The sequence below is a fragment of the Actinotignum timonense genome (genome assembly GCF_900155575.1).
GTDB lineage: Bacteria > Actinomycetota > Actinomycetes > Actinomycetales > Actinomycetaceae > Actinotignum > Actinotignum timonense.
This window is the reverse complement of record NZ_LT706966.1, coordinates 1,591,469-1,649,139: the sequence shown is the minus strand read 5'-3', so window position 1 is coordinate 1,649,139 and position 57,671 is coordinate 1,591,469. Positions and strand designations below refer to the sequence as shown.

Annotated in this window: 51 protein-coding genes, 6 tRNA genes, 2 rRNA genes and 1 other annotated feature (2 of these 60 running past the window's edge); of the genes, 13 read left to right on the top strand and 46 right to left on the bottom strand. The window is 62.6% G+C overall.

The window, feature by feature from the left end; genetic code table 11:
* The 5 genes in view from CZ322_RS06990 to CZ322_RS06970 are tightly spaced (at most 34 nt apart) and all read right to left on the bottom strand, a layout consistent with a single transcriptional unit that may run on beyond the window.
* Positions 1-27 carry the 5' portion of an NAD kinase gene (locus tag CZ322_RS06990; RefSeq protein WP_026429285.1) on the bottom strand. The gene continues 819 nt to the left of window position 1, outside the view, so only the first 27 of its 846 coding nucleotides appear in the window; the start codon lies at positions 25-27; its stop codon lies off the left edge, out of view.
* Positions 28-61: 34 nt separating this feature from the next.
* Positions 62-898 carry a TlyA family RNA methyltransferase gene (locus tag CZ322_RS06985; protein ID WP_087070729.1) on the bottom strand — a complete coding sequence of 279 codons (837 nt, stop codon included), beginning with the start codon at positions 896-898 and terminating at the stop codon, positions 62-64.
* Between the two features lie 19 nt (positions 899-917).
* Positions 918-1,139, bottom strand: coding sequence for a hypothetical protein (locus CZ322_RS06980; protein WP_087070728.1), 222 nt, complete (start codon positions 1,137-1,139; stop codon positions 918-920).
* The gene (locus CZ322_RS06975) at positions 1,136-2,152 is read right to left on the bottom strand and encodes an HAD-IIA family hydrolase (RefSeq protein ID WP_087070727.1); all 1,017 of its coding nucleotides are present in this window, start codon (positions 2,150-2,152) and stop codon (positions 1,136-1,138) included. Before CZ322_RS06975 ends, CZ322_RS06980 begins: the two co-directional genes overlap by 4 nt.
* Positions 2,152-2,910: a hypothetical protein gene (locus CZ322_RS06970; protein WP_234984495.1), complete on the bottom strand. Its 759-nt coding sequence runs from the start codon at positions 2,908-2,910 to the stop codon at positions 2,152-2,154. Before CZ322_RS06970 ends, CZ322_RS06975 begins: the two co-directional genes overlap by 1 nt.
* An 18-nt stretch (positions 2,911-2,928) precedes the next feature.
* Here CZ322_RS06970 and CZ322_RS10130 point away from each other — a divergent pair, with 18 nt between their 5' ends.
* Positions 2,929-3,450 (top strand): hypothetical protein, encoded by a 522-nt coding sequence (locus CZ322_RS10130; RefSeq protein WP_180948646.1) that lies wholly within the window; start codon positions 2,929-2,931, stop codon positions 3,448-3,450.
* Between the two features lie 5 nt (positions 3,451-3,455).
* On the opposite strand, the gene CZ322_RS06960 is transcribed toward CZ322_RS10130, so the two are convergent.
* The 6 genes from CZ322_RS06960 to CZ322_RS06935 all read right to left on the bottom strand — a co-directional run bounded on the left by CZ322_RS06960 (position 3,456) and on the right by CZ322_RS06935 (position 11,519).
* On the bottom strand, positions 3,456-3,797 hold the full coding sequence (locus CZ322_RS06960; protein WP_087070724.1) for a hypothetical protein: 342 nt from the start codon (positions 3,795-3,797) through the stop codon (positions 3,456-3,458).
* Positions 3,798-4,068: 271 nt separating this feature from the next.
* Positions 4,069-4,188: ribosomal RNA gene (gene rrf, locus CZ322_RS06955) — 5S ribosomal RNA — on the bottom strand.
* A 105-nt stretch (positions 4,189-4,293) separates the two neighbouring features.
* Positions 4,294-5,102: a sequence feature (23S ribosomal RNA rRNA prediction is too short), on the bottom strand.
* Positions 5,103-5,478: 376 nt separating this feature from the next.
* A 16S ribosomal RNA gene (locus tag CZ322_RS06950) occupies positions 5,479-7,019 on the bottom strand.
* Between the two features lie 728 nt (positions 7,020-7,747).
* Positions 7,748-9,007 carry a tyrosine--tRNA ligase gene (tyrS, locus tag CZ322_RS06945; protein WP_087070723.1) on the bottom strand — a complete coding sequence of 420 codons (1,260 nt, stop codon included), beginning with the start codon at positions 9,005-9,007 and terminating at the stop codon, positions 7,748-7,750.
* Positions 9,008-9,103: 96 nt separating this feature from the next.
* Positions 9,104-10,534, bottom strand: a complete 1,431-nt coding sequence (gene argH / locus CZ322_RS06940) for an argininosuccinate lyase (protein ID WP_087070722.1) — start codon at positions 10,532-10,534, stop codon at positions 9,104-9,106.
* Positions 10,535-10,667: 133 nt separating this feature from the next.
* Positions 10,668-11,519, bottom strand: coding sequence for a nitroreductase family protein (locus CZ322_RS06935; protein ID WP_087070721.1), 852 nt, complete (start codon positions 11,517-11,519; stop codon positions 10,668-10,670).
* Between the two features lie 275 nt (positions 11,520-11,794).
* Between CZ322_RS06935 and CZ322_RS06930 the strand changes: the two genes are divergently transcribed.
* Positions 11,795-13,342: an MFS transporter gene (locus tag CZ322_RS06930; RefSeq protein WP_087070720.1), complete on the top strand. Its 1,548-nt coding sequence runs from the start codon at positions 11,795-11,797 to the stop codon at positions 13,340-13,342.
* A 237-nt stretch (positions 13,343-13,579) separates the two neighbouring features.
* Here CZ322_RS06930 and CZ322_RS06925 read toward each other — a convergent pair whose 3' ends face one another.
* From CZ322_RS06925 to CZ322_RS06895, 7 genes are all read right to left on the bottom strand, one after another.
* Positions 13,580-14,815 (bottom strand): argininosuccinate synthase, encoded by a 1,236-nt coding sequence (locus tag CZ322_RS06925; RefSeq protein ID WP_087070719.1) that lies wholly within the window; start codon positions 14,813-14,815, stop codon positions 13,580-13,582.
* A gap of 2 nt (positions 14,816-14,817) precedes the next feature.
* On the bottom strand, positions 14,818-15,291 hold the full coding sequence (locus tag CZ322_RS06920) for an arginine repressor (protein WP_087070718.1): 474 nt from the start codon (positions 15,289-15,291) through the stop codon (positions 14,818-14,820).
* A 115-nt stretch (positions 15,292-15,406) separates the two neighbouring features.
* Entirely contained in the window at positions 15,407-15,976 is a 570-nt protein-coding gene (locus CZ322_RS06915; protein ID WP_087070717.1) for a fatty acid desaturase family protein, read from the bottom strand.
* Between the two features lie 171 nt (positions 15,977-16,147).
* Entirely contained in the window at positions 16,148-17,101 is a 954-nt protein-coding gene (locus tag CZ322_RS06910; protein ID WP_087070716.1) for a dynamin family protein, read from the bottom strand.
* The gene (locus CZ322_RS06905; protein WP_087070715.1) at positions 17,080-18,999 is read right to left on the bottom strand and encodes a dynamin family protein; all 1,920 of its coding nucleotides are present in this window, start codon (positions 18,997-18,999) and stop codon (positions 17,080-17,082) included. Before CZ322_RS06905 ends, CZ322_RS06910 begins: the two co-directional genes overlap by 22 nt.
* Complete coding sequence (gene hisS, locus CZ322_RS06900) at positions 18,996-20,312, bottom strand: histidine--tRNA ligase (protein ID WP_087070714.1); 1,317 nt, start codon at positions 20,310-20,312, stop codon at positions 18,996-18,998. The genes CZ322_RS06905 and hisS overlap by 4 nt, the downstream gene beginning before the upstream one ends.
* Before the next feature lie 13 nt (positions 20,313-20,325).
* Complete coding sequence (locus tag CZ322_RS06895) at positions 20,326-21,054, bottom strand: MBL fold metallo-hydrolase (protein ID WP_087070713.1); 729 nt, start codon at positions 21,052-21,054, stop codon at positions 20,326-20,328.
* Positions 21,055-21,195: 141 nt separating this feature from the next.
* Between CZ322_RS06895 and CZ322_RS06890 the strand changes: the two genes are divergently transcribed.
* Together CZ322_RS06890 and CZ322_RS06885 are read left to right on the top strand one after the other, a co-directional pair.
* Complete coding sequence (locus CZ322_RS06890; protein ID WP_087070712.1) at positions 21,196-22,488, top strand: DUF349 domain-containing protein; 1,293 nt, start codon at positions 21,196-21,198, stop codon at positions 22,486-22,488.
* A gap of 89 nt (positions 22,489-22,577) precedes the next feature.
* The gene (locus CZ322_RS06885; protein ID WP_143231876.1) at positions 22,578-23,057 is read left to right on the top strand and encodes a hypothetical protein; all 480 of its coding nucleotides are present in this window, start codon (positions 22,578-22,580) and stop codon (positions 23,055-23,057) included.
* Here the strand turns inward: CZ322_RS06885 and CZ322_RS06880 are convergent.
* The 21 genes from CZ322_RS06880 to CZ322_RS06780 form a co-directional block, all read right to left on the bottom strand.
* A complete protein-coding gene (locus CZ322_RS06880; protein ID WP_087070710.1) occupies positions 23,054-25,357 on the bottom strand; it encodes a RelA/SpoT family protein in 2,304 nt (767 codons plus the stop codon). The two genes, CZ322_RS06885 and CZ322_RS06880, sit on opposite strands and share 4 nt — an antisense overlap.
* 19 nt (positions 25,358-25,376) lie before the next feature.
* Positions 25,377-25,919 carry an adenine phosphoribosyltransferase gene (locus CZ322_RS06875; protein WP_026428855.1) on the bottom strand — a complete coding sequence of 181 codons (543 nt, stop codon included), beginning with the start codon at positions 25,917-25,919 and terminating at the stop codon, positions 25,377-25,379.
* On the bottom strand, positions 25,916-27,013 hold the full coding sequence (gene secF / locus CZ322_RS06870; RefSeq protein ID WP_087070709.1) for a protein translocase subunit SecF: 1,098 nt from the start codon (positions 27,011-27,013) through the stop codon (positions 25,916-25,918). The genes CZ322_RS06875 and secF overlap by 4 nt, the downstream gene beginning before the upstream one ends.
* Positions 27,013-28,752, bottom strand: a complete 1,740-nt coding sequence (gene secD / locus CZ322_RS06865; protein ID WP_087070708.1) for a protein translocase subunit SecD — start codon at positions 28,750-28,752, stop codon at positions 27,013-27,015. Before secD ends, secF begins: the two co-directional genes overlap by 1 nt.
* A 5-nt stretch (positions 28,753-28,757) precedes the next feature.
* On the bottom strand, positions 28,758-29,234 hold the full coding sequence (locus CZ322_RS06860) for a preprotein translocase subunit YajC (RefSeq protein ID WP_087070707.1): 477 nt from the start codon (positions 29,232-29,234) through the stop codon (positions 28,758-28,760).
* 80 nt (positions 29,235-29,314) lie between these two features.
* The gene (gene ruvB / locus CZ322_RS06855) at positions 29,315-30,334 is read right to left on the bottom strand and encodes a Holliday junction branch migration DNA helicase RuvB (protein ID WP_087070706.1); all 1,020 of its coding nucleotides are present in this window, start codon (positions 30,332-30,334) and stop codon (positions 29,315-29,317) included.
* The gene (ruvA, locus tag CZ322_RS06850) at positions 30,331-30,924 is read right to left on the bottom strand and encodes a Holliday junction branch migration protein RuvA (protein ID WP_087070705.1); all 594 of its coding nucleotides are present in this window, start codon (positions 30,922-30,924) and stop codon (positions 30,331-30,333) included. Before ruvA ends, ruvB begins: the two co-directional genes overlap by 4 nt.
* 23 nt (positions 30,925-30,947) lie before the next feature.
* Positions 30,948-31,586, bottom strand: coding sequence for a crossover junction endodeoxyribonuclease RuvC (gene ruvC, locus CZ322_RS06845; RefSeq protein WP_026428850.1), 639 nt, complete (start codon positions 31,584-31,586; stop codon positions 30,948-30,950).
* Positions 31,586-32,341, bottom strand: a complete 756-nt coding sequence (locus CZ322_RS06840; RefSeq protein ID WP_087070704.1) for a YebC/PmpR family DNA-binding transcriptional regulator — start codon at positions 32,339-32,341, stop codon at positions 31,586-31,588. The genes ruvC and CZ322_RS06840 overlap by 1 nt, the downstream gene beginning before the upstream one ends.
* A 179-nt stretch (positions 32,342-32,520) precedes the next feature.
* Positions 32,521-33,027 carry an NUDIX hydrolase gene (locus CZ322_RS06835; RefSeq protein ID WP_087070703.1) on the bottom strand — a complete coding sequence of 169 codons (507 nt, stop codon included), beginning with the start codon at positions 33,025-33,027 and terminating at the stop codon, positions 32,521-32,523.
* 9 nt (positions 33,028-33,036) lie between these two features.
* Positions 33,037-33,630, bottom strand: coding sequence for a hypothetical protein (locus CZ322_RS06830; RefSeq protein ID WP_087070702.1), 594 nt, complete (start codon positions 33,628-33,630; stop codon positions 33,037-33,039).
* Entirely contained in the window at positions 33,627-34,751 is a 1,125-nt protein-coding gene (locus CZ322_RS06825; RefSeq protein WP_087070701.1) for a glycosyltransferase family 4 protein, read from the bottom strand. The genes CZ322_RS06830 and CZ322_RS06825 overlap by 4 nt, the downstream gene beginning before the upstream one ends.
* Complete coding sequence (locus CZ322_RS06820; RefSeq protein WP_087070700.1) at positions 34,748-35,755, bottom strand: phosphatidylinositol mannoside acyltransferase; 1,008 nt, start codon at positions 35,753-35,755, stop codon at positions 34,748-34,750. Before CZ322_RS06820 ends, CZ322_RS06825 begins: the two co-directional genes overlap by 4 nt.
* Positions 35,752-36,432, bottom strand: coding sequence for a phosphatidylinositol phosphate synthase (pgsA, locus tag CZ322_RS06815; protein WP_087070699.1), 681 nt, complete (start codon positions 36,430-36,432; stop codon positions 35,752-35,754). Before pgsA ends, CZ322_RS06820 begins: the two co-directional genes overlap by 4 nt.
* Positions 36,432-38,411 carry a threonine--tRNA ligase gene (gene thrS, locus CZ322_RS06810; RefSeq protein WP_180948674.1) on the bottom strand — a complete coding sequence of 660 codons (1,980 nt, stop codon included), beginning with the start codon at positions 38,409-38,411 and terminating at the stop codon, positions 36,432-36,434. Before thrS ends, pgsA begins: the two co-directional genes overlap by 1 nt.
* Before the next feature lie 193 nt (positions 38,412-38,604).
* Positions 38,605-39,051: a Dps family protein gene (locus tag CZ322_RS06805; RefSeq protein WP_087070697.1), complete on the bottom strand. Its 447-nt coding sequence runs from the start codon at positions 39,049-39,051 to the stop codon at positions 38,605-38,607.
* Positions 39,052-39,477: 426 nt separating this feature from the next.
* Positions 39,478-39,552 (bottom strand) — tRNA-Val (locus tag CZ322_RS06800).
* Between the two features lies 1 nt (position 39,553).
* Positions 39,554-39,626: transfer RNA gene (locus tag CZ322_RS06795), tRNA-Gly, on the bottom strand.
* Between the two features lie 71 nt (positions 39,627-39,697).
* A tRNA-Val gene (locus CZ322_RS06790) sits at positions 39,698-39,772 on the bottom strand.
* Positions 39,773-39,776: 4 nt separating this feature from the next.
* Positions 39,777-39,847: transfer RNA gene (locus CZ322_RS06785), tRNA-Cys, on the bottom strand.
* 58 nt (positions 39,848-39,905) lie between these two features.
* A tRNA-Gly gene (locus CZ322_RS06780) sits at positions 39,906-39,978 on the bottom strand.
* Between the two features lie 213 nt (positions 39,979-40,191).
* On the opposite strand from CZ322_RS06780, the gene CZ322_RS06775 reads away from it, so the two are divergent.
* From CZ322_RS06775 to treZ, 4 genes are all read left to right on the top strand, one after another.
* Positions 40,192-40,263, top strand: a tRNA-Val gene (locus CZ322_RS06775).
* A gap of 52 nt (positions 40,264-40,315) precedes the next feature.
* The gene (glgX, locus tag CZ322_RS06770; RefSeq protein ID WP_087070696.1) at positions 40,316-42,490 is read left to right on the top strand and encodes a glycogen debranching protein GlgX; all 2,175 of its coding nucleotides are present in this window, start codon (positions 40,316-40,318) and stop codon (positions 42,488-42,490) included.
* On the top strand, positions 42,487-45,057 hold the full coding sequence (gene treY, locus CZ322_RS06765) for a malto-oligosyltrehalose synthase (RefSeq protein ID WP_234984494.1): 2,571 nt from the start codon (positions 42,487-42,489) through the stop codon (positions 45,055-45,057). Before glgX ends, treY begins: the two co-directional genes overlap by 4 nt.
* Complete coding sequence (gene treZ, locus CZ322_RS06760; protein WP_087070695.1) at positions 45,057-47,003, top strand: malto-oligosyltrehalose trehalohydrolase; 1,947 nt, start codon at positions 45,057-45,059, stop codon at positions 47,001-47,003. Before treY ends, treZ begins: the two co-directional genes overlap by 1 nt.
* On the opposite strand, the gene CZ322_RS06755 is transcribed toward treZ, so the two are convergent.
* Positions 46,918-47,967 (bottom strand): lipid II:glycine glycyltransferase FemX, encoded by a 1,050-nt coding sequence (locus CZ322_RS06755; protein ID WP_087070694.1) that lies wholly within the window; start codon positions 47,965-47,967, stop codon positions 46,918-46,920. The two genes, treZ and CZ322_RS06755, sit on opposite strands and share 86 nt — an antisense overlap.
* A gap of 60 nt (positions 47,968-48,027) precedes the next feature.
* Here CZ322_RS06755 and CZ322_RS06750 point away from each other — a divergent pair, with 60 nt between their 5' ends.
* Positions 48,028-48,600, top strand: a complete 573-nt coding sequence (locus CZ322_RS06750) for a DUF3000 domain-containing protein (protein WP_087070693.1) — start codon at positions 48,028-48,030, stop codon at positions 48,598-48,600.
* Positions 48,601-48,702: 102 nt separating this feature from the next.
* Entirely contained in the window at positions 48,703-49,917 is a 1,215-nt protein-coding gene (locus CZ322_RS06745; RefSeq protein WP_087070692.1) for an HRDC domain-containing protein, read from the top strand.
* Positions 49,918-49,923: 6 nt separating this feature from the next.
* Here the strand turns inward: CZ322_RS06745 and CZ322_RS06740 are convergent, their stop codons facing one another.
* On the bottom strand, positions 49,924-51,192 hold the full coding sequence (locus tag CZ322_RS06740) for a class I SAM-dependent RNA methyltransferase (protein ID WP_087070691.1): 1,269 nt from the start codon (positions 51,190-51,192) through the stop codon (positions 49,924-49,926).
* Entirely contained in the window at positions 51,189-52,976 is a 1,788-nt protein-coding gene (locus CZ322_RS06735) for an APC family permease (protein ID WP_143231875.1), read from the bottom strand. The genes CZ322_RS06740 and CZ322_RS06735 overlap by 4 nt, the downstream gene beginning before the upstream one ends.
* Positions 52,977-53,027: 51 nt before the next feature.
* Here CZ322_RS06735 and CZ322_RS06730 point away from each other — a divergent pair, with 51 nt between their 5' ends.
* Together CZ322_RS06730 and CZ322_RS06725 are read left to right on the top strand one after the other, a co-directional pair.
* The gene (locus CZ322_RS06730) at positions 53,028-53,675 is read left to right on the top strand and encodes a potassium channel family protein (RefSeq protein WP_035276902.1); all 648 of its coding nucleotides are present in this window, start codon (positions 53,028-53,030) and stop codon (positions 53,673-53,675) included.
* Positions 53,672-54,397 (top strand): potassium channel family protein, encoded by a 726-nt coding sequence (locus CZ322_RS06725; RefSeq protein ID WP_087070690.1) that lies wholly within the window; start codon positions 53,672-53,674, stop codon positions 54,395-54,397. Before CZ322_RS06730 ends, CZ322_RS06725 begins: the two co-directional genes overlap by 4 nt.
* Here CZ322_RS06725 and CZ322_RS06720 read toward each other — a convergent pair.
* The 4 genes from CZ322_RS06720 to CZ322_RS06705 all read right to left on the bottom strand — a co-directional run bounded on the left by CZ322_RS06720 (position 54,349) and on the right by CZ322_RS06705 (position 56,613).
* On the bottom strand, positions 54,349-55,047 hold the full coding sequence (locus tag CZ322_RS06720) for a DUF3159 domain-containing protein (protein WP_087070689.1): 699 nt from the start codon (positions 55,045-55,047) through the stop codon (positions 54,349-54,351). The genes CZ322_RS06725 and CZ322_RS06720 overlap by 49 nt on opposite strands.
* Positions 55,048-55,095: 48 nt before the next feature.
* Entirely contained in the window at positions 55,096-55,347 is a 252-nt protein-coding gene (locus CZ322_RS06715) for a hypothetical protein (protein ID WP_026428833.1), read from the bottom strand.
* A gap of 22 nt (positions 55,348-55,369) precedes the next feature.
* Positions 55,370-56,131 (bottom strand): DUF3710 domain-containing protein, encoded by a 762-nt coding sequence (locus CZ322_RS06710; protein WP_087070688.1) that lies wholly within the window; start codon positions 56,129-56,131, stop codon positions 55,370-55,372.
* A 182-nt stretch (positions 56,132-56,313) separates the two neighbouring features.
* The gene (locus CZ322_RS06705; protein WP_016442648.1) at positions 56,314-56,613 is read right to left on the bottom strand and encodes a DUF4193 domain-containing protein; all 300 of its coding nucleotides are present in this window, start codon (positions 56,611-56,613) and stop codon (positions 56,314-56,316) included.
* Positions 56,614-56,838: 225 nt separating this feature from the next.
* Here CZ322_RS06705 and sepH point away from each other — a divergent pair, with 225 nt between their 5' ends.
* Positions 56,839-57,671, top strand: the 5' portion of a protein-coding gene (gene sepH, locus CZ322_RS06700; protein ID WP_087070687.1) for a septation protein SepH. 418 nt of this gene lie beyond the right edge of the window; 833 of the gene's 1,251 nt are visible here — the first part of the coding sequence; the start codon lies at positions 56,839-56,841; the stop codon falls past the right edge of the window.

Here is a 57,671-nt window from a genome sequence, read left to right as displayed (position 1 = left end):
GACCAGGGCGACTTTTGGTTGTGCCATCGAATGCCTCCCCTCTCTTCAGGTATCCTACCCGCTACCGCGCGGGCCGTCCCTGCCCGGCCGGCCCGGCTGCCACCGCCGCCCGCACGTTTTCCTCGAGGTTCTCTCCGAGCAGATCTGGGGCATTTTTCTTCATATAGAGGAAGTATTCAACGTTACCGGCCGGCCCGGGAAGGGGCGAGGGCGCGACTGCTTGGATGGCTAGCCCGGCGGCGCGGGCGGAAAGGGCGACGTCGCATACCGCCTCCACGTGGTACTCCGGATCACGAACCACGCCGTGCGCACCAATCTTCTCCCGACCCACTTCAAATTGCGGTTTGACCATGAGCAAAAAATCGGCCCGTGGCGAACTCGCGGCGGCAAGCGGTGCGACTAGCAGTCGCAAAGAAATGAAGGAGAGGTCCCCCACAACCAGATCGGGCGCGGGGGCAACCGCCGCGGGATCTAAGGTGCGCACATTCGTGCGTTCGAGCACGGTGACGCGGGGGTCTTCGCGGAGTTTCCAGGCGAGCTGGCCGTAGCCAACATCCACGGCCACCACATGAGCGGCGCCGCGCCGCAGCAGCACATCGGTGAATCCGCCCGTGGACGCACCCGCATCCAGGGCCCGGACGCCCTCCACTCGCGGGCCGGCATCCCCGAGGTAATCAAGAGCACCGAGGAGTTTATATGCTCCGCGGGATACGTAACGATCCCGGGCGGCTTCTTTAACAAGAAGTGCCTGAGCCGGGTCCATTTGGCGGGCGGGTTTCGTGACTTCGGCCCCGTCCAGGAATACTTGGCCTTCGCGGATGAGCACCGCGGCATCCTGGCGGGAGCGCGCGAGTCCGCGCCGCACAAGTTCCGCGTCAACACGCCGTAAACGCCCCATAGCCGAGCACCTTTCTGGTTTAAACCCGCGCCCGGGAGAGGCGCCGGCCCAATTCGGCGTGAATCGCCTCCAATTGTTCAATCTGTTCGGGCAGGTCGAGCTCGGTGAGCTGATCCAGGGCTGCCTCGATATTGAGCGGTGCGCTCGGGAGCGGTGCCGCTGGCCCGGGCGCACCTGGCCCAGCAGCCCTCGACGCGGGAACCGCCGGCCGGGGAACCGCGCCTTTATCCTGCTTCGTCATCGCTGCTCCACGGTGATGTCCTCGAGAACAAGGGTCTCCCCCATACCGCGATCCCGCGCGTCCCATACCGCGTGCACCGCAGCCCGGTAGGTATCCAGACCCAGGTGTGGCCCGCGTCCATCGGAGGTGACCAGGCGGGCCGCTGCGCCGTCGTTCCCTTCTTCAACCTGCGCCCAGGATACGCCGGCCACCCAGCGTTCGCCTTCCCGGTGAATATTCGGGTAATCCTCGTTGAGGACGCGCAGGTCATCGCCGAGGTAATCGGGGCGTTCGTCCGGGGTGGCCAGCATAATATCGCGCGCGGCGCTCACGCCGGTGAGCACGTGGAGACTGGGAATTCCGGCGGCGCGCGCTCCGCGAATATCGGTATTGAGGCGGTCGCCGATGGCGAGAGGATGGGTGGAACCGAGCATTTCCATCCCGATGGCGAAAATCGCCGGATCGGGTTTGCCCGCAGATAGCGGGCTCACCCCGGTGGCGTTGACGACCGCCGCCACGAGCGAGCCACAGCCGACCATAAATCCGCGTTCCATGGGGAGGGTGGCATCCAGGTTTGTGGCGACGAAAAGCGCTCCGCGTCGGATGGCCAGGGCGACTTCCGAGAGCGCCGCCCAGTCAATGGTCGGGTAGAAGCCCATGATGACCACGTCCGGGTTATCATCGGCCGATGCGACGGGCACAAGCTCGGTCTCGCTCACCGCGCGATGCAGGCCATTACCCCCGATAACGAGGGCTTTTGCTCCAGCAGGCACCTGCGCGGCAGCCAGACGAGTGCTGGCCATCGCGGAGGTGAGCACCGTTGAGGCCGGGGCTGAGATTCCGACGGTTGCGAGGTGCGCGGCTACTTCTTCCTGGGTGCGCGAGGCATTATTAGTGAGGAAGAGCGGGCGCATTCCGGCCGCGATGGCGCGCGCGTATGCATCGGCGGCGTTCGGGGCCGGATCGGTGCCAAGGTAGAGCACGCCGTCCAGATCGAAAATCGCGCCGTCGAAATGGGATACCAGGCTCGCCATTACTCTTCTTCCGACTCCTGCTCGGACTCCTGCTCCGATGTCGCCTCAGAATCCGCACCGGTCTCAGCTTCAGCTTCGTGGGCAGATTCCTGCGCCGGTTCCGTTTCCGGTGCTACGTCAGTTTCCGGTTCTACATTCGCATCCGCATCGACTTCCGCTGCGGCCTCAACCTCGGATTCAGGCGCCGTTTCAGGCTCGGATTCAGGCGCCACTTCGGACTCCGCTTCAGGCTCCGCTTCCTCCGCGGTGAAAAGTTCGACATCACCTTCCGCGTTGTAGACGGGGTTCCAGCGCGTGCGCAGCTCTTCGGCTTCCTCCGCGCGCCCGAGTTCTTCGAGGCGATCCGCCTTGATGAGCTCAACGCGGGCCCGCAATTCCTCATCGAGGTTCTCGACCTTGATTTTCTCGAGGACAGCCAAGCCAGCCTCAGAATCACCGGCATCCGCGCGGGCCCCGGAAGTCACCAGCGCCAATTCGAGCGTGGTGGCGGTATTGAGCCGCTTGAGCGGAATCTCCGCAATGAACGCGAGAGCCTTTTCGGGCCTGCCCAACCCGCGCTCGGAATCAGCCTCGAGGGCCACATGCGAATAATCATCGGTCATGCGCCGGTAGGTGCGCAGCTCACGCAAAGCTTCGGAGTACCGCCCGGTCAGGTAGGAGGTCAATCCCAGCGCCTCACGCACAATATCGATGCGCGCGGCGTGCCGGTAGGCCGCCTTCGCGTGTTCGTAGGCCAGCTCAGGATTCTGGTCCATCATGGAACCGGCATAAACGAGGTGCCGCGCCACGTTATCCGAAACCGCCGGCGCGAGCACTTTGAGCTTACGCCGCGATTCTGCCGCGAGATCCTGCGCATTGACCGTTTCGGGGATGAAGGGATCCTTCACGCCGCCGCGACTGCGCCGATCATCGCGTCGACGCTTATCGTCCTCACGGTATCCACCGCGCTCTTCGCGCCGCCGGTCCTCACGGCGATAGTTATCGCGACGGTGATCATTACGGCGCCGATCATCGCGCCGATGGTCGTCACGTCGGCGTTCGTCCCGCTCAAAGCGCGGCTTGTCATCATAGTGGTCGCGGCGCCCGTAGCTGCTGTTGTCGCGTACCTCGTGTTCTTCGGTACGACGACGATCTTCGCGATCAGGGCCCTCATTGAAACGATCATCGCGCGGGCCACTGAATCGCTTGTCCTGGCCTCGGCGGTTATCGCGCCACTGGCCACCGCGTCCTCCGCGCCGGTCTTGACGGTCGTAGCGGCCTTCGCCGCCGCGATCCCAGGATCCGCGCGATTGGCGTGAATCGCCTAAGTCTCTATCGTCCCAATCGCGCCGGTACCCGCGGTGGTCATAGCGGTCGCGGCGATTATGGAATCCACCCTTGTGGCCCCGTTCGTCGCGGCCGTCCTGGAAATCACCACGCCGACTCCACGAAGAACGCCGGTTTCCACCGTTGCGCTCATCGCGAGATTCCCGTGATTCCCACGAGTCGCGGTCGCGGCCATAGCCACGGCCCCCACGCCGGTCGTTGTTATGACGGTTCCAGTTTCCTTCACGGTTATCCCGACGCCGTGAGCCTCCGCGGCGGTCATTCCAAGCTTCGCGGGGATCGCTCCAAGCGCGTCCCTCACCACCTTCTCCGGATTCATGCTGCGAGGGTTCGCGCCGTTGCCGTGCGGACCTCCATTGTCCTTTCGGACGGTCGTCTTCGGAGCGTTCTTCGCTCCATTCTTCGTGGTCAGACATTTCATTCCTCGCAGTTCGATTGTAAAGAATCACGATGCTGTGCTTATTTTAGGCCGACTCCAGCTCGGCCGCGCGCTGAGCAGTAAATTTTGGCGCGCAGAGATTAAAAAGGTGTGGGGTGTGTTCTATGCCCTAACAGATAAGACATAAACACACCCCACACAATAAAAAACATGGCGGCAGTGACCTACTCTCCCACACCCCACCGAGTGCAGTACCATCAGCGCAAACAACCTTAGCTACCGGGTTCGAAAAGGAGACCGGGCGTATACCCTTGCCGCTATAACCACCGCCACAACCAAACAAACACCAACCAACCACATGGTGGCCAGTCATCGCACAGTGAACGCAAACATATCAATCTCACGCAAAAACAAACAAAAGCAACCCGTCAAATGTTGATTTTGGTTATCGGTCCATTAGTACCAGTCAACTAAACACCTCACAATGCTTACATCCCTGGCCTATCAACCCGATCATCAACCGGGGACCTCACCCACCCCAAAAGGTGGAACGAGAACTAATCTCGAAGCAGGCTTCCCGCTTAGATGCTTTCAGCGGTTATCCCTCCCGAACGTGGCCAACCAGCAATGCCCCTGGCGGAACAACTGGCACACTAGAGGTTCGTCCGTCCCGGTCCTCTCGTACTAGGAACAGCCCTTCTCAATTCTCAAACGCGCGCAGCGGATAGGGACCGAACTGTCTCACGACGTTCTGAACCCAGCTCGCGTACCGCTTTAATGGGCGAACAGCCCAACCCTTGGGACCTACTCCAGCCCCAGGATGCGACGAGCCGACATCGAGGTGCCAAACCATGCCGTCGATATGAACTCTTGGGCAGGATCAGCCTGTTATCCCCGGGGTACCTTTTATCCGTTGAGCGACGNAACAACACCCCACAACACCCCATGTGCAACCCCCGACAAGTATCACACACACAAGGTTTAGGCTCCTTCGCTTTCGCTCGCCACTACTCACAAAATATCTTTTCCAGCAGGTACTAAGATGTTTCACTTCCCCACGTTCCCACCACCAACCTATCAATTCAGCTGGCAGCAACCCGGCATAACCCAGGCTAGGTTCCCCCATTCGGACACCCTCGGATCACCACTCGCTAGCCAATTCCCCGAGGCATATCGCAGGCTACAACGTCCTTCTTCGGCCCATACGCACCAAGGCATCCACCAAACGCCCTACAACACCAAAAAACAATAAACAAGAAACTCAAAACAAAATCGTTTACATTACGCAAAATCACACAACAAACACAAAAACCAAAAAATCTTTTGATATCAACGTGTTTGTTATAAAGATGCTCACGCTCACTATGCGACAACCAACCACCACACCAACACCACAACCAGAAAACAAGAACACACTCTCGTCAACTAATCGTGGGTGGTATATCGGACAGTGTCCGAATGCCTAACAGCCCGCCCAACCAACACCACCCAAGAAAACAACCCCATATAAGGCAAGCCCTCTTGAGCGTCTCTTTTTACGCGTCCCAAACAAGAAACAAAACAAAGAAGAACAAACCCCTGCGGCTCATTCCCAACAACGTTTCTTGCTAACAATCCTTAGAAAGGAGGTGATCCAGCCGCACCTTCCGGTACGGCTACCTTGTTACGACTTCGTCCCAATCGCCAGCCCCACCTTCGACCGCTCCCCCCAAAATGGTTAGGCCACGAGCTACGGGTGTTACCAACTTTCGTGACGTGACGGGCGGTGTGTACAAGGCCCGGGAACGTATTCACCGCGGCAATGCTGATCCGCGATTACTAGCGACTCCGACTTCACGAGGTCGAGTTGCAGACCCCGATCCGAACTGAGACCAGCTTTAAGGGATTCGCTCCACCTTGCGATATCGCAACCCTCTGTACCGGCCATTGTAGCATGCGTGAAGCCCAAGACATAAGGGGCATGATGATTTGACGTCATCCCCACCTTCCTCCGAGTTAACCCCGGCAGTCTCTCGTGAGTCCCCACCACAACATGCTGGCAACACGAGACAAGGGTTGCGCTCGTTGCGGGACTTAACCCAACATCTCACGACACGAGCTGACGACAACCATGCACCACCTGTACACCACCAACCAAATGCAACCACATCTCTGCGATCCCGCGGTGTATGTCAAGCCTTGGTAAGGTTCTTCGCGTTGCATCGAATTAATCCGCATGCTCCGCCGCTTGTGCGGGCCCCCGTCAATTCCTTTGAGTTTTAGCCTTGCGGCCGTACTCCCCAGGCGGGGAACTTAATGCGTTAGCTACGGCGCAGAAAACCTGGAAAGGCCCCCCACACCTAGTTCCCAACGTTTACAGCATGGACTACCAGGGTATCTAATCCTGTTCGCTACCCATGCTTTCGCTCCTCAGCGTCAGTAATGGCCCAGTGACCTGCCTTCGCCATCGGTGTTCCTCCAGATATCTGCGCATTCCACCGCTACACCTGGAATTCCAGTCACCCCTACCACACTCAAGCCTGCCCGTACCCACTGCACGCGCGAAGTTAAGCCCCGCGTTTTCACAGCAGGCGCAACAAGCCGCCTACAAGCCCTTTACGCCCAATAATTCCGGACAACGCTCGCGCCCTACGTATTACCGCGGCTGCTGGCACGTAGTTAGCCGGCGCTTCTTCTCCACCTACCCTCAACCCACCCTAAGCGGGCCTTGTTCGATAGCGAAAGAGGTTTACAACCCGAAAGCCTTCATCCCCCACGCGGCGTCGCTGCATCAGGCTTTCGCCCATTGTGCAATATCCCCCACTGCTGCCTCCCGTAGGAGTCTGGGCCGTATCTCAGTCCCAATGTGGCCGGTCACCCTCTCAGGCCGGCTACCCGTCACCGCCTTGGTAGGCCATCACCCCACCAACAAGCTGATAGGCCGCGAGCCCATCCCCCTTCACACAAAAGCTTTCCCAACACCCCCATGCGAGAGCGCCAGAATATTCGGTATTAGACCCCGTTTCCAAGGCTTATCCCAAAAAGGAGGGCAGGTTACCCACGTATTACTCACCCGTTCGCCACTAATCCACCCACAACAAGTTGCAGGCTTCATCGTTCGACTTGCATGTGTTAAGCACGCCGCCAGCGTTCGTCCTGAGCCAGGATCAAACTCTCCATATAAAAACCAGAGAGCCAAAACATCTAGCTCAACAAAAATATAAAAAACAAGAACAAAAACACCACCAACAAACAAACCAAACACCACATAAAAACACGGCATCTAGCCACTATCCATTAGAGTGCTAACTGTCCTTGCACACACCCACACAACCACCAAGAAACCAACAACAATAATCAGTCAACCTGGCCCGGTCGTGTGAACAAAAAAATTTTCACGTAAAAAATCTATTAGTCAGACACGCTATTAAGCATCCAAACACCATATCCACACCCCACACCAACCACCAATAACCATTGACTGGCTGGCCCAGAGAGAATCATTCACACTCAAGAAGAGCAACCCCGTTAGCCTACCACCGTGGCCCGATTCTTTCAAACCCGGCAACCTGTGGACTAGAACATAATCACGAGGATTCCGTGTCGCTTTGAGGCGTTTCCGGCTCTCGGCGACGGATAACAAGCTTACAAGCCCACCCCGCTAGACGCAAATCAAACCAGAGAGACACCCACCACACCCAGCCCAAACACCCGAAAACCCAGAGAAAACCACGCCCAAAACTAGGGGAAACCGGGGAAACTCCCTACATGCACAGATCATGCATTTACTCCGATTCGCGCACCCTGATACATAGAAGCGGCGGCACTACCACCGGTAACGCCGCCGCTATCTATCACGATCTATCGCGCTTCACACGCAAGAGCCGTTCTCCGTTCTTGACTAGGACCCCTTACTCCGCCACGCGGATAACCGCGAGGTTCTTCTTACCCTTGCGGAGCACCACAACGCCACCGGGCAAAACATCCTCGCTGCTGAGCACGTCCACTTCCCCAACCTTGCGGTTGTTGATATTCAGGCCGCCGGATTTCGCGGTACGCCGCGCGGCGCCCAGGCCGCGCTCCTGGCCCGTGGCCACGAAGAGTTCCGGAATGGGAGTTCCCAGGCTCGCGCTCGCCTGTGGCAGTTCCGCCACCGCATCACGCAAGGTATCCGCATCCAGAGTGGCCAAACCGTCACCACCGAAAAGGGCTCGCGAGGCATTGTCCACCCGTTTGGCCACGTCGGCGCCGTGTACCCAGGTCGTGACATCCTGCGCCAGCACGCGCTGCGCACGCCGTTCCTGAGGCCGCTCAGCGACCGCCACCGCCAATTCTTCGATTTCTTCCCGAGTGCGGAAAGTGAAGACCTTGAGCATATGCACCACGTCTTCGTCTGCGGTATTGAGCCAGAACTGGAAGAACTTATAGGGGCTGAGCATCTCCGGGTTGAGCCATACGGCCCCGCCTTCGGATTTCCCGAACTTCGTGCCATCCGATTTAGTAATGAGCGGATTCGTGAGTACGTGCACCGACTCCCCCGTCACCTTGCGGATGAGGTCCATGCCGCCCACAAGATTGCCCCACTGGTCATTGCCGCCCACTTCCAGGGTGCAACCGTAGCGGGTGAACAGTTCCAGGTAATCATTCGCTTGGAGTACCTGGTAGGAAAATTCGGCGTAGGAAATGCCTTCATCGGATTCCAGGCGCCGCGCCACGATGTCCTTGGAAAGCATGGTTCCCAGCCGGAAATGTTTACCCAGGTCACGCAGGAAATCAATCGCAGAAAGCTGCCCGGTCCAATCCAGGTTATTGACGAGCCGCGCCGGATTATCACCTTCGAAATCCAGCAAACCGCGCAGCTGCCCAGCCAGAGATTCCACCCAACCGGCCACGGTATCTCGCGAATTGAGCGTGCGTTCAGTCGAGGGGCGCGGATCCCCAATGAGCCCGGTCGCCCCGCCCACCAGCACCAGCGGATGATGCCCGGCAAGTTGGAGGTGCCGCATGAGCTTCACGGCGACAAGGTGGCCGTGGTGCAGCGAAGCCGCCGTCGGATCAAAACCGCAATAGAAGGTGACCGGACCGGAGTTCAGCGCGCTCCGCAGCGCGTCAATATCCGTATGCTGGGCAATCAGCCCACGCCATTCCAGTTCCTCAAGAACGTCCTTCACGTCTCGTGTCCTTCCGTTATGCTTCGCGCGCCACGGGCCTTTCCGTAACGTCACGTCCGGACGTTATCACGCCCGCTTTCTTCTTGCCACTATTTTTTACGACGACGCCGCATCGGTCGCGCTGCGGGCAAAGCCCTCCGCGCGCCCGATGGATTCCCGCACACTCGCCAGCTGCTCAGCAACCCGCTCCGGGGCGGTGCCGCCCGCCCCGCGCCGGGCCCCTACAGAGGCGGCCACCGTGAGCACCTCCCGGACATCCGGGGTGAGCCGCGTGTCGATGGAGCGCAGCTCGTCGTCGTTCATATCCCATAATTCGATGCCGCGCTTCTCGCAGAAAGCGACCGCACGGCCCGAAATCTCGTGGGCTTCGCGGAACGGAACCCCGCCACGCACCAGCCACTCCGCAATATCGGTGGCCAGGGAGAAACCTTGGGGTGCCAGTTCGGCCATGCGTTCGTAATTGAGCACCATGGTTTCCACCATGCCCGCGACCGCGGGGAGGAGGAGGTCGAGGGTGTCGATGGCGTCGAAAACCGGCTCTTTATCCTCTTGGAGATCGCGGTTGTAGGCGAGCGGGAGCCCCTTGAAGGTGGCCAGCAGTCCGGCGAGGTCGCCTATGAGACGCCCGCTTTTACCGCGGGTCAATTCGGCCACGTCCGGATTCTTTTTCTGGGGCATAATCGAGGAGCCGGTCGCGTAGGCATCATCAAGGGTGACGAAGCGGAATTCGCGGGTATTCCACAAAATAATTTCTTCGGAAAGGCGCGAAAGATCCACCCCGATCTGGGCGCAAATATAGCTGAATTCAGCGACCAGATCCCGCGCGGCGGTGGCGTCGATGGAATTGTGTTCCGGGGCGCTAAAGCCCAGCTCTGCCGCGATGGCCTGCGCGTCCAGACCCAGGGTGTTCCCCGCTAGCGCCCCGGCGCCGTAGGGCGAATAGGCCGCCCGCTTATCCCAGTCCTGCCAGCGCGCGATATCGCGCAGCAGGGGCCAGACGTGGGCGAGCAGGTGATGGGCCACCAGCACCGGCTGGGCGTGCTGGAGGTGGGTGCGCCCGGGCATCACCGCATCGCCGGCGCGCTCCGCCTGAGAGACAAGCGCCCGCACCACCGCCAACAGCTTGCCACTCAGATACCGGGCCGCGTCGCGCAGGTACATGCGGATGAGGGTGGCGATTTGATCATTGCGCGAGCGCCCGGCCCGCAATTTACCGCCCAGCTGCGGCCCGACTTCGGCCAGCAGGGCGCGCTCCAGGGCGGTATGCACATCTTCGTCGTCGGGGGCCGGGGTGAGTTCCCCACTGGCCACCCGCTGCCCGAGGGTGTCCAGCGCCGCGAGCATCGCGGTGAGTTCAGCCTCATCCAGGAGTCCCGCCCCGGCCAGCGCCCGCGCGTGGGCGCGGCTGCCGGCCAAATCATAGGGCGCCAGGCGCCAATCAATATGAGTCGAGCGTGAAAGTTCGGTCAGGGCATCGGCGCTGGCACCGCTAAAGCGCCCACCCCACAGGGCGAGATGTTCAGTCATTGCACCATTCTAAGCGCCGCTACTTCCCGCAGGAAGTTTCGCCACCCTCCCGCGAGAAGTTTCGCCGTTCTCCCGCAGGAAGTTTCGCCACTCTCCCGCGGCGCGTTCCGTGGCACACCCGCCCGGCGCCGGGCTACTTTTCCGCGGGAAGTGCCACGTCAAAGCCCTGCGCCCCGATGGCAGCCAGGAGTCGCCCGCGCCGCGCCACCGAACCGCTCAGGCGGGTGGGCACGTACTCGGTGAAGGGCCCGACCGGCTTTCCGTAGCGAATATCAACCCAGGGCGCAATGGCGGCGTCGTACTCCCGCAGCGATTCCACCGCCGATTCCGGTTCCTGGTAGTGGTCAGTGAATACGCGCAACTCGGCATCCATGCGGGGTTTAAGCTCCGGAATCCGCTCCTGATTGGGGTAGCCCATAATGAGGCCGATAACCGGGAACGTGAGTTCGGGCAGGTCCAGCACCTGGCAGATACGTTCGGCGTCGTTCAAAATAGAACCGAGGTATGTGGTACCCAAGCCGTGGCTTTCCGCGGCCACCACGGTGTTCTGCGCCGCGATCATGCAATCCGCAACCGCGGCGTTAAAGGCGTCGTAACTACGGGCGCCCGCGCCTTCGCCGCCCTGCTCCTGGCAGACGCGCCAGGCGCGGCGGGTATCCGCCACAAAAATCCACAATTCGGGTGCCTGGGCCACGTAAGCCTGGGTGCACACCTCCGCAATGGCCTGGCGGCGAGCCGGATCCTGGACTCGAATAATGGTGGCGTATTGCATGCCCTGCGAGGTGGCGGCGTGCAGGGCCGCGTTGACCAGGGTGGCGGTGAGTTCCTCGCCGAGGGGCCGGCCGTCGAAATCGCGGATGGTGCGGTGGTTAAGTTGCGTGCGGAGGGTCGCTGCGGCAGCGTCGCGAGCAGCATCGCCGGCGGTGCCGCTCACAACGCCGCCCGCGGGAAGCGTTTCTTCTGAAGTTTTTTGTGAAGTATCCATATGGGTACTGTCCCACGCTTGGGCCGGGGCGCAAGATGCGTCACAGCTGAGGTTCCCGGGGAATGCTGCTATGCTGGCACCCGTACCGGGACTGCTGTCTCTGCTTGCTCGCCTCCGTGCGGGCTCTTTTTGTGCATGCGCCCGGGGTGCCCGGCCTGCCGGCCCCCGCCGCTCACCTTTGTACACCACAGCATCGCAGAGTTACCGGAGCTAGTGTGCGCTCGTCTCACGGCTAGAACTATGCCGGAAACGTGCGCGTTGTTGTGAAGGATGGAATGGAAAATACGCGTTATTTCACGATTCCGGGTTCGGACCGAACGTATGACCGCAATAAGCTCCTCGTGGTGCTCATCGTTGCGCTGGTCATGTCGCTTATCCAGGTCAGCTCGGTCAATAATCTGCTTCCCATTATCGAAACGGGGCTGAATGCCGGCCGCGGCGATATCCAATGGGTGCTCTCCGGCTATTCCCTGGCCTTCGGGCTGCTGCTGGTGCCCGCCGGCCGCATGGGCGATATTTTCGGGCGCTCTTCGCTGTGGATGATCGGGATGGCGGTCTTCACGCTGGGCTCCCTGCTGTGCGGGCTGGCCAGCGACGCCCTCATCCTCAATATCGCACGAGCCCTCCAGGGCATCGGTTCGGGGATTTTCTCGCCCCAGGTCACCGGCATGATTATGCAGTATTTCGACGGGCACGCCCGCGCGAAAGCTTTCGCCTATATGGGCCTGGCCATTTCCGCTTCGGTGGCCGTGGGGCCGCTGCTCTCGGGTAGCCTCGTGCAGCTCTTCGGCCCCGTGGGCTGGCGGTGGTCCTTTATTCTCAACGTTCCGCTTGGTTTGCTTGGTTTGGGGCTGGGTATTTTCTTGCTGCCGTTCCTGAAGGAACGGCGCGCTATTGGCGACGACGCCGCCAGGATCGACGCCGCCTACCGGGCGGAAATGGAACGCCGGGGCCAACCGGTTGGCCGCCGGCGCGGGCATCGCCTCGACCTTGACCCGATGGGGATGACCCTGCTAACCCTCGCGGTGCTCTGCCTCATGCTGCCCTTTATGTCTCATTTCGCCTGGCGCTGGGCGCTGCTGGGCGCCGGGGCCCTCCTTGGCTTGGCCTGGGTGCTCTGGGAGCATTCTTATGCCAAGCGCGGGCGTATCCCCATGGTGAATTTGCGCCTCTTCCGCATTGAGTCATTCAGCTTCTGCACTTCGATTACCGCGATCCAATTCCTGGGAACCACCTCTGTTTTCGTGGTGCTGGCGATGTATCTCCAGCAGGGTATGGGATTCAATGCTTTGCAGGCCGGGCTGCTCGGCTTGCCCAATGCGATTGCTTCGGCCTATGCCTCGGTGTGGGCGGGGCGCTACGCGGTGGCCTGGGGGCGGCATGTCCAAGCCGGTGCTTTCGCGCTCGCGCTGGTCTCGCTCGCTTCCAGTATTCCGCTGGCCGCCGGGGTTGCCTACGCGGGCTGGAGTCCGTGGTGGATTTCCCTGCCTATCTGCGTTTTCGGTTTCGGGATTGGCGTGATCGGTTCGGTTAACCAGACCCAGGCAATGATTGACGTTCCGCGCGCCCACGGTGGTACCGCGGGCGGGGTCCAGCAGACCAGCCAGCGTATTACCACCGCTATTGGCAATGCCATGGTGACCGCAATCCTCTTCGCTTTCGTCAACGAGGGCACACCGCGCGGGGATGGGGCCTGGTTCACCGGTTACGCGGCTTCCATGGGAACGATCTGCGTTATCGTGGCGCTCGCCCTGACCGTCTCGATTATTTTCATGCAGCGGCCCGCCTCACCGGCGATGCTGCGCGCCCGCGAAGGGAAGTAAGCCGGACCCGCCGGCGCAGGCGCCTGTAGCGCTCTATTCGTAGCACCTGTAGGGCTCTATTCTCAGCGGGATAGCTCCGCACATCATAACGGGGCCGAGGTCGTGAATAACGACCCCGGCCCCGTTCTCTATATCGCGTATGCGCTTGATCTACGCCCTTAGTTCGGCCGCACGGGCGAAACTAGTTTAGCCGCCCTCATACGCCCTAGTTCAACCGGGCGAAACTGGTTCAGCCGCTTAGTTCAGCCGCGCCGGCGGGATAGCCACCCCGCGCCCGAAGCTTACGTCGCGGGCGGCGGCGAGCTTGGCCGGCAGCCCGGTCAGCTCGATGAAGCCCTTGGCGTGGGACTGGTCGAAGGAGTCACCGGCATCGTAGGTAGCCAGGTTGAAATCGTAGAGGGAGGCGTCCGAACGCCGCCCGGTCACGGTGGCACGCCCGCCATGCATAACCATACGAATATCTCCGGAGACATAGCGCTGGGTGTCTTCGATGTAGGCATCGAGGGAGCGCTTGAGCGGGGAGAACCACTGGCCTTCGTATACGATATCCGCCCAGCGATCCGCGACCGTGCGCTTGAAGCGGGCCTGCTCGCGATCCATGGTCACATTTTCCAGCTCTTTATGGGCGGTGAGCAGCGCCATGGCGCCCGGTGCCTCGTAAATCTCACGGGACTTGATACCCACGTAGCGGTCTTCAACCACGTCAATCCGGCCAATCCCCTGCTTTCCAGCTCGCTTATTGAGCTGTTCAATAGCTTGCAGCGGAGTCACGGCTTCGCCGTCAATCTTGACCGGAATACCACCCTCAAAAGTGATGATCACTTCATCGGGCAGCGGCGGGTAGGTCGGATCATCCGTGTAGGTATACACATCCTTGGTGGGTGCATTCCACAGGTCTTCGAGGTACCCGGTTTCAATGGCCCGGCCCCACACATTCTGATCAATGGAGAAGGGATTATGGTGGGTGGTTTCGATGGGCAAATTGTGCTTATTGGCGTAATCAATAGCGAATTCGCGGGTGAGCGCGAGATCGCGCACCGGGGATAGGCAGGCCAGATCCGGCCCCAATTGGGTAATGCCGTTTTCGAAACGGACCTGGTCATTGCCTTTCCCGGTGCATCCGTGTGCCACCGTGGTGGCCCCGAATTGCCGGGCCGCGGCCACCAGGTGCTTCACGATAACCGGGCGGGAAATAGCGGAAATAAGCGGATAGGCGTCCATGTAGAGCGCCCCGGCCTTGAGGGCCGGCATGCAGTACTCGCTGGCGAATTCATCGCGGGCATCGGCGATATAGGCTTCCACGGCCCCGCAATCGAGGGCGCGCTGGCGAATGGTCTCCAGATCCTCGCCGCCCTGGCCCACGTCCACGGCGACCGTGATGACTTCGGCTCCGGTTCGCTCCCCGATCCAGCCGATCGCCACCGAGGTATCCAGTCCGCCCGAATAGGCGAGAACTACCCGCTCCTTCGCCATTATTACTCCTTTTTCTCCCCCATCGCGAGGAGGTGTTGCCTGATCTCTACCGCGCGTTCTTCGCTGCGGGCAATAACCAGCACGGTGTCATCTCCGGCAACGCAACCGAGCACACCATCCAGGCGCGCCCGGTCAATCCCGGCGGCGAGTAGCTGCGCGGCCCCGGGCGGGGTACGCAGCACGATCTGGTTGAGAGCGCATTCGGCGCTGAGCAGTATTTCACGAGCCCACCGCGCCAGGCGCTCCCCCGTATCCATCGTCTGGTCAGCGATGCGATATGCCATCGATCCGTCCACCCGGATCTTAACGGCCCCTAAATCGTCTAAATCACGGGAGAGCGTAGCCTGGGTGACATCCACCCCGGCACGTATGAGATACTCCCGCAGTTCATTTTGGGAACCGATGAGATGAGCATCCAGAATCGAGGCGATAAGCCCTTGGCGGGCAGTGCGACTCGAAGGAATTCCGGCGGTCACAATGATCCTTTCGCATCACCGGGGCACGCGAACCGACGACCCGCGTCCCCCTTGCATTATAATCATACACGCGCATGCAAATTCTTGCATTACACGCGGCGGGTGCCGGCCCGAGTCAGGCAGACACCCGCATTAATGATGCCACGGCGCGCGCAAAGTCTCGGTAGCGTTCCATTTCCGCGCGGAACGGCGCCAGTACATTTTCGCGAACTTCTGTTTCAATAGCGGCACGTGCCCGGGTGGTCACCTGCCGTTCCAGGCGCTGCGCCCCGCGCGTGCGCGCGGCCCGCGCGATCATACTTACGACGACGCCGCATCCTGCGCCGGCCACCAAGCAGATAAGGCTCGCCCGGCGCAGCCCCAGCGGGAGGGTCACTCCCCCGGCCCCGGTGATGATTCCGGCGGCTAGTCCTAGCGCGCCCAGCACCAGTGCGGCGAAAGCAAGCCATTGGAGGGCAGTGGCCAAGCCCCACCAGCGCGGCCGGCGCCACGTCTGGCTTTCCCGCGCGATAATCCGGGCGACGCTATCGGCAAGCCGCGCGGCCTGCCGGGAATTTTCATCGCGCACCGCCCCGCGCCAGGAACGCGGGAGGAAACGGGTGGCCTGGACCGTGAATTCCGCCAGCGCTACCCGAGTTTTTTCCACCGTTCCGGAGCTGGCCACCGCATCAGAGCTGTCTGCCACGTGTGAACTGGCAACCGGATGAGACGTGGTTCCCGCTGTGGAACTCAGCACAGCATCCGCGCCGCGTCCGTTCCCACTAACGGGGCGGGCCTGCCCGCCCCATCCGCGCAGCAGCGGCCAGGCGGTGGCGCGCCGCGCTACCCTGCGGTAGGGGCGGGCGCTTTTTAAAATCTAGAAGGGTTTAAGAGAAAGGGGGGGGGCCAGCNCGGTGGCGCGCCGCGCTACCCTGCGGTAGTGGCCTGCCGCTTCGCGTGCTGCGGAGCTGAGCCCGCCGGCCCGAGCCAAGCCGGTCACGAGCTCATCCACCCCGGCAATATCGGTAAGGTCACGCGGATAGCCACCCTGGTCAATGAGGTCCTCCGTCAGCGCGGCTCCCGCGGTCCGCACATCCGCGGCGAGCTTTTCCGCCGCGGCGCTCTTCCCCGCCGCGATTTCTACGAGCGCCCCGCGGATCTCATCAATACCACGCCCGGTGAGCGCGGAGGCCACCACAATATCCGCGTTTACCCCTTCCGCGGCGAGGATACGCCCTAGATCGGCCACAATTGCTTGTTCATCGGCCGTGCCCAGGCGATCCACCTGGTTGATAACGATGAGCAGGGAGGAATGATATTCCCCCATCGCGGCCAGGAAATCTTCGTGCACCACGGCATCGGCATATTTTTGCGGGTCGAGCACCCAGATCACCACATCGGCCCGGGCGATAATACGCTCGGCCTGAGCTCGGTGGGTATCCGCCGTGGAGTCAATATCGGGCAGGTCCACGAGCACCAAGTTCGCGGTGGTATCGGGAGCTAGCTGGAGCAGAACTTTGCGTTCGCGTACCCCGAGCCAATCGAGCACGTCGGAAGCGTGACGGCCCGAGACCCCCAGAGGGGCGCGGGTAGCTGGCCGGGTGGCGGCCACCCCGGCCACCTCCTGCCCCACGATGGCGTTGAGCAGGGAGGATTTACCCGAGCCGGTGGCGCCGGCCAGGGCTACCACGGTGCGGTCGGTTCCTAGCAGCCCGCGCTGGCGCGCCCGGTCCAGCACATCGCGTGCCTGGCTGCGCACCGATTCGTCGAGGTAGTCACCGCCCAGGTCCAGGGCCTGCTCCAGGTTCTTTAATCCAGTGGGGAGATCCATCCGCGCCTCCCTTCCGCGCTGCGCATCGCCTCATCTAGCTCGTTTAGAGCTTCCGTGCTGATTCCCAAGCGTGCGATTTCCTCTCGGTAGGGTGCGGCGGTGGCCGCGAAGAACTCGTCGGCGCGCCCGAGGAGATCCTCGGTGGCGGTGGTGGCCATGCGGCGAACGGCGTCGTCGCCGAAAATAGCTTCCAAAACGCGTTGCGCTACCACGGCCGTTCCCCCGGCGATCGCGACTTCCCCGCCGGTGAGGCCGGCGGTGTGGGCGAAGACGACGAGCATAAGCGCCACGCCCACCGCGTTGATGCCGAGGGAGACGATGCGTGCGGTGAGCTGTTTGCCGCGTCCGCGCTCGGCGAGCATATCCATGAGGGAACGGCGCCAATCGCGCACCAGACCCCCGGCAGCGTCCCGGCGCGTCGCGGCATGAGGACGGGCCGCGGTATCCGTACTCCGGGCCGCCGTTCCACGCTCGGCATCTGCCGCCGACGTATTATTCCCGATGGTGGTATCCGCCCCGCGGGCTTCGACCGCCAGGACGATTCCAGCTCCGGCCGCGCTGCGTTCTAATTCGGTGGCAAGGCGGGTGGTGAGACTGGCATCCGCAGTGAGGAGCATCTCCGTGAGGGAATCTTCGATGGCCTCCCCCACGGCCTCGTCGCCCGCGTTCTGGCCAGCGGGGCGCCGCAGACTCAGCCGGTCGCGCCAGCGCGTCACACTCGATTGTAGGGCGCGGGCCCACTGCCCGCTGCCGAGCATCTCATGCCAGCGGCGCAGCACCTCGCCACGAAGCACGGTCCCATCCGCGATAGCGGATTCAATACTGGCGCGGGCTTCTTGCAGCGCGGTAGTAACATCCGCCTCTAAACGTTCGGCTTCCTCGACCTGTTCGCGGTAGGAGGCGCGCGCCTGCGCGCAGGTGTCAGCCAAGCTACCGAGCGCCCCGGCCAGAGTTTGGCGCGCCACCGAGGCGCGCGAACGTTCATCGCGGGCGAGCCCGGCGAGCCATTCGCGCAGCGGAGCCACATCGGCTTCCGGAATGCCCGCCGCCCCTGGGTACTCAGTGATCACAAAAAGCGGGGCGCTGCCCAGCCCGCGTTCCTCGAGCCGGCGGATGAGATCGGGGCGAATCGCGGCGGCATCCCCCACCGGCACCCGATTGAGCACCACGGCGATAACGATATTGCGCGCGGCTGCCTCATCCAGGAGGGCCCAGGGAATCGCATCCGAGTAGCGCGCGGCGGTGGTAACAAAAATCCACAGATCGGCGGCCTGAAGCAGCTGCCCGGCCAGCCTGCGGTTATCTCCCTCGACCGAGTCAATATCGGGAGAGTCCACCAGCGCCAGCCCGCGCGGGACCTGAGGCGATTCCACCAGGCGGATGTTGCCGCTCGCCTGCGCTGCCTGAGCGCTGCTAGCCGCAGCTGCGCCGTCGTTCACAATCTCACGCGAAAGTGCCGTGCCGCTCGTAGCCTCCGCTGCGCCGTCGTTCACAACAGTAGCTGCGCCGGTGCCGGAACGTTCGTGCGCAAGCGCTGCGCCGTCGCCGCTCAAACGCGCGAGCCCGGGGAAAATACGGTCGTCGGAAAACCACGCTTCCTCCCCGGGAGCGTGGGCGAGCACCGGGATTCGGGTGGTGGGCCGCAGCGCCGAGGACGGCGTGACCGGGGCACCCACCAGGGCGTTCACCAGGGCGGATTTACCCGAACCGGTCGAGCCGCCCACCACCGCCACCAGCGGCGCATCCAGGCAGCGCAGGCGCGGGAGCACGTAGTCATCGAGTTGGTGGAGTGCGTCGGTGCGGGCATCGCGCCCGTCGGCCGCGCCCGGGGTGGGCAGCGGGAAGCTCAGGTTTTCCAGCGCCTGGCGGACCCGCTCGAGAGAAGGCAAGCGACTCACGGCATAATCACCCGCGGGAAGCGATCTTCTTCCGGCGGAGTCCAGGTATCCGGGTCAGCGGGGACCTGGGTGCCCGAGCGCACGTCGCGGACCTGTTCACCTTCCGACGTCGTAAACCACACAAAAGGAATGCCGCGCTTATCGGCCGCCTTAATCTGCTTCCCGAATTTCGTGGCGTTATGTGAAACGTCCGCGGGAATACCGCGGGCACGCAAGCGCGCCGCGATGGTGGAAGCGTGGTGCCGTTCGGATTCATCGTTCACCGCCACGTATACGGCCGTGGGAACCTTGCGGCTCGCGCGCAGCAGATCCTGGTGCAGGAAGCGCGCGAGCAGGCGCGAGACCCCGATGGACAGGCCCACGCCCGGATAGCTGCGGTTTCCGGCCGTCGCCAGGTTATCGTAACGCCCACCCGAACACACCGAGCCGAGATCTTCGTGCCCTTCCACCGTCGATTCGAAAACGGAACCGGTGTAATAGTCCAGGCCGCGTGCGATGGACAGATCCGCGCTCACCGACCCGGGGATAAGAGAATTCGCTTCGGTCACGAGCGTTGCGAGTTCTTCCAAACCTTCTTCCAAGAGCGACGACGACGCACCGAGCGCGCGGACTTTGTCAACGAACGAGGCATCTTCGGTGGTGATACCCGCCAAACTCAACGCGAGTTTCGCCTGCTCCTCGCTTGCTCCCACGTGTTCGGAAAGCAGCTCGGTCACCACCTGCGGGCCGACCTTATCCAGCTTATCGAGGATGCGCAGGGTTTCCTCGGTGTTCTCCAGGCCAATGGCTTCGTAGAAGCCCTGGGCGAGTTTGCGGTTCGAGGCGCGCACCCGCACCCGCGGGATGGGGAGCTTACTCAGCGCATCCACCATAACGAGGGGCAGCTCAATATCGTGGTGGAAGGCGAGGGTATCCTGGCCGACCACATCAACATCAGCCTGGTAAAACTCCCGGAAACGCCCGTCCTGGGGGCGTTCGCCGCGCCAGACCTTTTGGATCTGGTAGCGCTTGAAGGGGAAATCGAGTTTCCCGGCGTTCTCCAGCACGTAGCGGGCCAGTGGCACGGTGAGATCGAAGTGGAGGCCAAGGCCGGAATCCTGGCCCTCCTCCCCCTGGAGACGGCGCAGCACATACACTTCTTTGGAGGTTTCGCCCTTGCGCAGGAGCTGATCCATAGGTTCGACGGCGCGAGTTTCCACCCCCGAAAAACCGTGCAGTTCAAAGGTGGAGCGCAGGGTGTCAAGAACTTTCTGCTCCACAATGCGGGCTTGCGGAAGCCATTCGGGGAAACCGGAGATCGGCGCAATTTTCATAGGTACTATTCTTTCACTTCATTGCGATATAGGCGCGCAGGTACGGCGAGGCTTTGAGTTCACGCGCCAGGGTGGAGGGTTTGCCGTGACCGGGGAAGAAAATCGTGGAGCCGTCCACCTCGGCAACAATGGTGCGCAAGGAGGCGCGCATCTGCGCATCGTTCCCGCCCGCGAGGTCGGTGCGGCCCACTCCGTCGCGGAAAAGCACGTCTCCGGTGATCATGAAATTCTCCCCGAAGCCCCAGTCGGGAAGCTGCGGAGTTTCCGGATCCGCTTCGAAACGCCCCGAGAAGAGGAAAACGGTTGAGCCTTCGGTATGCCCGGGGGTGGCGATGGCACGCAGGTGCACGCCGGGAACCAGCTCCGTACCTTCCCCGTAGATCGCCTCCGGAAGAGGCACGATCTTCTCCGGTTTCACCCAGGCGCGCCCCCCGGTGGCCGCCAGGACGAGCGGCGCGTAAAAAGCGTTGGCAATGGGATTATCCAGCCGGTAGGCATCACCTTCGGCGATATAGCACGGTACGCTCGAGCCGGCTACCACCCCGGCATCCCATACGTGGTCACCGTGCCCGTGGGTTGCCAGCACCGCGCCCAGGCGCAGGTTACGGGCAGCCAGGGTGCGCTCCACCCAGGGCGCGCTTCCCGCTCCCGCATCAATAACCAGGGCGACCCGGTGAGTAGGGTCGGCCATAATATAGCAATTCGCCTCCAGGGCAGTATCGGAATACCGCAAGAAAATCATGCATTAACCGTATCCTTTCTCCCGATTTTTTCCTACTGACACCCGGAATCCCTTTTACCGTGGCACAATTGTGGTATACCGTAAGAATTAAAATTGTCCCGCGGCGTGTACCGCACGCCTCTTTCTCCACAAGGAGTAACAATGTCCACAGCTCATCCCGCTCAGCCCGCTCCCGCGCCGCTGGATCCGGCCGCCGTCGCCAAAGCCCGTCCGTTCGGGCGCGTGGACGACGAAGGGAAGGTGTGGCTCAAGGATGGGGATACCGAACGGGTCGTTGGCCATTACGCGGCTTCCGGCACCGAAGATGATGCCCTGGAATTCTATATCCGCCGCTATATTGACCTGGATACCCAGGTGAGCCTGGCAGAAACGCGCGCCCACCACGTATCTCCCGAAGAAAGCCGCAAGTCGATCGCATCCTTGCGTAAGGAACTGGCTGAACCAGCCGCCGTGGGTGATATCGCGGCGCTGCGCACCCGCCTCGATAAGCTCGAAGAAGTCGTGGCGGTGCGGGCCAAGGAATACGCTGCCCAGCGCGCCGCCGCCAAGGAAGCTGCCCTCCAGGAGCGTACCCAGATTGTTGAACGCGCTGAGGAAATCGCCAATGCGAATCCGCATACAATCCACTGGCAGAATACCCGCGCTGAGCTCAATGATCTTTTTGAGAACTGGAAGCGGGCCCAGCGCCAGGGTGCCCGTATTGATCGCCCCACCGAAGAAGCATTGTGGCGGCGTTTCGCTACTGCCCGCTCCACCTTTGATCGGGCCCGGCGCAACCACTACAAGGAATTGGATGTACGCCGCAGCCAGGTGAAGGCCACTAAGGAAAAACTCATCGCGGAAGCTGCCGCGCTTTCCTCCTCCACCGATTGGCGGGAAACCGGGGATCGCTACCGCGAACTCATGGATGAGTGGAAGCGGGCCGGGCGGGCCGGGCGCCGCGATGACGATAAGCTCTGGGAGCGTTTCATGGCTGCCCGCCAGCCCTTCTACGATGCCCGGGACGCGCATTTCAGCCAGGTGGATAGCCAGTACGCGGAAAACCTGGCCGCCAAGCTCGAATTGGTGGCGGAAGCTGAGGCTCTCCTTCCCATTACCAATGTGGATGAAGCCCGCGAAAAGCTCCGTGAGATCGGGGAACGCTGGGATGAGATCGGCTTCGTGGCCCGCGGTGATATTGCCCGGACCGAGGGCCGCATGCGGGAAATTGAGGAGAAGGTCCGCGCGGCGGAAAACGACCGCTGGAACCGTACCGATCCGGAAAAGCAGCAGCGTTCTTCCGGGATGGCCGCCCAGCTCGAAGCGCTTATTGCCGAACTCGATGAGGAAATCGCCCAGGCCCAGCAGGCCGGCGATGAAAAGAAGCTCACCGAGCTGAACGAAGCACGGGCCGCCCGCGTGGCCTGGCTTGAGCAGGTCAATAAGGATCTGTAACTTTTCCTACCTGTGGATAAACGCAAGCCGCTCTCCCCGCCTGGGGAAAGCGGCTTGCGCTATTTTCTTCGCCATCGCACACTCTCGGTATGTATGTGGATGCGGTGCAGCGCCTGGATATCAATGCTGGTTTGCTGGTGGAGTATGCGCCCGGGCTGGTGTGCGCGGCTGATTGCGCCGCCTATCGGGCGCTGCGAGCCTCTCTTCTTGCCCCGCTGGTGGGGAGCGGCGCGATTGCCATTACCCTGAGCGCATTATGGGTTCATACCGGGTATTGGCCGGCGGACCGGCTGGTGCGGGTCTGTAGCGTGCGGGTGAAGTCCCGGGCTCGCCGCAAGCCGCCGCCCGAGGAACGCCAATCGATAGCCGGCTTGTGCTTGACTACCCTGCCGCGCACGATCACGGATATTTTCCACCAGGAAGAACTTCACCTCGCGATTACCTGCGCCTTGGAAGTGGCGCGGCGTCGCCTTCTCAAAGCTGATGAGTGGGACGCGGTAGCACGGAGCCTCGCCGGGAGGCAACATGCCCCCGCCCGCAGTGCCCTGCGCGCCATTGCCCTGCGCTAGGTGCGCGGGGGCTCCACCCGGCGCTGGTTGGCGGGCTTCGAGTTGGTCACCCGGTAGGCGTCGTACACGCCTTCGATTTTGCGCAGATCCGCGAGCACCCGGGCCAGGTGGTGGGGATCGGCCATCTCGAAAGTGAAGGTATTACGCACCATGCGTTCCTTCGTGGTCATCATATTGCCGGCCAGCAGATTCACCCCGTTATCCAGCAGGGCCCGGGAAATATCAGAGAGCAGGCCCTGGCGATCCAAGGCATCCACCTGGACCTGGATCACGTAGACGGCTTCGGAATCATCGGCCCAATGTACCTCAAGGAAGCGTTCGGGTTGCTTTTGCAGCTGTTCCACATTGGGGCAATCGGCACGGTGAATGGATACCCCCGAGCCGCGGGTCACGAAACCGACGATGGCATCGGGAGGAACCGGGGTGCAGCAGCGGGCCAGCTTGACCATAACGTCGCCGGCTTCCATCCCCTGGACCACCACGGCGTTATCGGTACTCGCGGTGCTCCGCCGCCGCGAAATACGGTTCGGGGTCACCGCCTCCGCCAGGGTTTCTTCCACCCCGGCCTGCCCGCCCTGGGAGGTAATGAGGTTACGCACCACGGTTTCGGGAGAAATATCCCCCTCCCCGATACCGGCGTACAGATCATCCACGGAACTGCGCCCGGCTTCCCGTGCTACTTCCGCGAGGGTGTCATGGCTCATGAGGCGCTGGACGGGCTGGCTGCGCTTGCGGATCGCGCGGGCCAACTTATCCTTGCCTTCTTCCACCGCTTCATCCCGGCGGCTCTTCTTGAACCACACCCGGATCTTGGCGCGGGCGCGCGGGCTGGCCACGAAATCAAGCCAGCCGAGGGAGGGCCCGGCATCCGGGCTTTTCGCGGTAATGATCTCAACCGTATCGCCCGATTCCAGCTTGTGATCCAGGGTGACAAGGCGATCATTCACCCGCGCACCTACGGTACGGTGCCCCACTTCGGTGTGGACGGCATAGGCGAAATCAACCGGGGTGGCACCCGTGGGAAGTTCCATGACTTCCCCTGCCGGGGTGAATACATAGACCTTATTACCGGAGATCTCATAGGAGAGGGATTCGAGGAATTCCGCCGGGTCCGCGGTTTCCCGCTGCCAATCGACCAGCTGGCGCAACCAGTTAAGCTGCGTGGTTTCTTCATCGACTTTCGCGGCCCCGCCCCCGCGCTTGGTGGCATTCGGGTTTTCCTTGTAGCGCCAGTGCGCAGCCACGCCGTATTCGGCACGCCGGTGCATATCGTAGGTGCGGATCTGGATTTCCAGAGAGCGGTTATCCGGGCCGATGACGGTGGTGTGAATTGACTGGTAGAGGTTGAATTTCGGGGTGGTGATATAGTCCTTGATCCGCCCCTGAATCGGCGTGAAAATCGTATTGGCAACGCCCAGAACCGCGTAGCAATCCGGGATGGTTTCTACCAGCACCCGCACTCCCACGAGGTCGTAAATATCCTCGAAGTCCTTACCCCGCAAAATCATTTTTTGATAGATGGAGTAATAGTGCTTGGGGCGGCCGGTGATCGTGCATTTAATATGGGAGGTCTTGAGCTCCCGCTCCAAGATCGCCTTAATTTTCGCGATATACGCCTCGCGTTCCGGGGTGCGTTCCTGCACCAGGGATTCAATTTCGGCGTAGACCTCCGGATACATGGTTTTGAAGGAAAGATCCTCAAGCTCCCATTTAATGGAATTCATGCCGAGACGATGCGCGAGGGGCGCGTAAATTTCCAGGGTTTCATGAGCCTTGGAGCGTGCCTTTTCCTGCGGCATGAAACGCCACGTGCGGGCATTATGGAGCCGGTCGGCAAGTTTGATGAGGAGCACGCGGATGTCTTTAGACATCGCGATCACCATTTTGCGCACGGTTTCCGCCTGCGCGGCTTCCCCGTATTCGACCTTATCGAGCTTCGTGACCCCGTCCACGAGGAGTTCCACGGTGGAACCGAAATTCTCCCGGACCTGCTCGAGGGTGTACCCGGTATCTTCCACGGTGTCATGGAGGAGGGCTCCCACGAGGGTGTCCTCATCCATACCGAGTTCGGCGAGGATAGTTGCCACCGCGACCGGATGCGTAATATACGGCTCTCCCGAGCGCCGCTTCTGGCCGCGGTGGCATTCCTCCGCCACGTTATACGCCCGGATAATGCGTTCCTTATCCACATTTCCCAGGGCGCGCATAAGGGGTTCCAGGGCATCAGGAACCTGGCTGGCCGTGCGTCCGGTCAACCACGATAGCCGCGATAGTACCCGCGGACCTTGCGATTCCGACATGCCCTACTCCCCTCTTGACTTAATCGAAGGTTAGCACCGCTTCGACCTGTCTACCGGCCAGACGCTCCCGGCCGCCCATGCCTGCCAGCTCAATGAGCATGCACAGGCCGGCCACAATCCCGCCTGAGCTTTCTACCAGCTCACAGGCGGCATGTGCGGTTCCACCGGTGGCGAGAACGTCATCGATGATGAGAACGCGCTGTCCATCTTCAATATTAAAGGGCTGAACTTCCATCCGGGCCGAACCGTATTCCAGTTCATAATCAACCCCGATCACCGGCCCTGGCAGGCGCCCGGCTTTGCGGATGGTGACCATCCCCAAACCCATGGCGTAGGCCAGCGGAGCGGACAGAATAAATCCGCGTGATTCCAGCCCGGCGACGGCGTCGATCTTACCTTCGTAGTGGCGCGCCAGTTCATCAATAAAGAGGTGGAAAGCTTCACCGTCAGCTATGAGCGGGGTGATATCGCGAAAGATCACCCCGGGTGCCGGGAAGTTTTCACGTTCTCGGACCCGGCTGGCCGCGAGTTCCACGAGCTGCGAAGAAAAGGCACTACTCACTTCCTGCTCCTCTTCTTGCGGCGCGGCTGCGCTGCATTACCGAGATGGTGGCCCGGTTCGAGAACCGCGGATACCACGTCTTCTTCGGCAACGCCGGCCTCAACGCGTTCGGCGCGCGCGGCAGCTACTTCCGCGTTATGAGCCTTGATGCGCGGATCGGCATTCGTCAGGGTGACGGCGAGCGGCGCGGCCAGGAAGATGGAGGAGTACGCCGAGAGCAGCAGACCCACGAAGAGCACCAGCGCCAGATCGCGCAGTGTCCCCGCACCCATGAGATACACCCCGATGAAGAGGATGGACGCCACCGGCATAATCGAGGTGACGGAGGTGTTAATGGAGCGGATGAGGGTCTGATTGACGGCGTGGTTCGTGGATTCCCCGAAGGTCACGCGATGCTGGCGCAGCACGTGTTCGGTATTTTCACGGACCTTATCGAAGACCACCACGGTGTCATACAGGGAGTACCCGAGAATGGTCAGCAGGCCGATAACGGTGGACGGCGTGAATTCGAAACCGAAGAGGCAGTAAATCCCCACCGTCACCACAAGGTCATGGAAGAGCGCAACGATGGCACCCAGGGCGTTACGCCAAGACCGCATATAGGCCCACAGGGCCAGCAGCACCAGCACGATAAAGACCACGAAACCTTGGAGGGCCTTCGTGGAAATATCCTGGCCCCATACCGGGCCGATATAGGTGGAGGTGACATTCTGAACAGAGGTGCCGTAGGCTTCGGCCAATTCCGTGCGAATAGCTTCTGTTTCCGCGTTCCCCACCCCGGTACCGTCGGCATTCGCCGAGGTCTGGATACGCAGGGAGTTCTCCCCCACCTGGGCCACGCGGGCGGCTTCATCCCCGCCGTGGCGGGCCATGATATCCGAGGCGAGGCGCTGATCGGTGGTTTGCGCTTCCGAGACCGTGAATTGGGATCCCCCGGTGAACTCAATACCCATATTGAGTCCGCGGGTGAACAGCGCGATAAACGAGGCGATCACGCAGATAATCGCGATGGTGTACCAGGTCTTGCGCCGCTGCACAATTTTGAAGCTGCGCCGCCCCGAGTAGAGATCATTACCTAAGCTGTACATCGACATTAGGCGTTCTCCTTTCCCTCGCTGCTCGCGGGGAGAGCGGCCCGGCGTTCCCGGGTGCGACGCTCGGCGAGCGAGCCTTCCCCGGGAACCTTACGGCCGCGGTACGCCGGGGTATGCGCCAAATGCTTGGCGGACATACCCGATGCCGGGTGCCCCCCGCCGAAGAACTTGGTGCGCACCAGCAGCGTCATAAGCGGATAGGTAAACATAAAGACGACGACGAGGTCGAGGATAGTAGTAAGCCCCAAAGTGAAGGCGAAACCACGCACCGAGCCCACCGCGATGAAGTAGAGCACCCCGGCCGCGATGAGGTTAACGGAGTCGGAGGCGATAATCGTGCGGGTTGCGCGCTTCCAACCGCGTTGCACCGCGGTGCGGACGGCGTGTCCGTCACGAATCTCATCGCGGATACGTTCGAAGAACACGATGAAGGAGTCGACCGTAATACCGATAGAAATAACCAGGCCGACGACGCCGGCCATCGACAATCGGTAACCCATCACCCAGGAGAGCAAACAAATAACCCCGTAGGATAGACCCGTGGCAAGCACCACCGAACCCACCGCCACGATGGCGAGGGCGTGGTACTGCCAGACGAGGTAAAGAACAATAAGCACAAGACCGATCAGCCCGGCCACGAGGCCCGCGCGCAGCGATTCGGAACCGAGGGTAGCCGAAATTTGCTGTTCGGATTGCACCTCGAATTCCAGGGGTAGCGAACCGAATTGCAACTGGTTGGCCAGCACGCGCGACGTCGTCGCATTAATACCGGAACCGTTAATAACGGCCTGTCCACCCGAAATCTGGGTTTGCGGGACCGCGGAGGAAATAACGCGACCGTCCAACACGATAGCGAATTGGTTTTGGGGACTTTGCAAGCCCACCAGCCGCCCGGTCACTTCGGAGAACTTCTGGGCGCCCTCGTTATCGAATTCCAGCTGCACGATCCACTGGCCCTGCTGCTGATCGAAACCGGAGGTGGCGCGCGTCAGGTTCGTTCCGGCGATTTCGGCCGGGCCGAGCACGTACTTATAAGGCGTCACTTCACCGGTCTTGGAATCTTCGCTTTGCCCGCAAGCCACCAGCGCGGTATCCGGGTTTTCTTCCGGAGCAGTGGCGGGGTTTTCCGCGGTGCAATCCAAAGTCAGCGCATCGTAGGTGACCCGCTCGGTTTTAGCCCAGGCCGGATCCGAGGCGCTGGTGGGCTCGCTAGGCGGAGTGGTGGAGAGCTTGCCGTCCCCGTCCGCGTCGGCGGCCTTCATGGCGGCTTCTTCCAGCGCGGTACCGGTGAGAGGCGCGGCATTCTCGCCCTCGCCCTTCATGGTTCCCGGGTTCGCCATGGCGAGCACCGGGCGCATCCGCAACACCGCGGAATTACGCACGAGGTCGAGGGTTTCCTGGCTGGGGTGCCCGGGCAGACCCACCACAATATTGGATCCACCCTGGGAGGTGATCTCCGCTTCTGCCACACCCGAGGCGTCCACGCGCTGGCGGATAATTTCAATCGCCTGATTGACATCTTCCGAGGTGATCTCGGAATTATCCGTGGTCTTCGGGGTGAGAATAAGCTCCGTGCCGCCTTCCAGGTCGAGGGCGAAATTCGGGGTCCACCGGGATTCCGATCCGGATCCCGTTACCGAGCCCACGCCCAGGGAGACGAAGAGCGCGATCGCCAAGATCGCAAGGGTAATGATCCGGCGCCAGGATAACCGGACGCCGGAATTTTTAGATTGAGACATAGTGTTTACTTCCAGGCCGAGCCCGACTCATCTTTCTTTTCACCAAAAGCCGAGTCCGTGCTCCGAGGAGTCACGTGACCGGTCACTTCCGGGGTGGCCGCGCCAGTGGGAGCACCGGTTCCCGCGGCATTATCCGCAACCGCCCCGGCCCCGGATTCTTCCGAAGCGCTCAGGCGGGCAGCTTCCGCGACATCTTCCGCCGCCGCTTCTTCTTCACTGACCGGCGCGAAGGGAATAGAGGCTTGCTCCCGAATGGCCAGGCGCGACCACACAGTTTCATCCCCGGAGGGACTTTCGAGCGTCACCGCATCCCCGTCAATCGCAACAATGCGCCCGTAAAAACCAGCGGTGGTCATGACATCCGTGCCCACCACCAGAATGCTATTGCGGTGTTCTTCAGCACGTGCCCGGGCCTTCTTATTGGACTGGGACATGAACAGCACCATCCCTACCAGAATGATGCCCATGATGGCGAATTCCACGCGAAAGCTCCTTGGAAAAGACAATAATTACCGTGCCAGTTTACCGTGCATAGCTGAAAACACCGGCGGCCGTGACGAAACTAATCTGTAGGCGGAGTTAAACCGAGGTGGCTCCAGGCCCGCGGGGCCGCCATCCGCCCGCGCGGGGTACGCACCAGATAGCCTTCGCGCACCAAATAGGGCTCCACCACTGTCTCTACCGTTTCGGGTTCTTCCCCAACAGATACCGCGAGGGTGGTCAGGCCCACCGGCCCGCCCCCGAAACGGGTGCAGATCGCTTCGAGCACCGCCCGATCGAGGCGGTCCAGCCCGGCCGGATCCACCTGGAAAAGATCGAGGGCAGCCCGCGCGGCCCGCAGGTCCAAATCCCCGGTACCGCGCACCTGCGCCCAGTCCTGGACGCGCCGCAGCAGCCGGTTGGCGATACGCGGGGTGCCGCGCGAACGCCCGGCAATTTCCTGGGCCGCATCCTCGGTAATGGTATGGCCGAGCTTGACGGCATTACGCCGCACAATACGGGCCAGATCGCGCTGTTCGTAATATTCCAGGTGCGCCGTAAAGCCGAAGCGATCACGTAAGGGAGCGGGCAGTAAGCCGGCGCGCGTCGTCGCCCCTACTACCGTGAAGAACGGCAGCGGCAGCGGAATCGAGGTGGCTCCCGGGCCCTTCCCCACCATCACGTCTACCCGAAAATCTTCCATGGCCAGGTAGAGCATTTCTTCGGCATTGCGGGCCAGGCGGTGGATTTCGTCGATGAAGAGGACGTCGTTTTCCTGCACGGAGGAAAGAATCGCGGCCAGGTCGCCCGAATGTTGGATCGCCGGGCCGGAGGTCAGGCGCAGCGCCCCGCCCACCTCGGCGGCAATAATCATGGCGAGGGTGGTTTTCCCCAGGCCCGGCGGCCCGGAAAGGAGCACGTGATCGGGGGTGCGCCCGCGTTGCACCGCGGCCTGAAGCACGAGGGAGAGCTGGTCGCGCACGGTATCCTGGCCCACGAATTCGGAGAGCTGGCGCGGGCGCAGGGCCGCTTCCGCGGCGCGTTCCGTTTCGCTGGCTTCCGGGGATACCAGGCCGGCATCGAAGGACATTTCTTCGCTCATCGGCGGGCCCCTAGTACTTGCAGACTGGCGCGCAGGAGCTGGGCCACGGTGCCCTGCGGTATTTGCGTGCGCGCTTCTTCATAAGCGGCGACGGCGTCGCTTTCCTTCCACCCCAGCCCTACCAGACCGGCAACTACGGCACTCGGATCCGCCTCGGGGCTGGCTGCTTCACCGGCGGCCACCGGAGCCGGGCCGAGCTTATTACCCAGCTCTAAAATAATACGCTGGGCGCTTTTCTTGCCGATACCGGGGACCCGGGTGAGGGCCGCCTCGTCCTTGGATTGCACGGCGGCACGCAGGGCGTTCGGGGTGTGGACGGAGAGGAGCGTGAGCGCAACTTTGGCGCCGATTCCGGAAACCGTCTGCATGATTTCGTAAACATCGCGCTCATCGGCTTCGCTAAAACCGTAGAGGGAGGGCAGGTCATCGCGGCTAGCGACCAGCGAGGTGTAGAGAAAAGCTTCCGCGCCTTCCCGCAGGCGCGAGAGGGTATCCGGCGTCGCAAAAACTTTGACGCCCCACCCGCCGACCTCCACCACCGCGAATGTGGTGGTAATACGGCTCACAGTTCCGCGAATACTTGCAATCACTCCGGGCTCCCTTCCTCATGACTCTAACCGCTAGCGGAGCGGTGCGGGGAAACCGCACCGGCGCGCCGGCTCATGCGTTCGGCTCCCGCCCACATGCGCTGCGCCGGCGTTAAATCAGCTCCTTCGGCACGCGGGAGGGTGCCGGCCCCGCCGTGCTGGCCGTTATCCACCGTGGCGTCCAGGGCGTGGGCGCCCCCGCGCCAGGCGTGGGTAATCGCGATGGCCAGGGCATCCGCGGCATCCTTAGGGCGCGGCAATTCCGCCAGACCCAAAATCCGCTGCACCATATTTTGCACCTGGAGTTTCCCGGCGCGCCCCGAGCCCGTCACCGCCGCCTTCACTTCGGAGGGCGAATGCAGGCCGAGGGGCAGCTGGGCGCGGGCGGCGGCCAGCATCGCGATACCGGCCACCTGCGCGGTGGAAGTTACCGAACGCACATTTTCCTGCGCGAAAACGCGTTCCACCGCCACGACTTCGGGGGAAAACTCCGCGATCACCGCGTCAATTTCATCCGCGATGAGGAGGAGACGCCGATGCGGGGCCAGGTCCACCGGGGAACGCGCCACCCGCATATCCACCAGGCGCACCCGCCGCGTCACATCGGCGTCAATGGTTCCCAACCCGCAGCGCGTGAGTCCCGGGTCAATCCCCAGAATGCGCACTACTCACCCTCGAGCTCGGCGAGGATGTCGTCGGCGATATCCGCGTTGGTGTAGACCTCTTGAATATCGTCCACATCGTCAAGGGCATCGGTGAGCTTAAGGAGCTTTTCCGCACCGCTCCGGTCGAGGGGAACATTGGTGGAGGGCACAAAGCGCGATTCGGCGGAATTGTAGTCAATTCCAGCTTCCTGGAGCGCGGTGCGCACGGCTACCACATCGCTGGCCGCGCAGTAGATGGTGAAGGTATCGCCGTCGTCCTCAATTTCTTCGGCGCCGGCGTCAAGAACGGCCATGAGGACGTCGTCCTCGGTGTTCTCCCCCTTGACCGCTTCCACCACGCCGCGGCGGTTGAAGAGGTAGGAAACCGAACCGGGATCCGCCAGCGTTCCGCCATTGCGGGTGAGGGCGGTGCGCACATCCGAGGCGGCGCGGTTGCGGTTATCAGTCAGGCATTCGATGAGGATAGCCACTCCGCCCGGGCCGTAGCCTTCGTACGTAATGGCTTCGTACTGGATGGAATCATCGGTTTCACCCGAACCACGCTTAACGGCGCGATCGATATTATCGGCCGGCACCGAGTTCTGCTTGGCCTTGCGGATCGCGTCAAAGAGCGTGGGGTTACCCGCGGGATCGCCACCACCGGTTGCCGCCGCCACTTCGATGTTCTTGACCAGACGCGCGAAGAGCTTGCCGCGCTTGGCGTCATTAGCGGCTTTCTTATGCTTGGTGGTTGCCCACTTGGAGTGTCCTGACACGTGTCCTCCCGAGTAGATAAAAACTTCCGGAGCCATTGTACGCGGTTCGCGGCCCGGGAACTATTACCCGGGCCGCAGCGCGCCTTAGTTTTCCTGAGGGGAGATTTTCCTGAAGGTCAGTTTTCCCGCGCTTCGGTTTCCCGCACTTCAGTTTTCTTGAGCTTGAGTTTTCCCGCGCTTCAGTTTTCCCATATCTCGCGGCAGATGCCGTCCCAGCCGTTATGCACCTGGGCCGCGAGCTCCGCGAGGCCCGCCGGGTAGACCCGCTCGCTCGGAGAGCCGATAAGTTGCGTGCCGGCGCGCCAGTGGATGGCGTCGAGGAGTTCTTCTTCCGCCGCGGTCCAGGCCCGCCCGCGTCCGGTCACCGCCGCGCGGGCGCGCTTCGCGTCGAGGCGCACCGCGAAAAATACTTCGTCCTGGTTGAGGGTGGCACGCGCGAAACGAAAAGTTGCGCGCCGGCGCAGGACCGGCCCGATGAGTTCCGTTTCAGTTACGACGACGCCGGTCTCCTCCCGAAATTCTCGTACCGCTGCCGCCCGGGGGCTTTCCGTATCTTCCAATCCCCCGCCGGGCGTGAACCACCAGCGGTGGGTGGGGTCATCCCGGTCGTGGCCGCGGATGAGGAGGACACAGCCGGCCTCATCCAGGGCGATAATGCGCGCGGCGCGCCGCGGGGTAGTGGTCATCGGGTGCTCTTATTCATCATCAATATCGATGGTTTGCGGGACCGGGGCGTGCCCGGCAATGGGGAAAATGGAGAGGACCCGGGAATTTCGTACCCGGCGAGCCTGGTCCACATGCGAATTATGGAAGGAACGCGTCATGCGCACATCGAGGCGGGCGCGCTCCAAGCGCCGGTAAAATTCGCGGGCCGCCGCATCCGTCATATCATTCGGGTCCAGCTCATCCACGGTGAGGCGCAAGGCGCGGGAAAGCTCGGATTCCACCGCGCGCCGCTCCCGGGCAGCCACTGCCGGATCGGGCAGATCTGCGCGCATATCACCGGGCAGGGCCTCCAATCCGTCCGCCACCACCGGAAGCATGGAGGCGGACAGCACCCGCTGGGCGCTATCGGTGAGGATAAGAGCCCCGGCCATATCCAGCTCCCCGGACATCGCCATATCGTAGGCGGTGCGGGCACGGGCGGCGAGGGCCTGTTCTACCGCCCGGCGGGATTTCAGCAGAGTGGTGTGGAGGCGGTCGAGGCGGCGGGCCGCCAGGGCCGCGCTGAACCCGAGCAGAAGGAGCACCACACCGGCGAGGAGGGCAAGGGACCACCAAAGATTCACTGCTCTACCTCCATCTGGGCGGTACGCACCGCGGTTTCGTACACGGCAAAGACTTGGGAGGCCACCGTGGACCAGTCGTAACGTTGGGCTTCGGCCTGGCCGGCCTGGGCCACCCGGGCCCGGCGCTGCGGATCACGCAAGGCCGCCAGCGCAACCCGAGCCAGATCCTCCGGGTCTTCGTTAGCGAAGTGGTCCCCGAAAGTTCCCCCGCCCAGCACCGCGCGGAAAGCGGGAATATCCGAGGCGAGCACGAAACCACCCGCACTCATCGCTTCGATAAGAATAATTCCGAAGGATTCACCCCCGGTATTGGGTGCCACGTAGAGGTCCACGCTGGCGAGCATCGCCGCTTTATCGGCATCGCTGACCGGCCCGAGGAAGATAACCTGAGCGGCCGCTTCCCCGAAGAGTTCCCGGGCTGCTTCCTCATCGCCTTTTCCGGCCACGAAGAAGCGCGCTTGCGGATAGTCGCGCAGGATGAGCGGGGCGGCGGCGGCCAGCACGGGCAAGCCCTTGCGCGGTTCGTCCAGGCGGCCGAGGAATCCGAAAGTGGGCGAATCGGGCGTGCCGGTGAAGCGGGCATCGCGCGGCACTTCGAAATCAGCGGTGTACACGCCGTTGGGAATAATAAAAGCGTCCCCGCCTAAATATTGCACGGTGGTGCGGCGTGCTTCTTGGGAGACCGCGATCCGCGCCTGGATTTTTTCCAGGATGGGGCGCAGCACCGGGGAGAAAAGGTCGAAGGCCCGGGAGCGATCCATGGCGGTGTGGTGGGTGGAGACCACCGGGCATTCCGCGCTCATGAGCGCGAGCATCGACACGGAGGGAACGAAGGGTTCGTGCACGTGGAGCACATCGAAATTCCCTTCGCGCAGCCAGCGCCGCACCGCGCGATTGACGCGCGGCCCGAAGGAGAGGCGCGCCACCGAACCGTTATAGGGAATCGCCACGGAGGCGCCCACCGGCACCACGTAATCGGGCAGCGCCTCGTTTTCTTCACTCGGGGCGATCACCGAAACACTGTGCCCGCGGGCGATGAGTTCCTCGGCTAGATCCCGGATATGGAATCCCACTCCCCCGGGCACGTCCCACGAATAGGGGCAGGCAATCCCGATGTTCACGGCGTTCCTTCCTTCGCGTCGTACTCTGCTTGCCGGCGCGCGAGCTCCCGGGCGGCTTTTTCGCGATTGGTGCGGTAGCGCTCGCGGTCCAAATCTGCAACGAAAACGGGCTGGAGCATATGCCAATCCCCGGGGTGTTCGGCAAGCACCTCTTCGAAAGCCGTGATCCATTCCTGGGTGATGCGCGCGATGTCCGCGTGGCGCTCGCGCGGGGAGGCCGCGGCATCCACGCGGGCGCGAATAGGTGCGCCGCTGCGCAGCACCATGCGCCACCGGGTGGGTACGGCCCGGGTACGTTCCTTTTTCACGTAGTAGGAAAAAATAGGAACGACGGCGCAGCCGGTATCTATGGCAAGAATGGCCGGTCCGGCGGCGGCGAGCATTTTCTCCCCGAAGAATTCCACTTCCACCCCGGATGCGGTGAGATCGCGATCCGCGAGAACCGGGGCCAGGATGGGACCCTGCCGGGTGTCCTCCGCGAGGCGATGAATAGCCCCGCCACCTTTGACCACGGGATAGATAACCATCCCAATATTTTCACGCAGTCGCACGAAGCGCTCGAATACCTCGGCCGGTTCGAGCTTTTCGACCAGGGTGTGCACGGGGGCGAGGAAATAGCGCGACCAGGCCCCGGCCATATCCCAATTGCCCATGTGCATGAGTGCCCCGATGAGGGCATGGCCGCGGGCGAATTCCGCGCGGGCAGAATCCAGGCCGTCCTCGATAACCCGCGCCGCGAAATCATCAGCTTCCCAGGTTCCCAGGCGCAGGGCTTCGTAATAGTAGCGCATATAGGAACGCATGGCCGCACGGCTCAGCCGGCGGGCAGCGCGCCCGCGCGCATCTGGCCGTACCCGTGCCAGGTTGCGGCGTAGCTGCTGGGTTCCGCGCAGCGGCAGGGTTCCGGCGACCGTCCCGACCGCGGCGAAGAGGCCGCGGCCCACCGGTTCGGGGAGCCGGGCCACCGCCCCGGTGGCGCGGAAAAGAAGATTGCCGAGATTCACTGGCCGCTCCCCTGGCCGGCCCGCTCCCCGGCGCTCTGTTTATCGCCACTCTGCTCAGCGCGGGACTGCCGGTAGACGGTCACCATGCGCTGGGCTACCGTGATCCACCCGGCTACCGCGAGGTAGGCCAGGGCCACCAGCAGTACCCAGGCGCTCGCCCCGTAGCCGGTGATCAGCGCCCCGAGGAGCACAATAACCAGCCGATCAGCGCGTTCGCTGATCCCCACATTCGCGGTGAATCCCACCGCTTCGGCGCGGGCGCGCGCGTAGGAGGTGCACAGCGCGGCCGGCAGGGCCGCCAGGCAGGCCAGGGCCAACCACTCGGTCAGTCCCGCGCCAGCCCCAATATTCCAGCGTACGATCCACAGCAGAATCCCGCAGAATATCGCAGAATCAGCCAGGCGGTCCAGAGTGGAATCCAGGAAGGCACCCCAGCGGGACGCGGTTCCGGTGAGCCTCGCGATTTGGCCGTCAAGGCTGTCGAAAATCACGGTGATACCGATAATCCAGGAGGCCCACACGGGGTGCCCGAGGGGATAGAGGATGAGCGCGCAGGCCACCACCGCCACGGTTCCGGTGATTGTTACCGCATCGGCGCTGATCCCCGCGCGCACGCACAGGCGCGCGATGGGACCGAAAATTGCCTGGGCCAGGGGCCGCCCGCTCCGAGAGAGCATTAGAACTTCTCCGCTTCCGGCTCGTTAGCGCGCCGTCGTACCACATCCACGATATGCGCGATCGCTTCGTCAATAGCGACCCCGTTATGCTGTTCGCCGTCGCGGAAACGGAAGGACACGGCGCCGGCATCGACGTCGTCCCCACCGGCAATGAGGGTGAAGGGAATCTTCTCCTTCGCGGCGTTACGAATCTTCTTACCGAAGCGATCATCGGAAGTATCCACCTCGGCGCGAATATGCTGCTCACGCAGGCGCCGGGCAATATCTTCGCAGTACTCGTTGAAGGTTTCAGCCACCGGCACCAGGCGCACCTGCACGGGGGCGAGCCAGGCGGGGAACGCCCCGGCGTAGTGCTCGACCAGCACGCCCAGGAAGCGTTCGATGGAACCGAAGAGGGCCCGGTGGATCATAACCGGGCGCTGGCGCGAGCCGTCCGGCGCGGTGTATTCCAGCCCGAAACGCTCGGGGAGGTTGAAATCAAGCTGGATGGTGGACATCTGCCAGGTGCGGCCGATGGCATCGCGCGCCTGCACCGAGATCTTGGGGCCGTAGAAGGCCGCCCCTTCCGGATCGGGCACCAGCTCCAGGCCGGAGGAGAGCGCCACTTCTTCCAGGGTGCGGGTGGCTTCCTCCCAGAGGTCATCATCCCCGATGAACTTCTTCGGGTCCTTCGTGGACAGCTCGAGGTAGAAATCGTTGAGACCGTAGTCCTTGAGGAGGGACAGCACGAAAGTGAGCAGGGAGGAAAGTTCCTCGCGCATCTGCTCGCGGGTGGTGTAAATATGAGCATCATCCTGGGTGAAGCCGCGGGCGCGGGTAAGGCCGTGGATAACACCGGACTTTTCGTAACGGTAGACCGTCCCGAATTCGAAGAGCCGCAACGGCAGATCGCGGTAGGAGCGCCCACGCGCCTTATAAATAAGGGAGTGCATGGGGCAGTTCATCGGCTTGAGGTAGTAATCCTGATCCTCATCCACCCGCATGGCCGGGAACATGCCGTCCTTGTACCAGGATAGATGCCCGGAGGTTTGGAAGAGCTGCCCCTTGGTGATATGCGGGGTATTGACAAAGTCGTAGCCGGCTTCAATATGACGCTGGCGGGAATAGTTTTCCATTTCCATGCGGATAATGCCGCCCTTGGGATGGAAGACCGGAAGCCCGGAACCAATTTCATCGGGGAAGGAGAACAGGTCCAGTTCGGTGCCCAAGCGGCGGTGGTCCCGGCGCTGCGCTTCGGCAATGCGGGTCTGGTAGGCATCCAGTTCTTCCTTACTCGGCCAGGCGGTGCCGTAAATGCGCTGGAGGTGATCATTATTCTGATCGCCCTTCCAGTAGGCGGCCGAGGCCCGGGTGAGCGCGAAACCATTGCCGATGAACTTGGTGGAGGGCAGGTGGGGCCCGCGGCACAGATCGGTCCACACCACATCGCCGTGACGGTTGACGTTGTCGTACATGGTGAGGCCGCCGTGGCCCACTTCCACGCTGGCACCGTCCGCATCGTGGCCCTTGGTGGTGATGAGCTCAAGCTTGTAGGGCTGGGAGGCTTCTTCCTGGCGCGCTTCTTCTTCGGTGACTTCGCGGCGCACGAAACGCTGATTTTCCTTGACGATGCGCTTCATGCGCTTTTCGAGCTCTTTCAGCATCTCCGGAGTAACCGGGTCAATATTGCCGAAATCGTAGTAGAAGCCGTCCTCAATGAAGGGGCCGATGCCCAGATTCGCATCGGGGTAGATCTGCTGGACTGCCTGGGCCAGCACGTGGGTGGCGGAATGGCGGAGAATATTGAGCCCGTCCGGGGAGTCGATGCGTACGGTTTCCACCTCGGCGCCGTCCAGCGTGGTCAAATCCGTGGCCAAATCCTTGAGTTCCCCGTTAACTTTCAGGGCGACAATCGCGCGATCCGCGGCGAAGTAGGCGGTTCCCGGGCACGGTTCGTCAAGGGTGACGAGGGTGCCGTCCACGGATAGACGTGCGGGCATAGTTTTCTCCTTAGTTCTATTTTTCACGGCATCCAGACCGGGGATGCCCGCCCACCAGGATACCTGTTTCGCTCCGGGCCCGCCCGCGCGGCTCTACCGCGAACACGGCGAAGGGGACGCACCTCACGCCTGGTGAGATGGTCCCCTTCGCTATGAGTCACGGCTGCGGCGCACACCCGTCAGCGCGAGCGATTTAGTTTTCGACCGCGGCGGCCTTCATGAACCAGCCCTGCAGCTCCAGGTTGCGAGCGACCCCGATGAGCAGGTCACCGCTGAGCGGATCGGCTTCGTCCACCTTGGACAGGTCATTCTGGATACGCCGGGAAGCCCCGTAGAGCTTCTCCGCCATCACGGTGTAGACATCGTCCACATTGAAGGGACCGGTGCCCGCATCATCCAGACCGCTTTCCTTGGCGACCGTCACGGCCCGACCATCCGGGAAGCCCCCGATGGTGGCGATGCGCTCGGCAACCTCATCAAGGTCGGTACGGGTCACGGACACAACTTCATCAAGAGCGAGGTGGAGGGCGCGGAAACGCGCACCCTGAATATTCCAGTGGTACTGCTTAGCTTGCAGGGAGAGGTCAATAAGATCGGTCAGCGTGCGCTGAAGAGCATCGATAACAACTTTTTCGGCCATTGATCCATCCTTTCGTTTACGCCTATAGGTCTACCCGCTTGATTGCGGAAAATATAGTCAGGAAGACCTAACGCGGGGCTGCGCACCGTTCTTTTTCACCCGCTTTTTCCGCACGACGACGCCGCTTTGCCGCGTGGTTGCGCGCTTTTACGCTCATGGCATGATTGCTTCCAGCTTGAGGCGGCCACCCGGGACTTTGGTCATTTACTTCCCCATCTATTCTGTTAGCTGGCTCTGGTGCGATCATCCGCTCGACACGGACAAGTATGGACGATGTGAGCGGTGGTGCCTACAAAAAGCAAGTCCACAACAGCAGACCTCACAGGATGCAACCCCACGACATCAAAACAATTTCTTAACGTAGCTGCCGTTGCACCTTGATTCCGGGCGGGCGTGGTACGGGGTGCAATAGGTGGTGAATAAATATGGTGGGCGATACTGGGATCGAACCAGTGACCTCTTCCGTGTCAGGGAAGCGCGCTCCCGCTGCGCCAATCGCCCGAGCGGATGACGGGGCTCGAACCCGCGACCTCAACCTTGGCAAGGTTGCGCTCTACCAACTGAGCTACATCCGCACTGTTTCACAGCGAGCCACTAGTTTACCCAACCGTGAGAGCCGGGTCAAAATGGCGCTGCAAGGAAATAGTGGTGGGCGATACTGGGATCGAACCAGTGACCTCTTCCGTGTCAGGGAAGCGCGCTCCCGCTGCGCCAATCGCCCCGCGAGGTGGGTACGGGATTCGAACCCGTGTACACGGCTTTGCAGGCCGTTGCCTCGCCTCTCGGCCAACCCACCGTCCGGATACGTGAGAGGAATATGGGCACGTGTGCCGCTTTGCCTTTCTTCACATCCGAGCGGATGACGGGGCTCGAACCCGCGACCTCAACCTTGGCAAGGTTGCGCTCTACCAACTGAGCTACATCCGCGTGGCCGATCAACAATCACTAACCAAGCCGCGCTGGCCAGGTTAACCGTGGCGGGAACCGCCGCGGCGACGTCGATGACATCGAAAAACTATAGCGACATTCCGCGCACCCGGTCAAACCGGGGCAGTGAGGTGCACACCACGTTAGTTAAATTTGAGTTTCTCCGCCCACCCCCTATAAGCTTGCGTGATGCACGGGCCGTTACGGTCGCCCGGGCGATTAGCTCAGTGGTAGAGCGCTTCGTTCACACCGAAGAGGTCACTGGTTCGAACCCAGTATCGCCCACCGTCTCGCTAGATTTTCAGTAGATTCCCACTTTCGTATGAGATACTCAGGTATGAGAATTTGGCCTGGACACCCGTATCCGCTGGGCGCTACTTTCGACGGCACCGGCACGAATTTCGCGATTTACTCCTCCGTGGCTGAGAAAATCGAACTCTGCCTACTTGACGATAACAACAAAGAAACCCGCGTGGAACTGCGGGAAGTTGATGCCAATGTTTGGCATTGTTACCTCACCTCAATTCGGCCCGGGCAGCGTTACGGATACCGCGTCTACGGTCCCTACGATCCGGCCCAGGGGCTGCGCTGCGATCCTTCCAAGTTCCTCCTGGATCCCTACGCCAAAGCCATCGAAGGCAATATCACCAATGCTCAGGAAGTCTTTTCCTATGACTTCAACGATCCTTCACAACCGTGCACTTTGGATTCGCTCGGCCACGTGCCGGTTTCCGTGGTTATCAGCCCCTACTTCGATTGGGGCTATGACCGCCCGCCCAAGCATGAATATAACGAAACCATTATTTATGAGACGCACGTGAAGGGCTTCACCCAGCGCCACCCGGACGTTCCCGAAGAATTACGCGGTACCTACCAGGGCCTCACCCACCCGCCTGTTCTCGATTACTTCACCTCCCTGGGGGTGACGGCTATTGAGCTCATGCCGGTGCACCAGTTCATCAATGACACCTCGCTCCAGGATCGGGGCCTGAGCAATTACTGGGGTTATAACACCATCGGATTCTTCGCGCCCCATGATGGCTACGCCACCCGCTCGCGCGGGGAGCAAGTCGATGAGTTTAAGGCCATGGTCAAGGCCTTCCACGAAGCCGATATTGAGGTCATCCTTGACGTGGTGTACAACCACACGGCGGAGGGGAACCACATGGGCCCCACCCTATCCTTCAAGGGTATTGATAATCGCTCCTACTACCGCCTGGTCCCCGATGACCCGCGGCACTATTTCGATACCACAGGGACCGGGAACTCCTTGAATATGACCTCCCCACATACCCTCCAACTCATTATGGATTCATTGCGGTACTGGGTGACGGAAATGCACGTGGATGGTTTCCGTTTCGATTTGGCTTCCACCCTGGCTCGCGAACTCCACGCGGTGGATAAGCTTTCTTCCTTCTTTGACATCATCCAGCAGGATCCCATCATTTCCCAGGTCAAACTCATTGCCGAACCCTGGGATGTGGGCGAAGGCGGCTACCAGGTGGGCGGTTTCCCACCGCTGTGGACGGAATGGAACGGCAAGTACCGTGACACCGTGCGTGATTTCTGGCGCGGGGAACCGGCCGCCCTGCCGGAATTCGCCTCCCGCCTAACGGGCAGCGCGGACCTGTATGAATCCTCCGGGCGCCGCCCCTTCGCCTCCATTAATTTCGTGACCGCCCACGATGGTTTCACCATGCGCGATCTGGTTTCTTATAACGAGAAGCACAATGAAGCCAATGGCGAAAACAACGCGGATGGCGAATCGAATAACCGCTCCTGGAATTGCGGGGAAGAAGGCCCCACGGATAATCCCGAAATCCTCGATCTGCGCGAACGCCAAATCCGCAATTTCATCTCCACCCTGCTGCTCTCCCAAGGCGTTCCCATGATTTCCCACGGTGATGAAATTGGGCGCACCCAGGGCGGTAATAACAACACCTACTGCCAGGACAATGAGATCGCGTGGATGGATTGGGATCTCGATGATCGGCAGATGGATATTCTACAATTCACGCGGGCGGCTATCGCTTTCCGCAAGAATCACCCGGTGTTCCGGCGCCGGCGTTTCGTGGCCGGTTTCGATCCTGTATGCGAAGGCTGCCTCCCGGAAATCGAATGGTTCCGTCCCGATTCTAGCCAGATGGAAGATTCCGATTGGGATTCCGGGTTCGCGCGGGCCCTCATGGTATTCCTCAACGGCGCGGGTATCCGCGAACCCGATGAGCGCGGCAACCCGATTATTGATGATGATGTTCTCCTCATGTTCAATGCTGGCGACGACGAAGTTGAGTTCGCCATCCCGGGCGGCGTCTACGACCGCGAATGGACGGAGGTGGTCAATACCGCGGCGGAGGTCAATCCCCAGATCGTTTTCGCTTCCGGGGATACCACCAGCGTGATCGGGCGCTCCCTGCGCGTTTTCGTGCATGAGCCCTCCGAGGAAGATATCGACGACGCCCTGGCCGGCGCCCAAAACTCCGCAGGCCGTGCGCTAAGCTCGAAAGTATGACCGCAATCACTGACACCTCCAGTATTCCAGCTCTACGTTCCCACGTGCCCAGCGCCGGGCGGCGCCAGCCCGTGTCCACGTATCGGCTGCAACTCGGTCCCCACTTCACCTTCGCGGATGCCACCGCCCTGCTCCCCTACCTGGTGCAGCTCGGGATTACCGATGTGTACTGCTCCCCTATCCTCCAGGCCGCCCCGGGCTCCACGCACGGCTATGACGTGGTGGATCACACCCGGATTTCCGAGCCGATGGGCGGGCGGGCCGGTTTTGAGGCTTTTGCGAATGCCGCGCACGCGGCCGGCCTCGGCATCGTCGTTGATGTGGTGCCTAACCATATGGCCATGCCCACCCCACTCTACCTCAACCGCGCCATGTGGTCCCTGCTACGTGACGGCCCCGAGTCCCCCTATGCCTCCTGGTTCGATATCGACGTGGAGTCCAGCGACGATGGGATCCTCATCCCGGTGCTCGGCGAACGGGTGGGTACCGCGCTCGCCCGGGAGGCGATTAGCCTCGATCACGTCGTCGTACCGGGTTATGAGGGCGAAGGCGCAGTTCCCGTCTTGCGCTACTATGACCACGTTTACCCGGTCCGGAAAGGCACCGAATTTCTGCCGCTGGCAGAACTGCTACAACGCCAGTACTATCGGCTTGCCTATTGGCGGGTCGCCGAGGAAGAACTCAATTACCGGCGGTTCTTCGATGTGGATACCTTGGCCGGAATCCGGGTGGAGGATCCGGAGGTATTTCAGGCTTCCCACGCGCTGCTGCTTGAGCTGTTCCATGCCGGCTTCATTGATGCTTTCCGTATTGATCATCCTGATGGGCTGGCCGATCCGCGTCAGTATATGGAGCGTTTGCATGAAGCAACCGGCGGGGCGTGGATTGTGGCGGAAAAAATCCTGGAGGGCAACGAAAAGTTGCCTTCGGATTGGAAGTGCGCGGGGTGTACCGGGTATGAGGCTTCGTGGCGTATCGGGGCGCTGCTGACCGACCCGGAGGGAGTGCGTGCCCTCACCGCGAATTTCGTGCATCTATCCCATACCACCCAGCCGTATCCGGTTCTGGAGCGCGAGGCGAAAAGCCAGATTATGCATTCCTCCCTCCAGGCGGAAGTGGAGCGGATGGCGCGGCTCATGGCGGAAGTGTGCCGCGATGATCTGCGCCTGCGGGACCATTCCCAGCGCTCTTTGTACGATGCGGTCTCCGCGCTCGTCATCTGCATGGACCGGTACCGGGCCTACGTAGTTCCCGGGGAGAAAGCGCATGCCAGCGCTGAAACTGCGCTGCTTGAAGCAGCCGAACGCGCCCGGGGCCTGCTTTCCGAAGACCGGTGCGAAACCCTGGACGTTGTTGTTGATATTTTGCTCGGGCGGGAAATCGGGTCGGCAACGAAACGCCATGATGCTTCCCGAAACGAGGCGATTATCCGCTTCCAGCAGGTGTGCGGAGCGGTTATGGCCAAGGGCGTGGAGGATACCGCTTTTTATCGCTATACCGCGCTTACCTCGGCAACGGAGGTGGGATCCGATCCGCTGCGCGCATCGCTCACCCCCGATGAGCTGCATACCTGGACCCGGCAGATGATGGCGGATTGGCCCGTGATGATGACCACGCTCACCACCCATGATACGAAACGCGGGGAAGATACCCGCGCCGCTATTGCCACCCTGGCCGATTACCCCACCGAATGGTTGGAGCTCCTGGAACGGCTGCGCGAACGGCACGCCGCTTCCCGCCCGGCGGAACTCGATGGCCAGATCGAGAACCTCATGTGGCAAACAATTATGGGAACCTGGACGGATAACGGGCCTATCGAAGCTGATCGCCTCATTGACTACCTGCGCAAGGCCGCTCGCGAACAAAAATCGTGGACCACGTGGACCGAGCCGGATGAAGCACTGGAAACCGGGCTTTTTGCCTATGCACGCTCGGTTATTTCCACCCCGGAATCGGTGGCGGAGCTCACGGACTGGTGGGAACATACCCGCCCGGCACGCCGCGCGCGTATCCTCGCCGCGAAGGTTCTGGCCCTCACGCTGATCGGGGTGCCCGATACCTATCAAGGGGAGGAAATCACCCGCAATCTGCTGGTGGATCCGGATAACCGCCGCCCGGTGAATTACCCGCGGCTCGCCAGCATGCTTGAGCAGCTGGATAGCGCCGGGGCGCTCCCCGCGCAGGCGAGCGTCGATGAAGAAAAAATGTGGGTGACCTCGCGCCTTCTGCGCCTGCGCCGGGACCGCCCGGATCCTTTTGTTTCGCTGCGTTCGGGCTACGAACCGCTGGCCGCCACCACCGGAAATATTTTTGCTTTTACCCGCACCCTGGATGGGGAGCCGGATGTGATCGTGATAGTCTCGCGCCTCACGCACCGCCAGGAGGTGGCCGGGGGCTGGGGCGATGCGCATATTGTGCTCCCGCCCGGGCGGTGGCGCAGTGTGCTGGAGGAAGGAGAGCTCGAAGGGCCGCAGCTCTTTGTTCGTGATGCCTGCGCGAATCTGCCGGTGGCGGTGTACGTTCGCGCTGATACCTGCGGGTCCGACGCAGGAGGGAGCACCGATTAATGGAACCGCTGAGCGTATGGGCGCCGGGCCGTACGAGCGTTGAGGCCCTGGTAGACGGGGAGCTCCTCCCCTTCCGGCCGGTCACCGCCGCGGATATTGCGGCAGCGCGCGCGGGGCGCGACGGCGCGGCCCTGGCCAGCGGGCCGGGATGGTGGATCCTTGATACTCCCCTGCCGGCCGGCACCCGCTACCGCATCAGTCTGGATGGCGGGATGGGCCTGCCCGATCCGCGCACCCGGCGCCAGCCCGAAGGAGTCATGGGCCCTTCCGAAATTATTGATCTCGATGCCTTCGAGTTGTCGCCTTTCCCCGGGGTGGATCCGCTCGGCAAGGTCTTTTACGAAATGCATATTGGCACCTTCACTCCGGAGGGCACTTTCGATGCGGCGGCGCAAAAATTCGGGTACCTGCGCGAGCTCGGGGTGGATATCGTGGAGGTTATGCCGATTTGCCCGGTGCCCGGCACCCGTAATTGGGGCTATGACGGCGTGGATATCTATGCGGTCACCGAAAATTACGGTGGTCCGGCGGGTTTCGCGCGTTTCGTCGAGGCCGCACACCGCGCTGGCCTGGCGATATGCCTAGACGTGGTCTATAACCATTTCGGGCCCGACGGGAATTTCTTAGCTGAGTTCGGCCCCTACACCACGGATCGCTATTCTTCGGTGTGGGGCCCGGGTGTGAACGTGGACGGCCCGGATTCCGGCCCGGTGCGGCGTTATTTTATTGACAATATGCTCCAGTGGGCCCGCGATTACCACGTGGATATTTTTCGGCTTGACGCCGTCCACGCTATCCGCGACCGCTCCAGTAAACACATTCTCGCGGAATTATCCGACGCCGCCGCGGCTTTCGCCGCGGAAACCGGCCGGCATATCGCCCTCGTGGCAGAATCCGATCTCAATGATGTGAGGATGCTGCGCCCCACAAGGGCGGGAGGCTACGGTATGGATATGCAGTGGGCTGATGATATTCACCATGCCCTGCATGTCTATGTGACCGGGGAAGATTTCGCCTATTACGGGGATTTTGCGCTTCCCGGAGCCCTGGAAAAGGCCATGCGCCGTGTCTTCGTGCACGACGGTAATTTCTCTAGTTTCCGCAAGCAGAACTGGGGCGCACCGGTACCCGCTGCCCTCGATTCGCGCCGTTTCCTCGCCTACACCGAAAACCATGACCAGGTGGGTAACCGAGCCCTGGGTGACCGCCGCTCCTCTATTGTGAGTGCAGAACACACCCTTGTTGCTGATGCGCTCATGCTGCTCTCCCCCTTCACGCCTCTTCTCTTTATGGGTCAGGAGTGGAGTGCTTCCGCGCCCTTCCAATTCTTCACCGATCACACTCCGGAGCTAGGGGAACGTGTGGATGCGGGGCGGATTGCGGAATTTCGTGACTGGAATTGGGGTGAGCACGCCGGCCAGATTCCCCCACCCCAGGCGCTTTCTACGTTCACGCGCTCGCACCTGGACTGGGCGGAACTCGAGGAGCCCTCCCATGCTCGCTATCTCGAGGCGACCCGGGAGCTCCTGCGGCTACGGCGCGAGCACCCAGATTTTTCTTCCCCCAACCGGGAGGATTCGGAGATCGTGCGCCTGGGTGAGGCGGGATATTACCGGCGCGGAGCCAGCTTCGTGGTTTTCCATATAGGCGCGGCCGACCCGCTCCCCGCCGAAACAACCGCCAATAAACAAGATGAAACACAAGCGGAAACACAAGCGGAAGAAACGGCCGCCGCTGCTGCGCATCCAACCCGGATGCAGCTGCCGCCCGAGGCGGGCCATCTGCATACACTCCTCACCTGGGGCAGCGTGAGCGTGGCCGAATCCTATGTTGATTTTTCCGGGCCCGGTTTCGCGGTGCTCAGCCCCTACCGCGCCGGCCCAGGCGGCCCCGGGCAGTCCGAACCGCACCCACCGCGGAGCGTTTGGCGCGCAGCGCCAGCTTGAGACCGCGATAGTAGCGCGGGCGCAGCGGCACGTCCCAGGCACCGGCCACCTCGGTGAACTCGGCAGCGAATTTTTGTTTGTAGCCGGTCACGCCTTCTAATTGCGGGGCGCGCTCCGAATGCACCCCCATCAGGTCATAAGCTTTCCGCCCGGTTTCCCGCAGCCACGTTATGGTGTGCAGATCCATGAACATGGAGGCGTGGCGCTGGCGAGCCTCCGCACTGGTTGCCGCGTAATAGGCTTCCCCGAGGTCATCGGTAGCCAGCACGATCTGCCAGGCCAGCGCCCGCCCCTCCGCACGCGCCACGAAAAGCCGGGCGTGGTCCGGACCCAGGGATTCCAGCATGGTCACGTATTGGCTCATGGGTGCCGCCCCGAAATCATCCCGGGTGGCCGTTTCGGTGAGAATGGCGTACAGCTCCGGGAAAACCTCCCGGGCCCGCTCCGTTTCATCGCAAAATTCCAGGCCTTCTGCCTCGGCTTTGCGTGCTTGGCGGCGCCCCGACTTGGAGAAACTCGCCCGGATCTCCGCATCCGGGCGTGCGACGTCGACCATAACGGTGCGATCATAGGTGACCGTTTGCAGTAATTCGTGCAGATCCGGGGCCGGGTGCCAGGCGTGAATCCGCATGAAGGCGAGGCTGCGATCCGCGCCCCGCACCAGCCGCGCCAGCGCGGTCCGGAACTCCAGTTCTTCCGCCGCCGCGGGCCGTTCCCCGAGCCACACCGGGCCTTTTTTCGCCCACAGGTAAGTGAAACCGCGCCCTTCCATCCGGGTCAGAGAAATAAGGGCACGCGGTGCACCTGCGCTATCGCGCCACAGGAAACGCCCGAACGGTGCGTGGCCGGGCAGGGCATCCTCGTAGCGGTCCCAGGCGGGCAGCTGCTCGAGGGGCAGGCCGTGGCCGGCAGCCAGCTCCAGGTAGGTGGTGTCATCGATCCGCGACAGCGAGAGTGTAGACATGCCGCCATCCTACCTGCGCGGCGCGCCTGGCTAAAACCCGCGCGCGGGCGCATTACGGTAATGAGCGTGTCTCAGATTCATGCACCCGAGGACTTCCTCACCGCGCTCGATAGCCTGCGCGGACACGAGTTTCGTCCCGAGCTGCACATCGTGCAGATACCGCCCCCGAAACGCATTGCTCCGTGGGCTGTTGCGCTGCAGGCTGAGATTAATGATTCGACGGCGATGGAGCCGGAAAGCTATCGCGGCGGAGCCCGCTTCGTGGTACTCCACGACCCGGCCGGTCAGGAGGCCTGGCACGGAACCTTCCGGATTGTGTGCCATATGGGGGCGCCGATGGACGCGGCCATGGCTGGCGATCCGCTGCTCGGCGAAGTTGCCTGGGCGTGGCTGGCCGATACCCTGGATGCGCACGGCGCTGATTACCACCACCTGGTCGGTACCGTCACCCGCATGTATAACGAAACTTTCGGCGGGCTGGAGCTTTCCTCCTCCCTCACCGAACTGGAATTGCGGGCTTCCTGGACCCCGAGCAGCCCCGATCTTTATCACCACGTGCGGGCGTGGGCGGATTTTATCGCGCTCGCTTGCGGTTTAGCTCCGGAAGGAACGACGGCGCTGCCAGCCCGCTAGGGGCACTCCCGCTAGGAGGTGGCGCCCTGCGCGTGGCAGCCCCGCACCTGCGTATGCCCGCTAGTATTAACCGCGGCCCCTAGTCTGAGCAGTTGTGAGGTTATGACGTCTTCTTCTATTCGCTGGAGCGAGGATCCCACCCTGATTCATGTGGATACCCCGCGCGAAGGTATCCCGCCGCTCACCACCGGCTCCGCCTATCGCCCCGCGCTCACGAGGCTGCGGCGCGGGAGTGGCCCCGTGGCCGTGGATGTGGAACGCGCCATGGGTATCCGCTATTCGGCCCGGGCCTACCTGATTCAACTGCGCCGCGAAGGTTCCGGAACCCTGCTGTGTGATCCGGTGGGAAATGAAGAATATTACCCGGAGCTGGCCGGGATTCTTGACGATACCGTGTGGATTTTGCACGCCGCCGATCAGGATTTGCCCTCCCTGGGGGAACTCGGTTTGCGCCCGGGGCCCGGCAAGCTTTTCGATACCGAGGTGGCCGCGCTGCTGTTGGGCGATGAACATATCTCCTTACAGGCTCAGCTGGCGGAGAATCTGGGGTTGCTCCTGGCGAAAGAGCATTCGCAGGCGGATTGGTCCGAACGCCCGCTCGCCGATGAGCTGCGTTCCTATGCCGCCCTCGATGTGGAATTGCTCGCGCCTCTGCGCGAGGTGCAGCTTGAGCGCCTGGAGCGGGCCGGGCGCCTGGAGTGGGCGGCCCAAGAATTTGAAGAGATCCGCACTCGGCCACCCAAAGCCGCCCCCGCGGAGCCGTGGCGGCGCGCCACCCACCGCCAAGATTTCTCTTCCCGGCGTGATCTTGCCCTGGTTCGGGCCCTGTGGCAGGCGCGGGATCGTATCGCGCAAACCACCGATACCGCCCCCGACCTGGTGCTCTCCCGCGCCGATATCGCGGCCCTCGCGCGGCGCCGCCCGCGCTCCCTGGCCGATGTGCGTACCGCCCGGCCGCTGCGCAGCGGGGGCAAACAGTACTTGGCGCCGGCCCTGTGGCAGGCGGTAGCGAAGGCCTGGGCGCTGCCGAGTTCCGAACTTCCCGAACCGGCACCGGCCCGCCCCGCTCGGCGCGCTGAGCGCGGCATTCCACACCTGCTCGATCACGTGCGCGGCGCCGTTCAGGAACGCGCGGCGGAGCTGGGAATCCGCCACGATGTGCTTCTCAAACCGGCCGTGCAGCGCGAACTGGCGCGCCTCTTGCGCCACCGGGTAGCGCGCACCGCTCCCGCCATTGGCGATGCGCTAGCTGAGCTGGGAGCCCGCCCCTGGCAGGTGGAGAATACCGCCACCTGGATTGCCGCCGCGGTGCGCTAAAACTGCCTAGCGCAGCGCCGTCACCACTTCGAAATGGTGGGTATTGGGGAAAAGATCGACGGCGCGCATGGACTCCACGCTCCGCCCGGACTCCACCATGGCGGCCACATCGCGGGCCAGCGCGGCCGGATCGCAGGACACCAGGACGATCCGGCGGGCGCGGCTGGCTGCGGCGGCCCGGGCCGCCGCGATTCCCAATCCGCTCCGGGGAGGATCGGCGAGGAGAATATCGGCGTCGCTAATATTCCGTACCGAAATAGCGGCGGTGCGGGCACGTGCCCACGGGTAGCCCCGCAGGTTCGCCCGGGCGTCTTCCACCGCGGTACGCGCACCCTCAAGGCTTTCCACCCGGCCGGTTGGCCCGGTGGCGCGGGCCAGCGGCACGGTGAGCAGCCCGGCTCCCGCGTAGAGTTCGAGGATATGGTCGCCGGGTTCAACCTCAGCCGCGCGGGTCACCAGGTCGATGAGGGTGGCCGGTGCTTCGCGGTGGACCTGCCAAAAACCGGAGGCCCGTACCCGGTAGCGGTAGCTGTTCTCTCCCACCGAGACTTCTTCGCGCGCGAAGGGGGAGCATTCCGCACCGGTCGCGTCGAAGGTGCGCCCGCCGATGCTTACTGCCACCGGGCTGGCTGAGGGGGCGAGGATACGCACCCGTTGGCCCTCGCGCAGCGGGCCGATACTGCGCGCCAAACGAGTGAGGTAGCTGCCGTCCCATAGGCCCAGCTCCTCAATCTCCTGCACCGCGAGGGGCATGGAGGTAATGGGGAGACCTTCGCGGCTACCTTCGCGGAACATTCCGAAGCGCCCCGTGCTCACGGTTACGTCGATGCGGGTGCGGCTCGCCCAGCCGCCGCTGGCGCGGTCGGATTCCAGGGCGGTGACCTCGGGAATAATGCCCTGCTCCGCCAGGTGATCGCTGAGTGCCTGCCCGCCGATGCGGCGCAGCGTGGCGGCGAGCACCTGGGTTTTCCACTCGTGCTGGTAGTCGAAGATCACGTGCCCCAGGTCCGCGCCGCCCACGCCCCCGGGCCCGGCTTCTGGCCAGGGATGGGCTTGGCGGTAGGGCGAGGGCTCGCCGAGCACCTCAATCACATCCCCGCGGGCGAAACGGGCGCGTTCCTCGGTGAGCGCTACCCGCACGTGTTCCCCGGGCAACCCGAAGCGAGCCAGGATTGCTTTGCCTTCGGCGCGCCCGATGGCAATACCGCCGTGGCCGATATCCTCCAGGGTGATATCGACGGTCGAATGATGAGCTTGAGCAGCAGGGGTGGTCACAGGTCTTCTCCCGAATGGATTTGGTAGGGAACTTGCACCAGCATGAGGCGCGAGTCATAGGACAGGTCAGCGAAAAGCGCGGGCACGGAACGGCGCAGGTACACCCGATGCCACAGGGTGGTGGAGACCACCTTCGGGGCGATAACCAGCACAATATCCTGCGGGTGGGTATCGAGAAGGAAACGAATATAGTCCACCAGCGGCCCGCGCGCCCCGCTGGTGGGATTGCCCAGCACCGTCAATCCCACCGGTAATTGGGATTGGCTCCAGGCGGCGCGCAGCGCAGCGGTACGGCTTTCACTCAGGTCCACGGTGAGGGCAGTGAGGGTGGAGGGGCGCAGCGCCCGCGCGTAGGTGACCGCCCGCAGGGTCGGCAAATTGAGTTCTTGAACTAGCACCACGGCGTGGGTGCGGACCGGTAGGCGCCGCCCGGCCCCCAGGTCCAGCGGTTTGAGGTGGGCGCTCATTTTTCCGCGCCCGCGCTGAGCGATGAGCATCCCCGCCGTGGGCACCGCCACCGCCGCCAGCGAGGTCAGCGTCCAGGCCGGCTGCATGGCCACCGTGACGAGCAAAACAAGGAATCCCGCCAGCGCGAAGAAAGCGAAACCCCAGCGCGAAGCATGCGCGGCCCGGCGTTCTTCCCGCCGCTCCGAAGTTTTGAGAATCTGCCCGCCGCGCAGGGAGAGAGCCGCGCAATGGAGCGTGAAGATAAGGAAACATACAAAGACAAGGGCGACGACGCCGGCGTGCGTCGTCGATAAAAATACCCCGAGGGCGCCGGCAAGGACCGCCACTAGCAAGACCACGCCGCTGCGGGCCCGGGAAGCTTCCGGGGCGGCCAGGCGAGCGGGCAGGGCGCCGTCGAAAGCAAGTTCCCGCAATAGGCGCGGGAGGCGTTCGTACACCACGAAAACGCAGATCAAACCCAGGAAACCGAAAGCAATCGCGGTGATAATACGCCCGGTACTCCCCCAGAACGCGGTGCCCATGACGATGCTCGGCAGGCCTACCGGGACCGTGAGAATATCCAGGCGCATTTCCAGGTAGAAGGTGCCCGAGAGCACCACCGCGGCGATGCCGGCAATGGTGCTCAGGGCGCGCGGCCCTAGGAAACGTTCCCGTCCGGTGCCGATGCGCCCGCCCACCAGCAGCACCACCGCGGCCAGGAAGCACATAATAACGAAGGTATTTCCGAGCGGGTGGATGGCTTGGGAGCCGGGGAGTTCTTCGGCGCGGTTCGTGATGAGATCGGCGAGGGAGACGGTGCCGCGGGCCTCGCGCACCAGCCCGGTCACCAGGGTTGCGATAATCACCCCGCTCGCCGCCAGCACGGCGAGCAGCGCCCCCGCCAGGGGCAGGCGCCAGTGCACCAGCGCGGGCAGGGCACACACCACCACCAGCGGGATTTGGATGAGCCGCCCGTCCACCGCCAGCGGGGTGAGGGCATTGACCGCCATGCCCACCAGCCCGGCGGCCAGCACCAGCAGCAGCGCGAACGCGGCGAAGCGCGCGGCGGCGGCAACGGTGCCGAAAGCCGGGGAGATATAGCGGGAAACCACCTGGTGGGCGGCTTTTCCGGGCACCACGCGGGAGGCGGCGATGGTGGCCGCCACCACGAGCGCGAGCACCGCGGCTCCCGCCAGCGCCATCGCACCCACGAGGGTGGGGTTCGCGAAAGGCGCCCCGCGTTGAATACTGCGCGGGAGGAGTACCACCGCCAGGCACACGCAGGTGGCCGCGCCCACGTACTGGGACATCCCCAGGAAGGATAATTTTCTCATCACTAGGATACGGTACCCGCTTTGCGGTAGCGTAATGTAGTGCACTTCGTAATTATGGGATGCGGGCGCGTGGGTGCCGCGCTGGCGCTCTCGCTTTCCGCCATCGGCCATTCGGTGGCCATTATCGACCAGGACGCCGAAGCTTTCCGCAAGCTCCCCGAAGATTTCCCGGGGCAGCAGATCACCGGCGTGGGTTTCGACCGTGATGTGTTAGCGCGCGCGAATATCGACGACGCCGCCGGCTTCGCCGCCGTTTCCTCAGGCGATAACTCGAATATCATCGCCGCCCGGGTGGCGCGCGAAACATTCGGGCTCACCAATGTGGTGGCGCGGGTCTATGACCCGACCCGTGCGATTATCTACGAACGGCTCGGAATCGCCACGGTGGCCCCGGTGCGCTGGACGGCGGACCGGGTGCTGCGCGAGCTCATCCCGCTGGGCCCCCACCACGAATTCCGTGATCCCCTCGCCCGGATTTCCCTTATTGAGGTGGCGGTGGATCGGCGCTGGTTCGGGCGCACCGTGGCGGATGTGGAAGAGGAAACCGGGGCGCGGGTCGCCTATATTATCCGCAGTCTGGCCGGGCTCCTCCCCCATAGCGACACCGTGATCCAGGACGGGGACACCCTCAAAGTGCTCGTCGCTTCTGAGAATGCTTCCGGCGTGCAACACGTGCTGCTCAAATCGGAAGGTGCGCAGTGAATATTCTCATTATTGGGGCCGGCGCGGTCGGGGTGTCGGTGGCCCGCGAACTCCTCAAATCCGAGCATTCCATTTCGATTGTGGATAAGAAGCCTTCCGCTATGCGCATTTCGAGCGCTTCGGATGCGGATTGGCACCTGGCCGATGCCTGCGAAGTTCCCGCGCTGCGCGAGGCGGGCGCCGCGGAGGCGGATATTATCGTCTGCGCCACCGGGGATGACAAAGTGAATCTGGTGGTGTCCTTGCTGGCGAAAACCGAGTTCGGGATCGCCCGCACCATCGCGCGCGTGAATAACCCACGTAATGAATGGCTTTTCACCGACGCCTGGGGCGTGGACGTGACCGTATCCACCCCGCGCATTATGGCTTCCCTGGTGGAGGATGCGGTCTCGGATGGCTCCCTCACCCAGGTCATGCGTTTCCACCGCAGCGGGGCGAGCCTGTGGCAGGTTTCGGTATCCGCCGAGGCCCCGGTGGTAGGCAGCGCCATTAGTGATATTGAGCTTCCTGCCGGGGTCGCCATTAACGCTATTATTCGCGACGGCGTGCCCCTCACGGCCGATGCCGATCTCATCGTGGACGTGGATGACCAGGTGCTCCTTATTGACGGCGGGGACGATGTGAATATGTCCGCCCTCAAGAACTATTTCCGGCCCCGCCCGGTGGCTCCCGCTCAGGATACGGAGGGGGAATCCGCCGCGGATTCGGAAGGCTCCAGGTAGGTACTGGCGGGCGGTAGACCGCGCACCAGTAGCCAGGTGGCCCACAGGACCAGGCAGAACAGCACCGGCCCGGCAATAATTTTGATAACGCCTAGCGCCGCGGTATTACCGCTGATAAAGAAGGGTAATTGTACGACGACGCGGCCAGCGAACATGGCGAGCCACAGCCACGTAATGCGGGTGTAGCGCCGGTAGGTGAGCCGGGCGGCCGGGTGGGTGGCGCTGCGCCAGCTGGCAATATCCCCGCGCAGCATCCCGATGATATAGCCCATGATGGGCCGCCGGATGAGGAGGGAAATCGTTACGCCTACCGCGTAGGCGGCGTTGGTGAGGAAGCCGGGGAGGAAATAGGTTTCCGCGCGCCCGGATCGCCAGGCGAAGAAGGCGGAGATTCCCACCACGAAGAGCCCGCCGAGGGCCGGCATCACGTCAATGCGTTGGATGAGCCGCACCAGGATGGCCAGGATCGCCATGCCCAGGGGTACGAGCACCGCCAGGGGAATATTGCGGGTGGCCAAATAAATAATGACAAAAACGAGGGCGGGAACATTGGCTTCGATAACGCCGCGCACCCCGCCAATAGCTTTCCAGGCGTCGAATTCTTCCCCGAGTACCGCGCGCAGGCCGCCGCCGGGTGTGGTGGTTTCCATGGGTCCTCCCGGCTTGTGACGTGGGCGGTACGGATGCGAGGGTACTCGCTAAAGCACCGTATATTCCGGGTTATATGCTACCAGCACGCCCCGGCGCCGCAATGGCACCACCCGGGCGCGAATGCGGTCCCCGACTCGCACGCAATCGATGGTGCGCCGCCCTTGGAAAATAAGGGTGAGGAGCCCCGCGGTGGTTTCCACGGCGATGCGCACCTCCGGGGTATGTGCCCCGTTTCCGCCGGGGGCGCCCGGGTACGTGATGGCGATAATATCCCCCGTCACCCACACCGGCGTAGCCATAGGTACCTAACTATCGAGCTAACTAGCGGATCTCTTGGATTTCCGGGCCGCGCTTGGGCAGCTCAATGCCGGTATCCGGCGTTTCGGGTTCCGGTTCGCCCTGCTGGGGAAGGGCGAGGGGAAGCAATTCACGCGGCGGGATGGCCTGAGTGCCGCGCACCACCACCAGATCATCGAGAACGCGGTGGAGTACTTCGGTGCCGCGAGCTGGGTCTACCGCCCCGCGCCCGGTCACGGCTACCCGCAGCAGCCAGCGCGGGCCGTCAATACCGATGAAGCGCACCGGCACCCGGCCGTTCTCCGCGGGCATCTGGGCTTGAATTTCCGGGCCGTACTCCCCTTCGGCTTCCTGGAAGCGCCCGCCCTGGTTGGCGATGGAAGAGATAACTTCTACGCGGATGTCCTCCCACAGACCGGTGGATTTCGGGGCGGCGAAAACCTGTAATTGCACCGCGGAATCGCCCATCATGTAGACCACGCCAAGCACGACCTGGCGTTCGCGATCAACCGAGAATTGCATGGTGGCATCGGGCAGGATCGGCAGGCGCAGGGCCCCGCCGTCAATAAGCGCGGGATTCTCCGGAGCTTCCGATTCATCATAGGGGCCGCGTGCCTTCGGGCCGGCCGCGGCATTGCCGGCATCTACGCTACCGGCATCAGCATTGCAGGCAGCGCCATCCGCCACGCCGGAGTTATCCGCGGCGAGGTCCTGGCCGGCTTCGTCACGTTCGTCCGGCTGCGATGCCGGGGCCTCGTTTTTCTTCCGCCGTGAGAACCATGCCATGCTTATACTCCTCGTCCCGATTCCTTCATTCCCTCTAGTCTACTGAGGGAGCTCACCCTCGTGGAATGCACCCACCGTAGGGATGCACTGTAGTGAGATACCGCGGCCCGTGGGCCGCGGCGTCGTCGTACTTCTTCTTCGCGTGCCGCAAACGTAACCGCCGCACGCGAGCTCGTTTCTCGCTAGCCCGCGCAATCCACGCAGACGGGTAGGCCATCTTCCACGTGATCCAATTGGGAGCGGTGGTGAACCAGGAAGCACTGCGAGCAGGTGAATTCATCATCCTGGGCCGGAATCACATTGACGGATAGCTCAACATTGGACAGGTCCGCGCCGGGCAGCTCAAAGCCCTCGGCCGCTTCGACCTCGTCCTCATCGACCGCACCGGATTGCTGATCCGAGCGCCGCCCGGCGAGCTGCTCGAAGGAATCCTCGCGGAGCTCCTCGTCTTGCTTGCGCGGAGCATCGTAATCTGTTGCCATAAAGTCACTCTCCAAAAGTGCCGGGGTCCATGCGGTGGATTCCGCACGAACCGGCGTCCACCCGCGAGAAACGGATCTTTCCGCCCTCGCGTATGGTCCTGACGGGTGGTACTGCGCGCTTAGTGTAACAGCACCCGCGCCACATGGAAACACACCCGCGCCCAATGCCTGCTTTTCGGGCCCGGAGGTGGCACCCTAAGAGTGGTACCAAGAGTAAGGGAAGAGATGAAAAAGCTGGAGCTGCTCGGCTTGCAACCCGACGGTCACAACCTCACGCTTAATGATGAGGAGGGCAATCGCTACCTGCTGCCCGTCACTGATGATCTGCGGGCGGCCCTGCGTAAGGATCCCCATCCCAGCGCTCCGGACGAGGAGATCACTCCGATGGGGCCGCGCGAAATCCAAGCTTTGGTGCGGGCCGGCCGCAGCGTTGATGACATTTCCGAGATGGCCGCGCTGCCTCCTTCGCGTATCTCCGCCCTGGCTCACCCCATTATTGCCGAGCGTAACTACACCGCGGCGCAGGCCCGGAACTACACCCTCGGGCGCGATGTGGGAGGTTTCACAGTTGAAGAACTCGTCACATCGCGGCTGGTTGCCCGCGATGTGGATACCGCGTCGATTACGTGGGATGCGGTGCGTGAGGCCGGGCAGCCCTGGGCGCTGATTGTGCGGTTTATCTCCGCCGGCCGCGAGCACGAGGCCCGCTGGTTTATTGATACGGATCGCCACACTCTCCAGGCCCGTAATGATGAGGCCTCCTGGCTTTCGGAGACCTCCCTCACGGCCGATGCCGGCCCGTGGCGCCCGGATCACACCCCCGCGGTGGTGCCGGGACCTGCGGATCCTGTTTTTTCCGGTACGACGACGCCCGCGGCGGTTCCCGCCGCGGTGGCCTCCCCGGCGGCGGCCCTCCCGAACGCGGTGGATACTCCCCCGGCGCGCGCCTCTATTGATGAGGTGCTGGCCTCGCTGGATTCTCAGCGCGGTAAGTCACGGCCCATGCCGGATGCCGATCATGATGTTGATCCCGATGAATGGGATGGGGCGCATCGGGC

Excerpts from the sequence above, each read along its gene's own strand:
- CZ322_RS06980 (WP_087070728.1), bottom strand. The coding sequence starts at position 1,139 with ATGACGAAGCAGGATAAAGGCGCGGTTCCCCGGCCGGCGGTTCCCGCG.
- CZ322_RS06885 (WP_143231876.1), top strand. The coding sequence starts at position 22,578 with ATGTATGTGGATGCGGTGCAGCGCCTGGATATCAATGCTGGTTTGCTG.
- CZ322_RS06975 (WP_087070727.1), bottom strand. The coding sequence starts at position 2,152 with ATGGCGAGCCTGGTATCCCATTTCGACGGCGCGATTTTCGATCTGGAC.
- CZ322_RS06970 (WP_234984495.1), bottom strand. The coding sequence starts at position 2,910 with ATGATGGACCAGAATCCTGAGCTGGCCTACGAACACGCGAAGGCGGCC.
- secD (WP_087070708.1), bottom strand. The coding sequence starts at position 28,752 with ATGTCTCAATCTAAAAATTCCGGCGTCCGGTTATCCTGGCGCCGGATC.
- CZ322_RS06705 (WP_016442648.1), bottom strand. The coding sequence starts at position 56,613 with ATGGCAACAGATTACGATGCTCCGCGCAAGCAAGACGAGGAGCTCCGC.
- CZ322_RS06730 (WP_035276902.1), top strand. The coding sequence starts at position 53,028 with ATGGGATGCGGGCGCGTGGGTGCCGCGCTGGCGCTCTCGCTTTCCGCC.
- CZ322_RS06960 (WP_087070724.1), bottom strand. The coding sequence starts at position 3,797 with ATGAATCCGGAGAAGGTGGTGAGGGACGCGCTTGGAGCGATCCCCGCG.
- argH (WP_087070722.1), bottom strand. The coding sequence starts at position 10,534 with ATGACTGAACATCTCGCCCTGTGGGGTGGGCGCTTTAGCGGTGCCAGC.
- CZ322_RS06890 (WP_087070712.1), top strand. The coding sequence starts at position 21,196 with ATGTCCACAGCTCATCCCGCTCAGCCCGCTCCCGCGCCGCTGGATCCG.
- CZ322_RS06755 (WP_087070694.1), bottom strand. The coding sequence starts at position 47,967 with ATGTCTACACTCTCGCTGTCGCGGATCGATGACACCACCTACCTGGAG.
- CZ322_RS06805 (WP_087070697.1), bottom strand. The coding sequence starts at position 39,051 with ATGGCCGAAAAAGTTGTTATCGATGCTCTTCAGCGCACGCTGACCGAT.
- hisS (WP_087070714.1), bottom strand. The coding sequence starts at position 20,312 with ATGAAAATTGCGCCGATCTCCGGTTTCCCCGAATGGCTTCCGCAAGCC.
- CZ322_RS06895 (WP_087070713.1), bottom strand. The coding sequence starts at position 21,054 with ATGATTTTCTTGCGGTATTCCGATACTGCCCTGGAGGCGAATTGCTAT.
- CZ322_RS06935 (WP_087070721.1), bottom strand. The coding sequence starts at position 11,519 with ATGGATACTTCACAAAAAACTTCAGAAGAAACGCTTCCCGCGGGCGGC.
- pgsA (WP_087070699.1), bottom strand. The coding sequence starts at position 36,432 with ATGCTCTCTCGGAGCGGGCGGCCCCTGGCCCAGGCAATTTTCGGTCCC.
- treY (WP_234984494.1), top strand. The coding sequence starts at position 42,487 with ATGACCGCAATCACTGACACCTCCAGTATTCCAGCTCTACGTTCCCAC.
- CZ322_RS06745 (WP_087070692.1), top strand. The coding sequence starts at position 48,703 with ATGACGTCTTCTTCTATTCGCTGGAGCGAGGATCCCACCCTGATTCAT.
- CZ322_RS06930 (WP_087070720.1), top strand. The coding sequence starts at position 11,795 with ATGGAAAATACGCGTTATTTCACGATTCCGGGTTCGGACCGAACGTAT.
- CZ322_RS06750 (WP_087070693.1), top strand. The coding sequence starts at position 48,028 with ATGAGCGTGTCTCAGATTCATGCACCCGAGGACTTCCTCACCGCGCTC.
- CZ322_RS06835 (WP_087070703.1), bottom strand. The coding sequence starts at position 33,027 with ATGACCACTACCCCGCGGCGCGCCGCGCGCATTATCGCCCTGGATGAG.
- CZ322_RS06710 (WP_087070688.1), bottom strand. The coding sequence starts at position 56,131 with ATGGCATGGTTCTCACGGCGGAAGAAAAACGAGGCCCCGGCATCGCAG.
- CZ322_RS06925 (WP_087070719.1), bottom strand. The coding sequence starts at position 14,815 with ATGGCGAAGGAGCGGGTAGTTCTCGCCTATTCGGGCGGACTGGATACC.
- CZ322_RS06720 (WP_087070689.1), bottom strand. The coding sequence starts at position 55,047 with ATGGAAACCACCACACCCGGCGGCGGCCTGCGCGCGGTACTCGGGGAA.
- thrS (WP_180948674.1), bottom strand. The coding sequence starts at position 38,411 with ATGCCCGCACGTCTATCCGTGGACGGCACCCTCGTCACCCTTGACGAA.
- ruvB (WP_087070706.1), bottom strand. The coding sequence starts at position 30,334 with ATGAGCGAAGAAATGTCCTTCGATGCCGGCCTGGTATCCCCGGAAGCC.
- secF (WP_087070709.1), bottom strand. The coding sequence starts at position 27,013 with ATGTCGATGTACAGCTTAGGTAATGATCTCTACTCGGGGCGGCGCAGC.
- treZ (WP_087070695.1), top strand. The coding sequence starts at position 45,057 with ATGGAACCGCTGAGCGTATGGGCGCCGGGCCGTACGAGCGTTGAGGCC.
- CZ322_RS06715 (WP_026428833.1), bottom strand. The coding sequence starts at position 55,347 with ATGGCTACGCCGGTGTGGGTGACGGGGGATATTATCGCCATCACGTAC.
- CZ322_RS06985 (WP_087070729.1), bottom strand. The coding sequence starts at position 898 with ATGGGGCGTTTACGGCGTGTTGACGCGGAACTTGTGCGGCGCGGACTC.
- glgX (WP_087070696.1), top strand. The coding sequence starts at position 40,316 with ATGAGAATTTGGCCTGGACACCCGTATCCGCTGGGCGCTACTTTCGAC.
- CZ322_RS06880 (WP_087070710.1), bottom strand. The coding sequence starts at position 25,357 with ATGTCGGAATCGCAAGGTCCGCGGGTACTATCGCGGCTATCGTGGTTG.